This is a genomic window from Anaerolineae bacterium, assembly GCA_013178015.1.
Classification (GTDB): Bacteria; Chloroflexota; Anaerolineae; order DRVO01; family DRVO01; genus Ch71.
The window spans coordinates 1-57671 of the sequence record JABLXR010000015.1 but is presented as its reverse complement, the minus strand read 5'-3'; the positions used below and the strand labels follow the sequence as shown (position 1 = coordinate 57671).

The following is a 57671-nucleotide window of genomic DNA, read 5'->3' as shown; positions in this document are numbered from 1 at the left end:
GGCGCGGACGAAATCGGTCTTGGCGTTGGTGTAGCCCTCGCGGTCGGTGCCGTACCGCTGTGCCAGGTCGCGCTTGAGCCGGTCGTACTCCGCGGCTACCTCGGGATGGGCGCGCAGGTAGTCCCGGAAAAGCAGGTGACGCTCCCAGAAATCCCCGCCGATCTCCACCATGTGCACATGATACGAGCCGTCCTCGCCCTGCCTATCCAGATAGCGGCGATCGGGAATCTCGGCCTCGTGCTCCGGGAAGTAGGTGTAGCCCAGCGCCACCAGGCAAGGGACGCACCCATCCGCCTCCTGCAGGTTCGCGACCCCGATGAGGATGTCGATGATGGGTTTGGCTCCCAGCCCGGGCACGGCGGTGCTGCCCACGTGCTCAACCACGGCCCCTCGTCCGGCCAGGGCCTCCTGGATTCGGGCCCTCTCGCGCTCGAACATGGCGGGCCAGGAAGGGTCGTAATCGTGTATCACCACCGGTCTGGGCATGGCGGTTGGCTCCTGTCTGGCAGGCTAGATACTCTAGAGGGTTCGCATTGCGGCCACAGGCCCGGGGGCGGCACCCGGGGTCGCCCCTGGGACAAGGGTGCCTCTACGGCTGCAGGCCCAGCACCTGCTTCACATCGGGATTGACCACCGATTCCGGCCACCGGCCGGTCAGCACTCGGGCGACGTTCTCGGCCGCCTTCTTCTTCACGTTGAAAGTGCCCCGGTCGGAGATGCCAGCACAGTGAGGGGTGATGATGACGTTCTCCATTCCGAGCAGGGGGTTGTCCGGGTCCGGAGGCTCCTTCTCCAGGACGTCCAGCCCGGCCCCGGCAATGCGACCTTCCTGGAGCGCCCTGATGAGAGCAGGCTCGTTTACGATGGGCCCACGGGCGGTGTTGATCAGGTAGGCAGTGGGCTTCATAAGGCCAAACTCACGCTCTCCGATCAGGTTCTCCGTCTCGGGGGTGAGGGGGCAGTGGATGGACACGAAGTCGGACTGGCGCAGCAGCTGGTCCAGGTCCACCAACTCGGCGCCACACTCGGCGGCCTTCTCCGGAGTGGCGAAGGGGTCGTAGGCGAGGACGGTGAGGTCAAAGGCACGGGCCTTCCTGGCGGTCATGGCGCCGATGTCGCCCAGGCCGATGATGCCCAGCACCTGATCGTAGATCTGCACCATGGGGCGGGTATAGCGGGTACGCTCCCTCCAGTTGGCGGTGTGCCCGATCCGGTTGAGCGGCATGAGCTTCTTGGCACAGGCGAGCAGCAGGAGTATGGCGTGGTTGGACATTTCTTGGTTGAAGACGCCGCCAGTTCGCACGTTGGCCACGACGACCCCGTGGTCGGTGGCTGCCTGCAGATCCACCCGGTCGTAGCCTACACCGTAACGAGAGATGACCTTGAGGTCCGGAGCCAGGGCGTGGATGACGCGGCGCGTGGCCCAGCCGGAGCCGAGGATAAGGCCATGGGCGCCGCGAGCTGCCTGGATGACCGCGTCCTCGTCGTTGCCGAAGTCCCTCACCTCGAAGTCCACATCCAGGCCAGCCAGGGCTTCGTTCTCTGCCTCCGGGCCGCCCCAGTCCATGGCCTGAGCCACTACTCTGAACCGTCCAGTGCCGCCGGGCATAGTCACCCTCCCCTCGAGGTGCAATCGCTCGCGAAGGCGCGGACGGCCAGGCCGTCCGCGCTGCTATCATCCTACCCTTGCGCTCCAGCGGGGTCAAAACCGAGAGAGGCTAAGGATTGCCCAGAGTCGCGCTAGCCCGAAGCCACCCGCCATCCTTTTGCCGACCCTGTATCTGTGCAGGGGCGGGATCCGTGCGTGTCCACGCGACGGGCTCAGCCGTGTGACACCGTCTCCTCGGCCAGGACCCTCTCGTACACGGCCTCGTACTGGGGAACGATGTCTCGGTAGTCGAACCGGCGTGCCTGGGCTCGAGCCGCCTGACAGAATCTGGCCCGCCGCTCCCGGTCGGACAGGATGTCGATGGCGTACTCGGCCATCTTGTCCACGTCGCCCACCGGGGCAAGGTACCCGGAGACCCCATGCTCGACTACCTCAGGCAATCCACCCACGTCGCTGGCGACCACGGGAACGCCGCTGGCCATGGCTTCCAGGGCCACCAGCCCGAAGCTCTCCGTCTCGCTGGGCAGGAGGAACAGATCCGCCACCGAGAGGAGAGGCGCCACCTCGTCCACCACGCCCACGAACACCACCTGATCGCCCACCCCCAGGCTCCGCGCCAGCTCCAGGGCCATCCCTGCCTCGGGCCCGTCGCCGATGAGGATCAGCCTGGCATCCAGGCGAGCGGCCACCCGAGCAAAGATCTGGATCACATCGGCGACGCGCTTCACGGGGCGGAAATTGGAGATGTGCATCAGGGTCACCTGGCGGGCACGGTCGCACGTAGGGATGCAGGCGGGGGAGGGTGGCTGGTGGCGCTCCGGGTCAACGAAGTTGTAGATGACCTGGATTTCCTTCTCCACCTTGAACTGGCGGTAGGTCTCTTCGCGCAAGAAGTGGGAGACGGCGGTCACGGCGTCGGAGTTGTCTATGATGGAGGCAGTAATGGGACGGAAGGAGGGGTTGTTGCCCACCAGAGTGACGTCGGTACCGTGGAGTGTGGTCACCACTCTCAGGTTGAGATCGGGGGCAGCGCGTCGCGCCAATTGGGCCGCGGCGGCAAAGGGTATGGCGTAGTGAACGTGCAGTATCTGCAGTTTGCGGGTCCGGGCTACGTCCACCATCTTGGCCGCCAGCGCGAGGCTGTAGGGGAAGTTCTGGAGCAGAGGGTATTCCACTATCTCCACTTCGTGGAAGCTGACCCGAGGCGGAAGCGTGGTAAGGCGCAGCGGCATTGAGTAGCTGATGAACGCGACTTCGTGGCCGCGCTCTGCCAAGTACTTGCCCAGCTCAGTGGCGACGACGCCGCTGCCTCCGTGGGTGGGATAGCAGGTTATCCCGATGTGCATACTTCCTCCCTTGCTTCGGTGGGTAAGGCGGCTAGCCGGGCGCGCTACGTGGTCGGGTTGGCTCCGGCCCTCAGAACGAGGCGAAGGTGAGATCCAGGGGGCTCTCTACTGCCAAGATGCCCCGTACGAGGAAGCCCTCACCGTAGGCGGTGCCGATCAAGGAGCCATAGTAGCCCATCCAGTGCTCGAGCGAGGTCCGAAACCCGGGCGCAGTGAGACGGGTCTGGCCCCAGTCGCCGACGTCCGGGCGGAATTGGGTAGCATAGGCGTAGATGGCCTCCATCTTGCGCTCGAACTGAGCGCTGATGTCCACCACAAAAGTGGGTTCGAAACCCTGTCGGGTCATGTAGTAGAGGAGCCTGGAGGGGCGATAGGCCTCCTGCCCGGTCTCGAAGCGGGCCAGCCCGGCGAGGAACACGCCCTCGTAGGCGATATCGCTGGCGTGGTAGTGATCGGGGTGACGTCCCTGGTAGTAAGGGACGAGGACCATGCTGGGCCGGTATCGTCGGACTACCTCGGCCACGCGGCGCTTGGCCTCCTTGCTGGGCTGGAGGAACCCGTCCTCGAGGGCCAAGTTCTCTCTGGCCACCGCGCCGATGATTCGGCGGGCGGCCTCTGCCTCGGCCAGGCGCGTCTCGGCCGTTCCTCGCGTGCCCATCTCGCCGCGGACCATGTCCACCATGACCACGGAGTGGCCCGCCTGGGCCAGCTTGATGAGAGTGCCGCCGCAGCAGATCTCGATATCGTCTGGATGAGCCCCGAAGGCCATCAGGTCAACCCCGGGCATCAGCCTCCTCCAAGGTGAGAATGGAGTGATCGAACCGGCAGAGCTGGCCGGCGTCGAAGAGGAGCTGGAGGAAGGGACGGCCGTGCCGGTTCAGGAAGTGAGGCAGAGGTAGCATGCGCTCCTGGAGCCGGCCGCGGGGTAGGAGGGCGTTGCGCAGGGCGTGCAACCCCTGCCTGCTTCTACCGGACTGGCTCAACTGGGCTCGCTGGGCCCGCTCCTCCAGCTTGTCCACGGCTCGCAGCGCCTTCGCCAGGGTGCCCTCCCAGGTGCGACCCAGGCTGGGGTCAATGCGCTCCACCCGCTCCCGCAGAGGCTCCAGCGCCTTCCTCACCTCCGATCGGGCCCGATAGAACTCGGCCCTGTCGTGATCGGCTGCCGCGCGACGGAAGATCCCGGCTGGGTCTAGCTGGGCCGTAAGGATGTCTCTGGCGGTGACACCGTAGCGCTCTAGTGCCTGGCTCTCCTCGGGGCCTACCACCGTATAGTGAGGGCGGGGGAAAAGCACCGGCTGGGGGACGTCGAACAACCCGTGCAGCGGCTGGAGCATCCCTTGATAGGCGATCTCTCCTGCCCCAAGGACGTCCGCCAGCACCGGCAGGACGGCGTCGGCGAACACGGGTCGCAGGGCGGCGTCGGTGGAGTAGTGCTCGGGCTGGCGGCGAGCTCGCTCCACGTGAGTGGGCGCATCGTCCACGCGCAGGCGGCGGCCCCTTTCATCTATCAGGTAGAGCCGTCCGGCATCGGCCGAAGTGAGTTGAGGCTGGTAGCCATACTGCCGCAGCTCTCCCGCCACCTGGGCCAGCGCCGTCGCGATGGCCTCCGCCTGCTGAAGAGCCCGGCCGAAGAAGTCGCCCGCCAGCGGCCGGAGCACTTCGGGCTGCACCAACACCAGCCCTTGGGGCGAGAAGAGGTCGGCCCATACGCGGCCATGCCAGGAGGTGTAAGTCTCGCCCGGCCGGGGGGCGAAGAGCGCTCGCGTCTCATCCCGGTGTGGCCCTGGCTCAAGGGCAGCGAAGTACTGGTTGGCGGCGCGCTGCGCCTCGGGAGTCAGGGGGAGGGCGGAGATCGGTTTGCCCTGCTCGTTCCAGGTGAAGCGCACCCGGCCCACTTCCCCGTCGGGCTGGAGGTAGTAGACGTGGTTCACTTCCTGGAAGTCGTGGTCCTCGCTGGCCAGCCAGAACGCTGGCACCACGCGCACGCCCAACTTCTCCTCCAGGCGGCGCGCCAGGCGGATGATGGCCACGATCTTGTAGGTGGTGTAGACCGGCCCGCCGAGGAAGCCGACCTGAGAGCCCCCGATGACGCAGTACGTGTCGCTATCTGCCAGGTCGCGCGCCCCGGCCAGGGCCTCGGGTGCCGCACCTAGCCCGGCGTTGTAGGCCTCCAAAAGGTGGGCCAGGCGGGCGCGCGGGTAGGGGACAGCCTGGCGCTCGGCGAGGGCGGCGGTGAAGTCCAGAGGACCGTGACCATAGAACCGACGTGCCGACGGGGCGCCGGCGATGTAGTCGAGGTAGAGCTGGTTGCCCGCCGACGCTGGCAGGTCGCGCTCGGGAACGTACTCGATCGAACAGGGAAGCTCTACCTTCGTCTGGCTCCGGGCCATGCTCTCGCTCCCCTCAACTCCGAGCCTGGGCGACCAGGACCAGCCGGGGCGAATCGGGCCCATAGGGCTCGCCGGCCAGGGACCCATACGCCCTTACGGCGGCGAAGCCGGCCGAGATCAGCATCTCCCGCATCTCCCGCTGGGAGTACATGCGCACCGACTCCCGGAACTGGCGGGGCTCCCCACGCTCTGGCGTCATCGTGACCAGCTTCTCCACTCGCAGTCCGTCGTCAGTGATCCACCGGTGGTTGTGGACGCGGCAGTCGGGGAGGAGCCGCTCGTCCTCGGGCACCAGGTGGGTGATCACGTGGTCGCGGTTCAGATAATCCAGGAGGAAGGTGCCCTCGGGGCGCAGGGCCCGCTGCACCGCCACCAGGACGGCCCGGTTATCCTCGTCCGTCTCGAAGTAACCGAAGGAGGTGAAGATGGAGATGACGGTGGCGAAGATGTCGCGGTAGGGGATGCGGCGCATGTCCTCCCGCACCAGCAGCACACGCTCGGCGTCCGGAGCATCATCCCCGACAGCCTCCCCGGAGACAAGGCACACCTGAGGGACCCCCGCCCGCCGGAGCTCCTTGGCCGCCACCTGGAGCAGATCCTCGGAGAGGTCAAGGCCGACCAAGCGCCGGAAGCCGGCCCTCCAAAGCGCCACCAGGTAGCGGCCCGCACCGCAGCAGAGGTCGAGCAGGGGCTCGTCCTTGGGCGGGGAGAGAAGGGCTTCGATAGCCCGGATGTTGGCGCAGGCCTCGGCCAAGTCCCGATGGGCGTACAGTCGTAGGTATTCGCTTCCGAAGCTCTCTTCGTACCAGGCGGTCACTTGATGCCGTGCTCCGCCTTGTAGGCCGACCAGTTTGCCTTCAGCAGCACGAAAGATTCGAAGTCCGGCTGGGCCAGGAAAGGGTTGGTCTCCCGTTCGTGGGCTACGGTGGAGACGGGTGACACGCCGACGTCGTGGCCGGGGAAGATGGTGGTGCTGCCGGGGAGGGTCATGAGCTTCTGGTGCAGGGAGTGGTACTGCTGGCGGGCACCCTGGCCCAGGTCGGTCCCGCCTACCTTGCCCACGAAGAGGGTGTCGCCGGTGAAGACGGCATCGCCCACGTAGAGGCACATGGAGTCCTCGGTGTGTCCGGGGGTGTGGATGACTCGGATCTGCAGGTTGCCTAGGGGTAGCCTGGCGCCGTCGGTGAGGGTGATACCGGTGTCGGGGTCCCGGTGGCCGTAGAGGAGAACGGGTCTGCCGATGGCGGCCTCTATGACCGGGTTGCCGTTGGTATGATCGCCGTGAGCGTGGGTGCTGAAGGCGTAGGCTATCCGGTAGCCTCGGTCGTGGGCGAAGCCGAGGATGGAGTCGGGGGAGTACGACGCGTCAATGACGGCAGCTTGCTGCGTGTCCTCGTCGGCGACCAGGTAGCCGAAGTTGCGGTCGCCGCCCGTCCGGAATTGCTGCACAAACATATCTCCTCCAACGGTGACGCGAGGGGTCGCCGGGGCTTACCTTCCGGGCTCTCGCCGGGGCTTCAGTGTAGCCATGATAGTGGACAGCTCCAGTGCGGAACAAGTCGAGTGGCAGCTTCGGGCTGAGAACGAGAGGGTCTGGCCACAGGTCGGTCGGGGGCAAGTCCGCGCGCTGGAGATGCTTGGCTGGGCCTTCGGCGGGTCAGGGCTCGCGCCCGAGGCGTCGGCGTCCCGGCGTGGCAGGCAGACGGGCATGGGTGTTATTGCGGCGCTGTCGCGCGTGGGCGCGCGAACTCCTCGGGGGATGTGGGCTCGCTTGGGGCGTCGGCGTCTCGCGGTGGAAGGGGTGCCCAGACGGGGGGTGTGCTGTTGGGGTCTTGTCGCGCGTGGGCGCGCGAACTCCTCGGGGTTGTGGGCTCTCTCTTGAGGATCGGCGTATCGATGGCCGGTGTAGGTGGCCGCGCCTTCCAGGCACCGCGTGAGGATCGGTCGCCGGGGTTGACGGGTGGGTCGGCTGGGCGCCAGAATCGGCGAGGCGCCGGCCCCGCCAGTTGAGCGGCAGCGGGGCCGATCGAGGTGGTCGAATGTGTGATGGGCAGCACCGTCCGACGGTGAGTGCGACGTGGGAGAACCTGAAGCAGCCGATGCCGTTGGGGCGCAAGCTGCGGCTGGTGGCCAAGAACCTCTGGATTCGAGTCCGCACCGGCAGTGCCTGCTGCGGCAACTACGGCGAGCCCGGCTGCTGACGCAAAGCCTAACGCCCCGTGGGGGCGCCGGTTGGCAGTGCCCGTAGAGAGCGAGCGTCCCGAGACGCGAGGTGCTGCTCGCGCGTGGGCGCGGGCACTCCTCGCATCGTGAGGGGGTTGGGTTGCCAGGGTCGAGGTGCTGGGCGATTTGACGACCGGAGCCGACCCCGATTAGAATGCGGCCAGCTTGATGAGGAGGTCGGGAGACTACACATGACACGAGTCCGAAGCGCCCTGGTCAACATGCGTGTGACCGGCGGCTTGGCCCGTCATGGGAGTAGTGCGCCCATCGCCCAGTGACTTGAGCTGACTTCGGGGCCGTGGGCGCTAGCTCACGGCCCTTTTTGTTTGCCATCGCGGTGCAGCCGCGGCCGTGAGCTTCGTCAGAGTGCCGACGTAGCGACGGCCGCGCGTCGTTTTCAGTTGCGGGTTAGCAGGAGACGCGAATGTCTGAGACCGCGTTGGAGATCACCGAGGTAGCCAAGGCCTTCGGCGGCAACGGCCGTCTGGCCCTGCCGTCCTTCTTCCGTCGCTCGGGCGCCAAGAAGAAGAGGGTCATGGCGGTGGATCACGTTAGCCTCACCGTCCATAGGGGCGAAATCTTCGGCGTCCTGGGACCCAACGGGAGCGGGAAGTCCACCCTGGTGCGCCTGATGGCCACTCTACTCATTCCCGACGGAGGGACGATCCGCGTCTTCGGCCACGACGTGGTCCGGGAAAGCGAGGCGGTGAAGCGGATGATCAACCGGGTGTCGGTGGAGGCAGCCTTCTTCAAGAAGCTATCCCCCATGGAGAACCTGATGTACGCCGCCCGGTTGTACGGTCTGAGCGGCGGAGAGGCTCGGCGGAAGATCGTGGCCATCCTGGCGCGCCTGGGCATCGAGGGCCGGTCGGTCTACTCCCCGCTGGATGAGATGTCCCGGGGGATGCAGCAGAAGGTGGCCATTGCCCGGGCCTTCCTGACGTCGCCCGTCCTGCTCCTGCTGGACGAGCCCACCACCGGACTCGATCCCCGGTCCAAGCGGGACGTGCAGCAGTTCGTGCGGGAGCTGCGCGACTCCCACGATACCACGGTGGTGCTTACCACCCACGACATGAACGAGGCTGAGACCCTCTGCGACCGGGTGGCGATCATTGATGAGGGCCGCATCGTGGCTCTGGACACGCCTGCCGGGCTCAAGGCGCAGCTCCCGGTGGGCGATCGTTCGGTCACCCTGGAGGACGTGTTCATGGAGCTCACCGGCAAGCGGCTGGTGGGCGAAGAGGTGGTGATATGAGCGTGCTGGCGGGGGTGACGCGTTCGGTGGTGCGGGAGGCGTCCGCCTCCTACGCCTTCGTCGAGCGCAACTTCAACCTGGTGCGGCGTTACTGGGGCTGGGAGTTGGTGTGGCTCATCTACAGCGTGGTCAACGCCCTGGCGATCACGTACATCGGCGCCGGGATGGAGGCCATCACCGGGGTGGCGGTGGATACCAACTACCTGGTGCTCTACCTGCTGGTGGGGAGCCTGGTGTGGGGCTATCTGGACCTGGTGTTCCATTCCATCAGCGAGACCATCTCCTGGGAGAGGTGGGAGGGCACCATCGAATACACCTTCATGGCGCCGGTGTCGCGACGCACCCATCTGGTGGGGCAGACGCTCTTTTCGCTCGTGTATGGGCTCCTGTTCACCAGCGTCATCTTCGTGGTGGTGGCCCTGTTCTTCCGCCTGAGCGTGAGCGGCGCCAATTTCGCCGGAGCCCTGGCCATCGCCTTTGCCGGGAGCATCAGCTTCATCGGGTTCGGCATCGTGACTGCGGTGCTGCCCTTGCTCTTCCCAGAGAAGGGAGACCAGATGACCCACGTGGTGGAGGCGGTGCTGCTGCTGGTGAGCGGCATCTACTACCCGGTGGACGTGCTGCCGGGGTGGATGCAACGCATCGCCGCCGCGTCCCCGGCTACCTATGCTTTGCGGTCCATGCGCGCTGCCATCCTGGAAGGGGCGGACTGGGGACGGCTGCTTCCGGACCTGGGGATCCTCCTGGGCATGGGGCTGGTGGCCATCCCGCTGGGGCTGTACGTGTTCTCCAAGGCGGAGTACTATGCCAAGCGGAGTGGCAAGCTCAAGCGGAGCGGCTGAGCTTGCCGGCACAGGCCAGTCTGCCGTAGGGGCAGGACCGCTGGCCAGGGCGAAGCCGTGCCCGCCCAGGGCGAACACGAGGTTCGCCCCTACGAGGGGTGTGGTAGAAGGTGTGGCCGCGTGGCCCTTGGGCCAGGCCCCAGACACGCGTGACGCCGGCTTGGGAGCTAGTCAATGATTGTCGGTCCTGAAGAGACCCCCCGCCAGGATGATCGGGCCCGCCCGCGCTTCAGTGGGGGGCGGCTGGGCATTGTGGCGCTGGTGGTGCTGGTGATCGTCGTCGGTGGTCTGCTGATCGGCGGCGAGGCTGCTGCTTTCGTGGAGCAGGGCTACCGCGTGCTTCCCTTCGTCCCGCTGGCGGTGCTGGCGTACCTCGGGCTCTACCACACCTGGGCGCGGACCCTGGCCGTCTTGTGGCTCGCGGGGCTGGTGTTCGTCATCGCCGCTCTGGCCACTGGGTCGGCCATCGGCGCCCTCTCGGTAGGCCTGCCCCTGGGCGCCCCGGGCGGGCTCGAGCTCGATGCCGCGGACCTGAGTCGGGTGGCTCTGGTGATGGGGGGGATGCTGGCAGCGGCGGCCGTAGGAGCCCTGGGGTTCCTGCGCTCCGTCCGCCGCCTGGCTGCCCGATACCTGCCCCTGGATCCCGACTCGTTCGTGCACACCATCGCCCTGGTGACGGTGGTGACGCTGACGCTGGAGAGTTTCGTCCCCCTCATTATTCTGGGCGAGCCGCCCCTCATCACTCTGCTGTCGGGGGTGATCACCGGCGTGGGCGACGTGAACCTGGGCGACCGCGGGGGTGTGCTCCGGGGCGAGATCTACGGCCTCATCTGGCTGGTGCCTGGTGCCATCATGGCTGTGGGCTACGGCATCCGGCGCGACTTGGAGCAGGCGCTGCGACGACTAGGCCTGGTGCGAGTCACCGGGGGTCAGGCGGCAACGGGCGTGGCCCTGGGGGTGGGGCTGGTGCTGCTGGTGGCCGTCCTGGGGCTGGTGATCGAGTGGCTCTGGGAGCTGATGGGGTGGGAGACTACCGGAGGGGCCGGCTTCGACCAGGCCTTCGGCACGCTTCTGGCCCCGTTCATGACTCCCATTGGGGCAGTGGTGCTGGGCCTGTCTGCTGGCCTGGGTGAGGAGCTGGCCGTGCGCGGAGTGCTCCAGCCCCGCCTGGGCATTCTCCTCTCCAACTTGCTCTTTACCAGCCTGCATGCCTTTCAGTACAACTGGGATGCGTTGGTGGTGGTGTTCCTGCTGGGAGCAGTGCTGGGGCTGATCCGCAGGCGCACCAACACGGCCACCAGCGTCATCGTCCACGGGGTGTACGACTTCGTGCTGGTCCTGGCGATGATGGCGGAGATGCCGGTGGTGGGGGAGTAGGGACGGCTCCGGGCTGAAGCCGCGGAGCTACGACGAGGCGAAGCCGGCCCTTCGGCCGGCTCTCTCTGGAGGAGGCAGCGCCCTCCGGGCGCGGCGGTGCTTGGGCAAGGGCAGCTGGTGCCGGGGGCCTGTTCGCGCGTGGGCGCGCGAACTCCTCGGGGGTCACTGAAGCCGCGGAGCTACGACGAGGCGAAGCCGGCCCTTCGGCCGGCTCTCTCTGGAGGAGGCAGCGCCCCCAGGCGCCGGCATAGCTCCTCGGGCACGTTCCTCACGTGCAGCGTGGCCATGCCCTCACCTCCTGCTGCACAGCGTTCGCCTGCTGGTTGCATTATGCAACCGCAATGGAGGCACTGTCACCTGCGGCCCGGGCCGGATACTAGAGTCGGCCCCGGCGGTGTAGCTCCTCGAACTGCACCTGGCTGCTGCCATCGGGCCAGCGGGTGTAGCTTCGCCGCCATCCGTACATCCAGAAGGTGGGCCGCTCGGCGTCCACCGCCTGGACCTCGGCCCTCTCTTCGGCTCTCTGGCCCGGGCGCAGCAGGCGTCGGGCCTGGGTGGTGAGGGAGGAGATGGGCCGGGAAGCTAGGGCCCGGATTCCGCGGGAGAGCAGGCGCAGCCCCAGCCCGGCCACCACGGCGGCCCCGGTGAGGGCTAGGCCGGTGCTGGCCTCCCTGGCGGTGAGGGCTCGGCTGCCCTCGCGCTTGACGGGGATGCGGATGGGGGCGGGCACGGGGAGATCGGGGTTGAGGGCGGCGCCGCAGGCGCGGCAGTATCCGGCGGTGGTGGCGTTGGCAGTGCCGCAGCGTGGACAGGTAACGGTTCGCTGGTTCATGGTCTATCCCCTCGATCACAATAGAGAAAGTCAGCCGTCCGTGAAGCGGCGGCCGGGAGAGCAGGACTCATGCACGCAGGACGTCCAACTCCAATCGCACCTTCTTTGGCGGCGCGCTGTTGTGGGGCGCGTCGGGGTCGTACACAGGGCGATCCATGGGACGGACACGGAGCTGGCCCTGCTCGGCGGCGGCGATTCGCTCCCGGGCCACGCGCACGTACTCGGGCTCGATCTCAGCCCCGGCCGCCCGGCGCCCGTGCATCATGGCGGCGATGGCGGTGGTCCCCACGCCCATGAACGGATCCAGCACCCAGTCGCCCGGGTCAGTCAGAGCCAGCACCAGCCTCTCGATGAGCTCCACCGGGAACTGGCAGGGGTGAATGGTCTTCTCTACGTGGTTGGACTTGACGTTGGGTATCTCCCACACGTCGCTCGGGTTCTTGCCCAGGGGGTGGCCGGAGAGCTGTCCCCGCTTGGCCCCCTTGAAGTGGCGCTTTTGAGGGTACTTCTGGGGCACGCGAACGGCGTCCAGGTTGAAGGTGTAGTCGTCGGTCTTGGTGAACCAGAGGATGACTTCGTAGCGGCCGGAGAAGCGCTTGGAGGCGTGCAGGCCGTGGCCGAAGTGCCACACGATGCGGTTGCGGAGGTGCAGCCCCAGGTCGCTGAAGATGGGGTAGAGCAGGATGTCCAGGGGGATGATCTCCCCGTTGTCCACGTAGTTGCCCACCTGCCAGCAGATGCTACCCCGAGGGTGAAGCGCCCGGACGCACTGGGTAATGACCTGCCGCTGCTGGCTCAGGTAGTCCTCGACTGAGAGGCGGCTCTCGTACTCCTTGCCCAGGTTGTAGGGGGGCGAGGTGACGATCAGGGTGGCGAAGTGGTCCGGGAGGGTGGCGAGGAAGTCGAGGCAGTCGCCCTGGAAGAGGACGCAGTCGGCCTCGGGATCGAGGTGGTCCGCGATCCGGACGCGGCGCTGGGTGAAGAGGGTGGACTGCATGCGCTGTCTCTCCCGGATGGGTGCGGTGGAGTTCGGCTTGCGTGTGGGGGTATTGTACCACAGGGTGGGCGGGGGGCGGGAGGAGCGAGCGACGTTGGTTGGGGCGGGCGGCGCCGCGCGCATTGGCGGAGTCTGGCGTGTCCGCGGTCGCGGGGCGACCCCGCGCACGGTGCCAACCCAGGGGCGAGGACATACGAGGGCAGGCGCCCTGATGCCTTCAATGTCTACCTCAGTAGACAGGTGTCTACACATGTCCGCGTGGTGGCGGCCATGTCCATACCCCCTTATGGCGTGCGACGGCCCGGCCTACGGCCCGGTTCGCTTGCACCGGCCTGATACCCGCATGCACGATATACAGACCCGTGGGAACTGGTGCCTGCTCACTGATGAGGCACGCGACATTGTCCTTGGGCTCTATATCGGCAGCATGGCACACCCCTTGAGCCCCGTCGAGCGCTCCGGCGAGCGTGCTGGGAGGCCCGAGAGTGTGAGCCCAGGGCTGGGGCAACCGGTGTCTGGTCACCCCGCCGCTCCGGGCTGAACCCCGGAGCTAGAGTGAGCGAAGCCCGCCCAAGGGCGGGCTCAGAGCTTGCCCTGAGTGAAGCGAAGGGGACGGACTCCTCGTGGGTGGAGAATCCTTCCAGCCGACCCCCAGCCGGCCGGAGGGCCGGCTTCGCCTCGTCGTAGCTCCGGGGTTCAGCCCGGAGCGGCAGCTGGCGCCAATCCGATGGTCCGGAGGGAGGCGACCCGTCGGTGGGTGCCGCGCGGAGGAACAGTCCTCCGCGCTCTTCTTGCGCTATGTGCCTCCCGGCCCCCCTCCCCTCCGGCCGCAGGCCCCTTCGACGGGCTCAGAGCACGCCGCAGCGGGCATCCCGCTCGCTGCGCCCGGACCCCGCCCTGCGAGGCACCCACAGGCACTCCTCACCCGCAGCCACCCCTACACCACGCCGTCCCCTCTCCCCCTCTCCGCGTCCCCGCGCCTCTCCCTCCCGCCCGCTCCAGATCCAGCGCCAGCAGGCGCTCCAGGATCTCCTCGTCCGCCAGGTCGTGGGGCCAGCCGTAGGCAGCCAGCACCGCCTCGTCCAGCCGCCGGTGGGCCAGGTCGACCCAGGTGGGGCCTCGGCTATGCAGGTTGGTGAGGGTGCGGCGCTTCAGTTCCTTCTCACTGGCGCCGGCAGGGTCGAGCCAGAGGTCCCGCTTCTGGCCCAGGTCGCGGGCGGCCTCGGCGATGGTCCGCACACCTGCGGATCGTCCTGGCGCTCGTGGCCGGGCGGCCAGGGGAAGGTCCCGACGCTTGTGGTCTGTGGGTACCGGCAGCCGCTTTCCGCCTCACGCAGTCGGGTGCCTGTAGCTCGAGCCCGGAGTTCGTGCATGCTGGCGTGGAGCACGCCCATCACGCGGTCGTCTTCCCGGGCGATGGCAGCCGAATCGGGACGGGTCTGGCTGCGGACGCACACGAGGAGCCAATGCCTCGGGACACGAGAGGTCAGGATGTGCCGGCGAAGCTCTTACTGCGCAAAGCGCATCTCCGAGCGCGGCCGCTCCCGCAACCACCACTTAGGCCGAAGTGGACCGCGGGACCTCGCGCTGGGGCAGGACAGGTGGCGCTGCATGCTCGAGAGGCATCTGGCATTGGGGGGGTTAGGTTACCCCTTCACCGCCTCCTCCAGCTTGTCCAGCGACTGATTCATGCCGGCGAAGGCGTAGGCGAACATCTGGGTGAGGGGCCAATTGCGCGCGATGTAGGTCAGGACTGTCTTGCCGCCCAGGCTCTCGAATTGCACCTCGACGTCGAACTCCTCCGGCCCACCCCAATCCGAGGCCGGGATGGGGTCTCCCTGCTCATCGGAGCCCCTGAGGTCGATCTCCAGCCGCTCATTGGGAACGATCCTGCGGAAGATTCCGGCATTGCAGTACACGCCCCCGCCCTGGTCGGCAGGTGCCTGCATGCACCACAGCAGCTTGCCGCCCTCGCGGAGGTCCATCTCCACCTTGGGCGCGGTGTAGGTCGCCGGTCCCCACCACCGCCTGAACTTCTCCGGCTCGGTCCAGAACTGCCACACCTTCTCAATGGGGGCATCGAGGACGCGGGTGACGACGAGGTCGGAGTAGATGACTTCGCTCGGCTGACTCTCGGCCATGGTTGCTCTCCTTGAACTAACGTCCCGTACAGACTTACAGACCGCACCGGGCAGTATAGCACTCCGCACCTCGCCAAAGCAAAGGGGAGGAGTCAGGAGTCAGGAGACCGCATGCCCACGCGCGAGCAGTCTTGGCCTATGTCCCTGAAGCTCGGCGCCGGTGATACCGGCCTATCAGCCGCACCAGCACCCACATAGCGGCCAGCACTTCCACGAAGCCCAGGGAGGCAATCAGCGGCAACTGCAGCCGGTCGCGGAGGAGGGTAACCAACTGTCCCATGGGCTGCAACAGCGGCCACAGGATGAAGATGCTCTTGGTGAGGCGAAAGACGACGGCGAACATCAGGCCGATCACGAAGAGGAAGGTGATCTCGCTCAGGGGCATGGCGTAGCCGATGTGGTAGGCGGCATATAACAGGGAACCCACCAAGACGGCTGGGATGAGCCCGAAGGACTCCTCCAGGCGGAGCAAGACCCATCCTCGCCAGAACACGGCCTCGAAGAAGCCGATGGTCAGGGCCAGAGCTACCAGCGGCACCAGCTGCGTCGTAGGAGGAAGTTCAGTCCGAGCCAGAGTAGCCTGGTACTGCACGGCGGCGAAGATAAGCTGGAGGACCAGGCTGGGCATCAGGTAGCGACTGGTGATCCCCAGGTCAGAGAGCGGTCGGCCCCGCCTGACGACTGTCCAGTACAGGGGGATGCCGATCCCGAAAAGGCCGGCCCCGAGTACGGCGTAGAGCAGGAAGTAGCCGATGCCGTTGTCGGCCGTCACCCCCACGGTAGCGGTGTAGAGCGCCCCTACTACCAGAAGCCACGATAGGGCTACCACGGCCAGGTCGGCCCGGGGGCTCCAGCGTGCCCAGACCAGGCCTCTCAGGCCGGAAGCGCGTGATCGAACCATGCGGACTCCCTCCTCTTGAGGACGCACCCACAGCGCGGCATGTCGTCGCGCTGGAGTGCCCCGGGGCAGCGCCTCGCACTTCGGCTGCGACGCGATAGCTTTCTTACCACACTGGTGGCGTACTTGCCAAAGCATGCACCCGGGTAGAGGCTACTCCTTACGCCGGACGCGAGGGAGTCCCGGTCCTGGAGTGCTATACTCCCCCCAAAAACATCACCCAGGAGGCCCGCTATGCCCCAGACTGGCCACCGCATCGTATTCACCGGCCCCGGCGTCGCCGAGGTGGAGGAGTTCGTCCTCCCCGAGCCGGGCCCGCAGCAGGCTCTGGTCCGCACCGAGCACACCCTAATCAGCGCCGGCACTGAGATCACTCGCTACCTGGGCGAGCTGCCCACCCACCCTGGCTATCCCGTCTACCCCGGCTACTCCAACGTCGGCGTGGTGGAGGCGGTGGGGCCGGGTGTCGAGCGCCCCGCCGTGGGCGAACGCATCCTTACCCTATCCCAGCATACCTCCCACTTCCTGCTGGACCTCTCTCCGGAGCGGCTCACCTACTGGGAGACGGTGCCGGCGGCGGTGGACCCGGAGCAGGCAACGTTCGCGGTCTTGGGCAGCGTCTCCATGCACGCGGTGCGCCGGGCCAACCTGCAACTGGGGGAGGCGGTCGCCGTCTTCGGCGCAGGAGTGGTGGGGCAGCTTATCGTGCAGATGGCCCGATCATCGGGCGCCCGACCAGTGATCGCAGTGGACTTGCTGGACGATCGGCTGGAGCTGGCTCGCCGCTCGGGCGCAGACGCCACCGTCAGCCCGGGCCGGGAGGACGTGGTGGAGGCCATCGTGCGCCTCACTGGCGGCCGGGGCGCCGATGCTCTCTTCGACGCCACCCGGACCTCGGCCACCATACCCACCATGATGAAGGCCGCGGCCCAGAACGGCCGGCTCCTGATTGTGGGCAGCCTGCCCGACAAGGTGGAGATAGACCCCTTCACCGAGCTGCAGCGGCGGGAGCTGAGCATCATCGGCTGCTTCCAACCCGCGTCGCCCGTAGTTGGGCACGCCTACTTCCCCTGGACCCAGCGGCGCAACCGGGCCCTGTTCCTGGACCTGCTGCGCGACGGCTCGGTCAGGGTGGACCACCTCATCACCCACCGGCTGCCCTACGACGCTGCCCCGAAAGCCTACGCCACCCTGCGCCGCGGCCGCGCGGGGTGGTTGGGGGTGGTGCTTGAGTGGGGGTAGGGCAGCGACGACAGCGTGCACTTGGAGGCAACGGCTCTGAGGTGAGTCGCTGCCTGGCCTGGGGTGCGGTGGGAGGGTAGAATGGTCTTGGCGATGAGGCTCGCCTGTCCCGCGAGGGTGTAACCGTCGGTGCGTCCGGCTGATAGCCTCTACCACAGACCAAGCGGTCGCCGGTAGGGGTTCGGGTCCGGCCAGGACCGACGGCCGTTCAGGAGAGCCTCGACTTTGGATCAAGTCACAGCCATAAGCATCGGAGCGGTTCTGGGAGCCAACGCCCGCTACTGGCTGGGCGTCTGGGTTGACAGCCGGTTCGCCACCGGCTTCCCGCTCGGCACTCTCGTGGTGAACTGCACCGGCAGCTTGGTCCTGGGCTTCCTTCTGATCCTCACCACTCAGCGTATAGCGCTCAGCCCGCGCTGGAGGCTGCTCCTTGCCGTGGGCTTCCTGGGCTCCTATACCACCTTTTCCAGCTTTAGCGTCGAGACCCTGGCTCTGCTGGACGAAGGCAGTTGGCTTCTCGCATTGGCCAACGTTCTCCTCAGTGTGGGCTTTGGCCTTGTGGGTGCCTGGCTGGGCGCGCGCCTGGCCGCTGGCATCTAGCGCAAAGGAGGAGGTTGTGACGGAGCACCCGCAGTACCAGCGCCTCACTGTCTATCTCGGCGAGAGCGATCAGTGGCACGGGCGCCCGCTGTGGCAGGCGCTACTGGAGCGGCTGCGCCAGGAGGATCTGGCGGGCGCCACGGTCTTGCGGGGACTGGCTGGCTTCGGGGCCCACAGCCGCATCAAGATGGCGACTCTGGTGCGGCTCTCCGCCGATCTGCCTCTGATGTTGGTGGTAGTGGACCGGACGGAGAGAATTGAGGCCGTATTGCCGCTCGTCTCGGCCATGGTGGGGGAAGGCCTGATCACTCTAGAGCCCATCCACGTGGTGAAGTACGGCCATCGCTACCTGCCCCAGATCCCAAGGGGGCGCCGGGTGAGCGAGGTCATGACCACCGATCCCGTAGCAGTGCTGCCTGATACCCCTCTTGCCGAGGTGGCTCGGCTCCTGCTCTCGAGCCGATTCACTTCGGTGCCGGTGGTGGACCAGTCGGGGACTGTGGTGGGAATCGTGGCCGATGCCGACTTCCTTCGCTGGCCAGAGTTGGCCCTGTGTCTCCGGCGCCCTGAGGCCCTGACGGACGATGCCGTGGTGTGCCTCTTGGAAGAGCTGGCGGCGGTCGGCCACACGGCCAAGGAGATCATGACTGGAGAAGTGGTCACCGTGAGCCAGGGCCGGTCACTTGCCGAAGCCGCCAGCCTCATGGTGCAGCGCAATGTCAAGACGCTGCCAGTGGTGGACGACGAGGGCCGCCTGGTGGGTATGCTGAGCCGTAGTGACGTCATTCGCCAAGTTGCTCACGAACCCCAGAGGCTGCAGGCTGCGCCAGCGCCTGTCGGCGAGCTGTATGTGCTTCGTGACCTGATGCGCTCTGACGTGCCGGCCGTCGCACCTGAGGCCCCTCTCGGCGAGGTGGTTGTGGCCATGGCTCGCTCCGATCTGGGGCGGGTGGTGGTACTCGACAGCGAGCGACGGCCATTAGGGGTCATCTCCGACGGTGACCTCATGGCCCGGGTGAGCCCTGAGGCCCGTCCTGGCATCATTCGGGCGCTGATATCGCGTGTCGGTCTCGCCCCGGGGGAAGGCCGAGAGGCGCAGCAGACGGCCGCCGAGCTCATGTCGGCACCGGCGGTGACCGTTGCTGCTTCGGCCGCCATCGCCGAGGGAATCCGCTTGCTGGCGCAGGAAGGCAGGCGCAGCATCGTTCTGGTTGACGGCGAAGGCCGACTCCAGGGTATAGTCGACCGCCCCTCCCTTCTGCGGGCCTTGCTAGGGGGCGCCATCCACGGGTGAACGGATGGTCGGCCGCGGACAGCGGCACGCTTCTGAAGGGAGGCCGATCCACGCCGGTTTGCCGATCGCTGAGCCTGGGCCGCCAGCCCAGACCTACCGCCCGGTGCAGAAGCTCTCCTGCCCCGGTGGTCCGTAGGGACGCGTGGGTGCATCGATGGCTTTGCAGGCCCGGACCTGGTGTGCTATATGCGTCCTGACAGTGTCGTTGTTCGGGACGGGCGCTGAGTTGCCGATCGGTTGACTGATGCTGCTACCGCTGATCTGACGTTATCGCAGGAGGTTAGTGATGAGACGTGTGTTGGCGAATGCGCTGATGCTGGTGCTGGTGCTCTGCTTGCTCGTGGCATTGCCATCTTCTGCCCAGACCCCAACGCCTACTTTGGATGCGACCGCTACCGCCACGGCCCCCGGTGTCGGCATGGGCGTGGATCAAGGAGTGATTGCGGCCTTCGAGGGAACTGTCACCTCCGTCTACCAGCGACTCATTCCCTCGGTGGTGAACATCCAGATGGCCCGGCAGGCGCCGTCGTCCTTGCTCCCAGATGTCCCCTTCGGCCAGCCGCCCGAAGTACAGAGAGGTGTGGGGTCGGGCTTCGTCTGGGACACTGAGGGCCACGTGGTGACCAACTACCACGTGGTGGCCGGGGCTGACCTGATTCAGGTCACCTTCCAGGACGGCACCACCGTCGAGGCCGAGGTGGTGGGGACCGATCCGGACAGCGACCTGGCCGTGATCAGAGTGGATGTGCCGGCCGAGCAACTGGTGCCCGTGGAGGTGGCCGATTCTACCCAGGTGCAGGTGGGACAGCTTGCCATAGCCATCGGCAACCCGTTCGGCCTCCAGGGCTCCCTCACTCTGGGTGTGGTGAGCGCGGTGGGGCGGCTCCTTCCGGTGGGTACCTCTGTGACCGGCGGGTCTCAGTACAGCGTCCCCGACGTCATCCAGACCGACGCCCCCATCAACCCGGGCAACTCGGGTGGGGTGCTGGTGGACGCTCAGGGGCGGCTCATCGGGGTGCCGACCTCGATCATCTCGCCCGCTGGGGTCTCCGCCGGGGTGGGTTTCGCCGTGCCCTCGCGCATCGTGGCGAAGGTGGTGCCGTCCCTCATCGAGACGGGCCAGTATCAGCATCCGTACATCGGCATCACGGGGACTACGCTCAACCCGGCCCTGGCCGAGGCCATGGGGCTGCCCGAGCGACAGAGGGGCGCCTTGGTGATAGCCGTGACTCCCGGTGGGCCCGCGGACGAGGCGGGGCTCCGGGGCGGCGAGGAAGAAGTGCAAGTCATGGGCACGAATGTCCCCGTGGGCGGCGACGTCATCGTGGCGGTGGGCGGGGAGCAGATTCGGGGGGTGGACGACCTGATCACCTACCTGTCCCGTCACACCGAGGTAGGTCAGACGGTGCCGGTGACTGTGCTGCGAGAGGGCGAGCCGATGACCGTGGAGGTCACCCTACAGGCCAGGCCCAGAGAGCAGGAGGCACAGGTGAGCCCCGGGCCCACCGTCCCCGCCGGCCCGAGGCTGGGAGTGGTGGGGGTCGAGCTTACTCCCGCCATTGCGGAGGCCATGGGCCTGCCCGAGGACCAGGAGGGCGTGCTGGTGCAGTCGGTGCAGCCAGGTAGTCCCGCCGATGAGGCCGGCATCCGGGGTGGCTCTGAGCCGGCCACTGTGGATGGCCAAAGGCTGCTGCTGGGAGGGGACGTGATCGTCGCGGTGGACGGGGAGCCGGTGGCCCAGCCGGCAGACGTCCGCGCTCTCCTGGCGGAGCGCCAACCAGGGGACGAGGTCACCGTCACCTTGCTGCGCGACGGCGAGGAGATGGAAGTCCAGGTCACGTTGGCGGAGGTAGCTCGGTAGAAGGGTCGAGCCCTCACCCCCAAAGAGTTTGCGCCCACCCCCGAGGAGTTCGCGCGCCCACGCGCGCGGCGGCCCCGCCACCACAGCCCCATCCCGGTGCTGGGGTGCGTGGGGCACGCTCGCAGACTCCTCCCGCCTGATCCCGAGCCGTTGCCGCTCCTTTCCCCGGCCGGCGCCGATGCGCTATTCTGAGAGCACAGGGGACGCATTCCCTCGCGGGGCACGCGCCACCTGGCCGAGCCGACGTTACCGGGGGTTGCGCCGCCACCGAAGGCACGCTGTACGGGGATGCGATGCCCGCGGCGGTGCTGGGGGAGCATGGCGATGGGGACACTGAGCAGAGAGGAGATACGTGAGGCGCTCAGCTGCCTCAACGACAACGTCGGCCTGGCGAAGGCATCTCTGGCGCAGCACTTCTCGGACATCAACACCGCCATCAGCATAGATGAGCGGGCCAACTACATACGGGCTCGGCTGCTCGAGGCGATCGAGGTGCTCCGGCCGGCCCGACGGGCGGCCTTCGGCTCGCTCGAGTCACGGCATTACGACGTGCTGTCCCTGCGCTATGTCGAGGGGATGGCGGTGGCCGAGATGAGCCGAGAGCTCTCGCTCGGGCGGCGCCAGATACATCGGGACCTGCAGGAGGCGGAAGGGAAGCTGGCGGAGGTCCTGGCTACCCTGCCCGGAGTCGCGACCGGGTACGGCCAGGCACCAGTGGCTGAGGGGAACTCGCTCAGGGACGAGTTGGAGCTCCTTCCCTACGAGGCCGGGCCGGTCGAGCTGGGCGAGGTGCTGAGGACGGCAGCTGAACTCTTGCGCCCCCTGGCCGACCGGTACGGGACTGGCATCATCTGGGATGCGCCGGAGGGGGCCTCGGTCTGGGTCATGGCCGACCACGCCGTGCTGAAGCAGGTCCTGGTGCAGCTTCTCAGTGCCGCCGTCCAGTCCTCCACGGCGGCAGACGTCCGCATCGGCGTCGAGCAGGGCGAGGGTGCGGTCACCGCCCACGTACGCTTGTGTTCCGATCCTCGCCGGCTCCGACTGGAACAGCTGAGCGAGGTTCGGCGGATCGCCTCTTCCAAGGGAATCGGATGCCAGGTGCGTGCGGTTGCCGACGATCAGTGGGAGATCATTCTGGATCTGCCCCGGAGCAGGCCGTTCTCGGTGCTGGTGATCGAGGACAACCCCAGCGCTGTCGAGCTGTACCGTCGCTACCTGGCCCCCGGGACGTGGGAGGTGGAAGGGGTGTCGGACCCTCGCCTGGCCTATGAGGCGGCCACGAGGGTTCGCCCCGACGTGATCGTGCTGGACATCATGATGCCCAAGATGGACGGGTGGAGCGTTCTATCGCTGCTATCGAACCACCCCAACACGGCGAACATCCCGGTGGTGATCTGCTCGGTGGTGTACGATCCTGAGCTGGGGGAGGCGCTGGGAGCCCGAGCCTACCTCAAGAAGCCCCTGTCCGAACAGGAGCTACTGGCTGCCCTGCAGCGAAGTCTTGGTGGCCCTCTGGCAAGGTAGCGCCGGAGGCTACGGCCAACGAGATCAGGCTCACCAGCTCGCCCGGACGGAAGGAGCTGCGCCTGGTGAGGCGGAAGTACGCTCCTCTCTGAGCCATCTCATCCTCACCGGGAGTAGCGGCAGTCACCGCGACAACGGGGATCCCCCGCAGCGTCGGCTCTTGACGTATGGCCGCCAGGACGTCGAAGCCGTTCATGTCCGGCATGAGCAAGTCGAGCAGGATGGCGTCCGGCCGGTAGCGACGCGCCTTTCGCAGGGCCTCCGCCCCGCCGTAGGCAGTCAGCACTCCGTAGCCGTCCTCAGAGGACGACTGCAGCATGCGGCGAATGAGTTGCACGAAGCTGCGATCATCGTCGGCTATCAGCACGGTGGCGCGGGACGGTTCCGGCACTATCGCCTTCAGGGCCTCAAGCAGCTTCTCCTGGGTCACCGGCTTGGTCAGCACGGCGGAGAATTCCTTCGCCCCGGAGAGCCACTGACTGCTAGGAAGGGAGCACTCGATCACGGGCGCCGCCTCGGGCAGGAGAGCAGCCAGCGGGTGCTGCGCCGGGGCTGGGGAGCTGACCGGCGTGTTTATGACCACCGCGGCCGGGGCCTCCCCGACCAGCATCTCGTCCGGGGATCTGTCCGCGGGGACGGGGGCGAAGTCGCAGCTCTCCAAGCGTCGCCGCAGGTAGCCTGCCGCCGTGCCGTCGTCGTTGAGGACCAGCACCAGGGGCTTGCTGCGGGCCTTGGGGGTGGGCAGGGGCCTGCCCGGCCGGCTCAGGCTCACCGGCTTGTCGGCCAGGGGAAGGGAGAAGGAGAAGGTACTACCCACCCCGACGGTGCTCTCCACCCAGATGCTCCCCCCGTGAAGCTGCACGAAGCGGCGCGCTATGGCCAGGCCCAGCCCTTTGCCTGAGTCGGGCCCGTGCTTGGGCCGGCCGACCTGGTAGAACTCGTCGAATATGCTGGCCAGCTCCTCTTGGGGGATGCCGTGGCCGCTGTCGCTGACCGAAACCACCACTTCCCCTTCTCGCGTTGTGGCTTCGATATGAATCGAGCCCTTTTCGGTGTGCCGAACGGCGTTGGTGAGCAGGTTGAAGAGCACCTGGCGTATGCGCACCGGGTCTATCGCCAAGGGTGGGATATCCGCGTCGCAGGACACCCGGATGGATAGGCCCTTCTCCTGGGCCAGGGCTTCGGCGATGGCCACCGCTTCCTGGATCACGTGTGCCAGGTCGCTCGGCTCCCGTCTGATGGGCATGGCGAGAGCGTCCACGCGGGCCAGGTCAACGATGTCGTCCACGAGATCGGAGAGGTAACCGGCATTGCGCCGCAGCTCGGAGAGGTCGCGGAGGAGGGCATCTGGCCAGCGGTCCATGCCGTAGAGCTGGGGCTTGGTGTAGATGAGGTGGCTGAAGCCGAGGATGATGTTCAGGGGGGTGCGCAGCTCGTGGCTGAGGTTGGTGGCGAAACGGCTCCTGAGGTCGCGGAGGGCGTCGGCCTCTCGCCGGGCCAGGAGCAGTTCCCGGTTGGTCTTTTCCAGCAACTGGTAGGAGTCGTCCAGGGCCTTGATGGTGCGGTTGAGCTTGCCCCGCTGGTCGCGCAGTTGCTCGGCGAGGGCAGTGGCTTCCAGGCTGCGCTGCGAGTGCCAAAGGAGCAGTTGGTGCAGGGGCTGCAGGGTGAGCCACGACAAGACGCCAGTGGCGATGACGAAGAGCGAAGACAGAGCCACCGGGTCTGGCAGGCGCAGCTCGATGAGCAGGACGCTGAGCACGGCCAAGACAGCAGCTACCACCGGCCGGTACAGCGCCCCGGCGACGAGCACGGGCAGGGCAAGCAGCCAGCTTGCCTCCCAATGACTAGCCTGCACGGCGACAGCGCCTAGGAAGCAGGCACCCACCAGCCCCAGTTTCCCTGCCTGCAGGCTTCGTCGTCCGACCCGCCACAGGGCCAGGAGGACCAGGGCTGCGGCAAGGAAGAAGACGAGGAGGGAGAGGTCCTGCGAGGTCACCAGAGCCATGTGCCACAGGATGGCGTACTGGATGGCGACCAAGGCCATGAGGAGCCGGTTGAAGATCGCCCGGTCCACGTCCTGCTTGTTGAGCCGAAACGCCTGAGCCGGCTCCAGAGAAGCGCGAGCGTCCATGGCCTCACCTCCCCCTCGCAAGCACCGTTGGGTCCCGCGGCCAGCATAGCGGGCCGGGGCTGGTGCTCGCAAGAGCCACTCTCCGATCGGCGCCTGGTGTGGCCCGACGGCGTCGTACGGCAGGAAGGCGAAAGCTGGGCCTTGCCTCCAAGGTTCGGCCGATGGCAGCGCCCCTCGATCGCTCGGGGGACACACTTGCGACACACCCATGTCGCATGGAAGTCGCTCCAGAGCGCCGAATGCCGGTCGAAAGCGCAGGACGCGGGCCGGTATAATGGTAGCAGCGGTACCTCATCGGTCGGTTACTCTCGTCGTGCTGCTGTAGCGCTTTCCAGGGAGGCAGAGATGGTGACGCGTGTTCTGACCCGACGACGGTTCCTCGCATTCTCCACTTCTGGCATTGCCGCCGCACTACTCACAGCCTGTGCAGCGACCCCGGCTCCTGCGCCGGCCGAGGCCACCGGCGTCGCTGCAGGGGAGACGGTGGCACCGGCGCCCCCGGCCGGCGAAGTGGTAGAGCTTCGCTTCGAGGACGAGGCAGAGGTAGGGCCGGAGGGATTCAAGGTCTTCACCGACGTGCTCATTCCCCAGTTCGAGGAGGCGAACCCGGGCATCAAGGTGACTTTCGAGCCGGCCATCGGCGACTGGTCGCAGAAGATCACGGCGCAGATGGCGGCGGGGGACGCTCCGGACGTCATGGTGGCCTACGGCAATGCCGCCCGGGAGTGGATGGAAGCGGAGCAGTTGCTTCCGCTGGAGGAGGAGTTCACCAGCGACGAACTGAGCGACTTCTACGAGGGGCAGCTGGTAGCCTTCAACGTCAACAACCACCTCTACGAGATCCCCAAGTACGTGTCCACGGTAGCCCTCTCCTACAATAAGGACCTGATGGATGAGGCCGGCCTGGACTATCCCACGGATGACTGGACCTGGGATGACTTCCTCATGGCTGCGGACAAGCTCACGGTCCGGGACGACAGCGGCAAAGCCTCCCAGTGGGGCTACCGGGTGGCGCAGAACTATATCGCTCACTGGGTGTGGCAGAACGGCGGTGAGTGGATGGACAAGGACGCCATGGGCACTAAGATCCTCATTGACCAGCCCAAGGCGGTGGAGGCGCTCAAGTTCAACTGGGACATACTTTACACCTACAAGTACTCGCCGTCGGCCCAGGAAGCCGAAGGCGTCGGTAGCTGGGACTTCTTCCAGACTGGGAAGCTCGGTTTGCACGAGGCTCACAGCTGGCAGGTCACTGACTTCATCGCTCGCAACAACTTCGCCTACGACTACTCCCTCCTGCCCCACAAGGAGCTGAGCGTGGGCCACATCTTTGCCGACGGCTACGGCGTCTACGCGGGCACGAAGCACAAGGCGGAGTCCATCAAGCTACTGCGGTTCATGACCAGTCCCGAGGCGGAGCGGGAGATGTGTACTTCAGTGCTGGGGCTGCAGCCATCGCGCAAGAGCGTGGCCCCGGTGTGGGACACGGAGTCGCAGGGAGCGAAAGCGGGCCTGAATGTGAAAGCCTTCAGCGACATGGCCGCCATCGCCCGGCTGGATCCCTACTTCAAGAACCACGCTAAGGTAAGGGAGATCTTCGTCCCCATCTGGGACTCCATCTGGGTCACCGGTACCATGGGCCTGGAGGAAGGGCTCACGGAGCTGTGCACCAAGATCAATGAGTACCTCGCTACGGTGACCTAGACGCGGGCGAACAGGCCGTCGGTGGGCTGCGTCCCCGCAAGGCGGCGCGGCCCACCGACCCCGCCGCAGGCGGCGACGCTGCTCGGTTGGTCCGATCGAGGCTGGCCGGAGGGAGCTATATGGGTGTAACCGAGCCGGTGCGCGCGGGGATTCCCCGGCGTGCAGGGCAAGAGGCGCGGCGCGGGGGGTTCGCCGGCCGCAGGCTGACTCTGCTGCAGCAGGAGGAGCTGGTCTCCTGGCTCTTCGTCTTGCCCTGGATCTTTGGCTTCGTCGCCTTCATCGCCGGGCCGATGCTTTACTCGCTCTATCTCAGCCTCACCGAAGCTAGCATGCTGAGGCCCCCGGTCTACGTGGGGCTGCTCAACTACCGCAACCTCTTCTCCTTCGATGAGGTGACCTCTCTTTTCTGGAAGACGCTCTACAACACCTCTTATTACGTGTTCATTAGCGTCCCCCTGGGCATCGTCGTCGGCTTCGCTATCGCCCTCATGCTGAACCAGGACGTCGTCGGACGAGGCGTCTGGCGCACCATCTACTACTTGCCCTCTATCATCCCCGGCGTGGCGGTGTCGCTCTTGTGGATCCTCATCTTCAACAAGGAGTTCGGGGTCCTCAACAACGTGCTCGCCGTCGTCGGCATCGAGGGGCCCGCGTGGCTATACGAGGAGAGGTGGGCCAAGCCGGCGCTGATCATCATGAGCCTGTGGGGGGCAGGTGGGCCCATGCTGATCTTCTTGGCCGGACTCCAAGGCATCCCCACCGAGCTGTTCGACGCGGCCAAGGTAGACGGAGCCGGGCTGTGGCCCCGGTTTCGGCACATCACCATACCGATGGTGAGCCCCACCATCTTCTTTGTCCTCATCACCGGTATCATTGGGTCCTTTCAGGTCTTCACCAACACCTACGTAATGACGCAGGGCGGGCCGAACAACTCGACCATGATGTACGTGCTTTACCTGTTCAACCTGGCCTTCCAGCAGTTTCGCATGGGCTACGCCAGCGCTTTGGCCTGGATCTACTTCATCATCATCATGTTCTTCACTGTGCTGATCTTCCGATCGTCCGCAGCCTGGGTTTACTACGAAGCTGGTATTGCGGGAGGCGAGTGATGGCCTCAGTCTCGGTTGCCGCCTCCAGGCGAACGTCCTGGAAGGCGACGACGCTGGTGGGCAAGGCGGTGCTCTACCTGATCATCATCACCGGCGCCGTGGTCATCATGTTTCCCTTCTACTGGATGGTGACCACCTCGCTGAAGCCGCCCGATGAGGTGGTGACCTATCCCATCAAGTGGGCACCGAGCCGTCTGGTATGGGCCAACTATCCGAGGGCCATCACTTCCCTGCCCGTGTCGGTGCTGGTCTTCCTCAAGAACTCCATTGTGCTCAGCACCCTGGTCATGGTGGGCACAGTGATAAGCAGCGCCGTGGTGGCCTATCCCTTCGCTCGGCTGCGGTTCCGTGGCCGCCGGCCGCTGTTCTTCCTCATCCTGGCTACCATGATGATACCGGGCCAGGTGACCATGATTCCCCTGTTCATCATATTCTCCAAGCTGCGCTGGGTGAACACCTTCCTGCCCCTGATAGTGCCCGCCTACTTCGGCGAGGCCTACTACATCTTCCTGCTGCGCCAGTTCTTTGCCACCATCCCCAGGGAAATGGACGATGCGGCCAAGATAGACGGCTGTGGCCCCTTCGGGCTCTTCTTCCGTATCATCGCCCCCCTGGCCCGGCCGGCCCTGGGAGTGACGGCCATTTTCTCCTTCAGCGGCATGTGGAACGCCTTCATGGGACCTCTAATCTACCTCAACAAGATGGAGAAGTTCCCCCTGGCCCTGGGGCTGCGGGCTTTCCAGGCGGGGCCCGGCTCGCGAGCCATACGGTGGGAGTCCATGATGGCCGTGTCGGTGCTCATGACGGTACCAGTGCTCGTCCTGTTCTTCATTGCCCAACGCTCGTACATCCAGGGCATCGTGATAACGGGGGTGAAGGGATAGCTGACGCGTGACGAGTGACGCGTGACCAGAGAACATGAGTGGGGTCCGGTTCACGCATCTGGCAGCGAGCAGCCCTCGCCCATCCCTTGTCACGTGTCACTCGTCACTGGTCATCTGCGCGGAGGCAGGCATGCAAACCAAGATCGTCATCATCGGCGCCGGCAGCGCCTCCTTCGGGCCTGCCATCCTGAGCGACATACTGCAGTGCCGCTCGCTCTCGGGCAGCACCGTCGCCCTGTGCGACCTCAACGCCCAGGGGCTGGAGCTGATCGCCAAGCTGGCGGAGCGGGCCAACCGCGAATGGGACGCCGGCATGACCATCCAGGCCGCCACCGATCGCAGAGAGGTGCTCCCCGACGCCCAATTCGTGATCACCTCCATCGCGGTGAACCGGGAGAAGCTCTGGCGCCAGGACTGGGAGATCCCCGCTCGATGCGGCGTTCGCCAGCCCCTGGGGGAGAACGGCGGCCCAGGAGCCGCCTTCCACACGGCCCGCAATGCTCCCATGATCCTGGACATCTGCCGCGACATGGAGAAGCTCTGCCCCGATGCCTGGCTCCTGAACTTCACCAACCCGGTGCCCCGCATGACCCTGGTGGCTAGCCGCTACTCCAAGATCAAGGCCGCTGGCCTATGCCACCAGATCGGCATGGGCTACGCCATCGTCGCCTTCGCCTTGGCGGAGGACCTGGGCCTGGAGCGCCCGGTGGGCGGCGAATGGGGGCTGTACGGCCTAGGCCGTCAGGCACACGATCTGCTAGACATCAAGGCGGCCGGCATCAACCACTTCACCTTCATGCTCGACATCCGCGACAAGCGGACGGGCGAGGACCTCTATCCCCTGTTCGCCCGTCGCCTGGCCGAACTGCCGGCTGACTTCCAGCCCCTCACCCGCCGCATCTACGACGCTTTCGGCGTCTGTCCCGCCACTGGAGACGGGCACCTGGCCGAGTACACTCACTGGACCCACGATCCGCAGACTAAGCCCTGGGAGAAGTACGGCCTCCACCTCTATGACTGGGACAAGGCCGAGCAGGGCCGGGACCGGATGTGGCAACAGATCGAAGCCATGGCCGCGGGAGGGGAACTGTGGGGCCGCATCAGGTCCGGCTCCGGGGAGCGGGCCATCCCCATCATTGACGCCATGCTGCACAACCGCAATACCTACGAAGTGGCGGTGGACATCCCCAACGAGGGCTACATCGCCAATCTGCCCGACGGTGCCATAGTCGAAGTGCCGGCGGTGGCCAGCCGCTTCGGCATCCGGGGCGTGGGAGTGGGATCGCTGCCCGAGCCCATCGCTTCCCTGTGTCGTACCCAGTTGACCGTGGCTTCTCTGGCGGTGGACGCAGGGGTGCTGGGCAGCAGGGAGCTGCTGCTGCAGGCGCTGCTGCTGGATCCCATGGTCAACGACATGGACCAGGCCAAGGCGATGATGGAGGAGATGCTGGAGGTACAGGCGGAGTACCTGCCCCAGTTCCGGCAGTAGCCCGATTCCACGCCGGGCCTTCGCTCCGCCGTCCCTGCCGCGCTTGGCCTGCGCCGCCCGTCGGCAGGAGCCGTGAGAGCTTACGGTCGAGGGGCGCCGGCCAAGAGCCTGCTCTGAGGAGAGCGAACGGCCCGCCCTGGTCTCCCCCCCGGTCCGGGGACCAGTAACCCCCCGAGGAGTTCGTGCGCCGAGGTGCGAGAAGGCCCCAGCAGCAGACGTTCTCGGTCGGAGTGCCGCCGCGTCTGGGAGCGCGACCTCCTCGAGGCGGGGCTCAGCCTGCCAGAACGCCATCGCTTGTCTCTGTCAGCTGGCCGAAAGGCCGGCTTCGCCGCATCCAGCTCTGGGGTTCAGCCCGGAGCCATCACTCGTCTTCTCATCCTGGCCGGTTCCCCCGGTAGGGCGATTGCATCTAAGTGGTTAGTGTAGGCAAGGAACCTGCAGGAGGTGGGGAGCAGCGATGTAGGGAGAGGGGGCTGTCATGGCTGGAGCGAGTCTGGTGGAGCACTTCTCGGAGCTGACCGATCCTCGGGTGGAGCGCACCCGCTGGCACAAGCTAGTGGATATCGTGGCCATCACCCTTTGTGCCACCATCTGCGGGGCCGACAACTGGGTGGATATCGCCCTTTTTGGGGAGTGCAAGAAGGAATGGTTTGCCACCTGGCTGGAGCTACCCAACGGCATCCCCTCCCACGACACCTTTGGGCGAGTGTTTGCTGCTTTGGACCCAGTGGAGTTTGGCCGCTGCTTCATGAGTTGGGTACAGGCGGTACAGGAGGCTACAGAGGGTCAGGTGGTGGCCATTGATGGCAAGAGCCTGCGAGGCTCAAGGGACGGTGTGCTGGGCAAGAGCGCCATTTGTATGGTCAGTGCCTGGGCGGCAGGAAACCGCCTGGTGTTGGGGCAGGTGAAGGTAGAGGACAAGTGCAATGAGATAGCAGCCATCCCTGAGCTGCTGCGGGTGCTGGACCTGTCGGGCTGCATCATTACTATAGATGCCATAGGGACCCAAAGGGCCATAGTGGACCAGATCGTGGAGGGCGGGGCTCACTACCTCCTGCCCGTCAAGGACAACCAGCCGGGGCTGCGAGAAGAGATCGAGGATGTGTTCCAGACAGCGATGGAGTTTGACTTCAAGGACGTGCCCCATAGCCATGCCAGGAGCGTGGATAAGGGCCATGGCCGCCTGGAGACACGGGAGTGCTGGGCCATCCAGGACAAAGAGTGCCTGGCCTGCCTGGGCCAACACGCAGGGTGGGCGGGGCTAAAGAGCCTGGCCATGGTGAGGCGGCAAAGGCGTACCTGGGGCCAAGAGGGTAAGGTGCAGGAGGAGACCCTCTACTACATCACCAGCCTGGAGGCCGATGCCGAAAAGATCCTCAAGGTCAGCCGCACCCACTGGAGCATCGAGAACGGCCTGCACTGGGTGCTGGATGTGGCCTTCGACGAGGACCGCTGCCGAGCCCGAGCCGGGAACGGGGCCCAGAACCTGGCCCTTATGCGCCACCTGGCCCTGAGCCTGCTCAAGCAAGACACCACCATCAAGGCCGGTATCAAGGCCAAGCGCAAGGCCGCTGGCTGGAATGAGGACTACTTACTTAGCCTCATAAACCAATAAGATGCAATCGCCCTCGCGGGACAGCCGTCATCAATCCCAGTGGCTCTGGCATGTGCGACGACATCGCCAGCAACATCCCGCCCTATCTCTGGCGCGACCTGGTGCTGCCCGCCTGGGACCGCTTCTACCGGGGGATGACCACCGGCAGGCGCAGCGCACATGTGGAGGACCTGCGACCCGCTCAGCTGCCTTACCTGGAGGCCATCGGCCTGAGCTACTACGATCCCTCCATCTCGCACCGACTGAACCCTCGCATCATCCGAGATTCGTGCCGGGTGCCGTTCGGTTGGCGGCTGGGAAGCTTCCACTACTTGAACCTCACCGCCGACGACGTGCGCGACTTCGTCTTCCAGGCGGTGGCGGATGGGGCGTGTGCTGTGTTCACCTACGTCGAGAGCCTGCTGGTGCACGAGCCGCAGCGGAGCAAGGTGTTCGCCTTCATCGAGGCCGCTCAGGAAGTGGAGCGGGCTCTGGCCCAGGGAGCAACCCAAGCCGACCTGGCGGGGCATGTGAGCGAGGCGGGCAGGACCAAGTTCTGGGACCACTGGCTCGAGTAGGGGCTGTGACCAAGCAGTTCCGGTTGTGGGCCAGCGGGTGCGCCCACGTGGGCACCGACTTGCGGCACGGAAGGGAAAGCCTGGCGGAGGCGATCCGGCAGTCTGAGTTCGGCGGCTCCGAGGGCAGTCCTCCCTTCGAGTGGGACATCGCTCTTCACCTGGGGGATCTCTCCGGCAGCCAGACGCCGCCGCAGGATGACGAAGGCCGGGAGGTGGTGCGGCAGTTCGCCGCCGCTCGCAAGCACCGCCGGGAGCACTTCTATAACCTGCTGGGCAACCATGACGCCAGCGGGCCGGGGGAGCCCTGCCAGTGGTGGTTCCGCAAGTGGGTGGATCCGATCGGTGAGAGCACCAGGTTCTCCGGAGTGGATCCCTCGCGCCGGCCGTACCCGGTTCAGGGCACCTGGGAGCGGTATTCGTTTCGGGTGGGGAACTTGCTCTTCCTTATGATGGGGGATCGCAACGACGGCGGGCCTCCCGTGGGCCGGGGGGAGAAGGGGGGCTACCCGGCCGGGGCTGTCACGGGAGAGACGTTCCGGTGGTGGTGCGAAGCGGTGGAGGCCAACCGCGACTGCGTCATCATCTCGGCTCATCACCACATGCTGAAAGAGACTACGGTGGCGTCAGGGCCCTGGGAGGGCTTCGAGCGGGACGAGAATGGCCGGTGGCGTTCGCACTACCACGGGTACTTCGCCGACGGCGGTCCTGAAGGAGCCTCATATCTGTACTTCGTGGATGGGAGACCCGATGCCCAGGCTTTCGAGGGCTACCTGGCCCGGCATCCAGGCGCCATAGACATGTGGCTGGGCGGGCATACCCACACCCATCCAGACGACCGCAAGGGTGGGCGCTCGCACGCGGAGCGCAAGTGGGACGTGACCTTCATTAACGTGGCTTCGCTCTCCCGGCACCACGCCTGGAAGACGACAGTGCCCATGAGCAGGCTGCTGACCTTCACCGAAGGGAGCGATGAGGTTCGGGTGCAGTGCTATCTGCATACATCGGACTACGCGCCCCAGGGATGGTACGCACCAGCCGAGCGCGTAGTGCGGCTGGGCAAGCCGTTCCGCTGGAGGTAGGCAGGTGCGGGACCCGGGCTAAGGCCCTGTGTCAAGCCGGGCGCAGGAGGCGCAGCGCATTCAGGCCGGTGATCTTGTCGGGGGCCGTCTGGCTAATCTGACCCTCGGCCAGGAGCTGCTTCAGGTAGGCCAGATGGGGCATGTGCAGGTCTCGCCGGCCAAAAGTGTGGTCGGTGCCGAAGAGGAGCTTGTCCTGGACAAGTTCAGGAAGCGCGGGCTGGGGGCGGCACAACCGGCTGGTGCCCGCTGCTTTCGGAGCGTGCTGGCCCCTGCTATCATTGTGATAGCAGCCCGCTGGTGCGGCGGGCGCTCAAGAAGAGGGACAAGCATGACCGACTTGCTGGTAAGGGGCCTGGACAGCGACATTGTTGAGCGTCTCAAGGAGCGCGCCCGGCGCCACGGGCGCTCTCTCCAGAGCGAGGTCAAGGCAATCCTTGAGGCGGCCGCCAGCTACACCATGAGCGAGGCGCGTGCGGTATCCGACGAATGGCAGCGTCGGCTGGCGGGCGCCACGTACAGCGACAGCGCCGAGGCCATACGCGCCGATCGGGAGCGATGAGCGACATCGTCGTTGACGCCAGCGTGGCCGTGAAGTGGTTCGTGCCGGAGGTGCACTCCGACGCAGCGCGCCGCCTGCTCCAGGATGGTACTGATTTGCTTGCCCCTGACTTGATCTGGGCAGAGGTGGGCAACGTTCTGTGGCGCAAGTGGCGGTCAGGTGAACTGGCGGCAGAAGATGCCTGTGGCATTCTGGTCAGCTTCCGCCGCATGCCGCTACGGATGCACGCTGGCGAGTCGCTGTACGATGTAGCATGGCCGGTGGCCTACGCTCTGGGGATGACATTCTACGACAGCCTGTACCTGGCGCTGGCGCTGAAAGCTGGCTGCACTCTCGTGACTGCTGACCTGCGGCTGTGCAGCGCCGTGCGCGGCAGCCAGTGGAGCAATCACTGTCTGTGGGTGGAGGACGTATGCCAGATGGGCGACTTGTGATGGCGTCTCCTCTGGAGGAAGGCAGGCTGGCCCATCGCGCCCATGGCCCGCGTCAGGACTTAGCCTCGCGGTGGCGCCAGTCGTGGGCCCACGATCCACCTGATCGCCAACGGGCGCTCCCCGGACATGGCGGGCGGAGGCACACTCGCCGGGCCGCTAGGGGCGCCGAGGTCATGGTCTCCTCTATCCAGGATCAAGCTGGCAGTGAGCCCTGTCAGGGAGCTTTCCTCAGGCCGGTCGCAGGATGCGTAGCGCATTCAGGCCGGTGATCTTGTCGTAGGCCGTCTGGCTGAGCTGGCCCTCGGCCAGGAGCCGTTTCAGGTAGGCCAGATGGGGCATATGCAGGTCCCGCCGGCCGAAGGTGTGGTCAGTGCCGAAGAGGAGCTTGTTTTGGAAATGGTTCAGGAAGCGGACGCCGAACTCGGGAGTCCGGGTCAGGGCGTTGTAGCCGCTGTTGGCCGAGATGTCCGCATAGAGGTTAGGGTAGGCGCGCAGTAGGCGGCAGAGCGCCCCCTCGGCCTCGATGGGCTCCTTGGGGTATCCCATCTTGCTCTCTGGTGTAACCCCAGCGGCTATCTCGGCCCAGAAGCCCTGGCCGTGGCCGACGACGATGGTGTCCGGCGCCGATTGGAGCAGGCTCTCCAGCCGGGGCATGCCCGGGTCGTCCTGCAGGCCATAGGTGCCGGGCTGGAAACCCACGTTGTGGATGAGGACCGGCAGCTGCAGTTCGCCGATTTGGCGGAAGAGGTTCACGGTGCGCGGGTCGTCGGCCGGAATGTTGGCGGTGATCTCGCCTATCCCGCGAGCGCCGTGCTCGAGGAACCATTCCAGCAGCGGACGGAAGTCGGCGGTGGGCTTGTTGCCCAACCAGCGCGGGTCGAGGTTGCCGAAAGGGATTAGGCGGTCCCGGTGCCGGGCGGCGCCCAGGAACTGGTCCCGGATGGACATGTTCTCGCAGTAGACCAGGGAAGGGAACGTGACCGCCTCGGGCGACACCCCGCTGGGCAGCATGACCGCCTGGTCTATCCCCTCAGCGTCGAGCCGGGCCAGTATCTCATCCCAGGTGATGGGCTGGCCCTGGCCTATAGTGTACACCCCGTAGAGCTGGCCAATGTGAGTGTGGAAGTCTATCGTCATGGGATCCTCCCGCTGGCCGCCTGCCATGCCCTTCTAACGCAGCCGGTGACGCCGGTCAAGCATCTTCCTGTCTGCGACAGGAACCAGCCCCGCTGAGTGATCTATCCCCTATGCCCACGTCTGGCTCCCTGTCACCGCCGGCGGGCCCGATCGGTCGGTTCTGCCCACAGGCGAGCGCCGCTTGACGTTGCTCGGGGATCGGTGTTCTACTGGGCGCGATCGTAGCGACTGCAGAGGGTCTGGTGAGCCGGAGTGGCCCTCAGCCCTCGTTTCCATCGCAGAGCAGCACCAATGATCTGGGAGGAGCGGGCCATGGTGATCGACTTCCACCTGCATGTAGGTGACTTCCGTATGACCGGGCGCGAGGACCGGGTGCCCATGACTTGGGAGAACCAGTTGGCTCGGCTGGATGAGGAGGGCATAGATAAAGCAGTATTCCTGCCCGTGTACAACGCCTCCCCGGAGGGCTGCCCCTTCCCCATGATCTACCAGGAGCGCTGTTCGGTGCGGGATCAGGTGGTGGACGCCGGTCGGTACCCCGATCGGATCATCCCCTTCGGCAACATGGACCCTCGCTGGGGGCCCAACCGTCCCGACACCGACTTCGGGCCCATTCTGGACTGGTTCCAGGAGCATGGGTGTAGGGGAGTGGGGGAGATCACGGCCAACGTTCCCTTTGACGATCCCCGCAACGTCAACATGTTTCGGCAGCTAGGGGAGCGGGGGATGCTGGTGACCATTGAGAGCGCCGTGTTTGGGCCGGGTCACTATGGCTATCAAGACGATCCGGGGCTGCCGCGGTTGGAGCGGTTGCTGCAGCAGGCTCCGGACACCGTGGTCATTGGGCATGGGCCGGGGTTTTGGGCCAACATCGCGGTGGTGAGCACGGTAGAGGAGATGAGCGGGTATCCTCAGGGGCCGGTGGCGCGGGAAGGGGCGGTGGCGCGGTTGTTGCGGGAGTACCCGAACCTGTACGCCGACACTTCGGCACAGAGTGGTTGGAACGCTCTGACGCGGGACCCTGAGCATGGGATTCGGTTCCTGGAGGAGTTCCAGGACAAGATCCTGTTCGGCACCGACGTATGCTTTGCCGATGAGCAGGGGAGGATGCCGCAGCTGGGCTGGCTCAAGGAGCTGAGGGGCGAGGGTCGTCTTAGCGAGACGGCTTTCGAGAAGATCGTCTCAGGTAACGGGCTGAGGCTTCTGGGCATGGGCTGAGAGGGGAACCGCACCGACCCCTCCAGTTCTCACTTGACGGTAGCCTTGTTCTCTGCTACACGAGGCACAACGATGGTGTTCTTTCGTGCTCGTGTGACTTCCAAGGAGGGCAGTGTCATGACCCCGAACCGACTGGACCGAAGGCAGTTCCTGCAGGTGGCCGGCATAGCCGCCGGGGCGGCGACGCTCGCCGCTTGCGGCACCAGCCCTGCGCCGACGGAGGCCCCCGAACCCACCGCGGTTCCTCCTGAGGCAACTCAGGCGCCAGAGCCTACGGCAGCCCCCGAGGCGACGGCAACTCCTGCGGCCACCGAAGCGCCCGTCTCTCGCTACCAGGAAGCTCCCAGCCTCGCGGCGAAGGTGGCCGCGGGCGAGCTACCCCCGGTGGAGGAGCGGCTGCCGGCGGAGCCCGATGTAGTGGTGCCCTTCCAAGAGGTGGGCCAGTATTGCGATGACTTCCATCGAACCTTCACTGGCCCGACGGACGCTTACGCCTACACCATGATGCTGCTGGAGAGCTTGACCCGTTGGGACAACCGCACCGGGGCCATCGAGATCGTGCCCAACCTGGCGACTAGCTGGGACGTCAGCCCTGATGGGAGGGAGTACACTTTCCACCTCCGCCGGGGCGTGCGCTGGTCCGACGGCGAGCCCTTCACCGCCGATGACATCGTCTTCTGGTATCAGGACATCATGCTCAACGAGGAGCTCACCCCGGCAGTTCCATCCTGGATGATGGTGGGCGGGGAGCCGGGCGTAATCGAAAAGGTGGACGACTACACCGTGACCTTCAGGTTCAGCCAGCCTTACGGGATTCTACTCGAGTTTCTCTGTTTCGTGGGTGACGGCATCATCACCCCTAAGCACTACCTGCAGCAGTTCCATCCCACCTACGCCGACGCCGACGAGCTGGCCGCCAAGGTCAAAGAGGCCAACTTCGAGCAGTGGTATGAGCTGTTCGCCAACCGCAACAACCTGGGCCTGAATCCGGACCGACCGGTAGTCTCACCGTGGAAGGTCACGGTGGCCCCGCCGGCCGACCGCGTCATCTGCGAGCGGAACCCTTACTACTGGCGAGTGGATACCGAGGGCAAGCAGCTGCCCTACTTCGAGCGCATGGTGGTGGACCTTTCCCAGGATGGGCAGGTGGCGCTGATGAAGGCCATCGCCGGAGAGGTGGACCTGCAGTACCGACACATGGGGTTCGCCAACTACAGCCTGCTCCGGGAGAACGAAGAGCGGGGCAACTACACGGTGAAGGAGTGGATCGGCGGTCCTTTCCCCTGCGTGTACATCAACCAGAGCGTCAACGACGAAGCCCAGAGGCAGATCTACCAGACCACGGAGTTCAGGCATGCCCTCTCCTATGCCTTGAACCGGGAGGAGATGAACGATCTCTTCTGGTTCAGCTTGGCGACGCCAGGGAACCCCGTGGCCAGCCCCAGGGATCCCTACTGGGCCGAGGGCTTCGGCACCACTGCCATCGAATACGACCCGGACCGGGCCAACCAGTTGCTGGACGAGATGGGATTGGATCAGAGGGACGGTGACGGGTTCCGGCTGCGGCCAGACGGTCAGCGGCTCACCATGATCCTGGAGTCGTACCCCAGCGAGATGGGCGTGCCGGCCATAGACATCTTCACTCAAGTGGCCATGTACTGGCAGCAAGTGGGGCTGGATGCCCAGGCCAGGGAGGTGGAGCGGTCACTGTGGTCGCAGAGGGCGCTGGGCAATGAGATGGATCTGCCCTCGTACGATATAGCGAAGATCCTGTGGGTCATTGACCCAGGGTGGTTCGTTCCCTACGGCAGCTACTGCTACTGGGCGCCGAACTACGCCCTCTGGCAGCGCTCCGGTGGGACGGCAGGGCTGGAGCCGACGGACGAGGTCAAGGAGATCATCGAGTGGTACGATGCTCTCAAGACCGAGCCCGATCCCGATCGCAGGATCGAGCTGGGGCGTCAGATCCTGCAGCGGCACAATGAGCAGATCTACATCGTGGGCACTTGCTCCATTGACATCCTGCCCACGGTGGTGAAGAACGACCTCGTGAACGTCCTGGACCAGGCGGTGGGCGAGAACCGCCTGCGGCACGAGGCCATCACCTGGCCCTTCCAAGTGTGGCGGCGCCAGTCGTAGTTCCAGCGGCGATTTCACGTTCGAAAGGCGGGGGCCCATCGGGGCCCCCGCCTCTTTCGTGCCACCCGCTCGACTTGGCTCCCGACCCCGGGGGGAGTCAGCTCGGCCAGGACGACCAGGGCCTCGCCAAGACGGTTCTTCAGAGGCGGCGGCAGCGGTCAGGCAGCCAACTCAGTGCCGGCCTTTGACGCGTTGTGCTTGCCGCGTCGGGTGGCGCCCGGTACCCCTACGCGACTTGGTCCAGGCAGCGGCACACGACCCAAGAAAGGAGAGAAGCGATCGCGAGAGCGGAGGCGGCGGCAGCCAAGCTGGCGCCCGGGAGATCCGTGGGGGAGCGCCAGAGGTAGAGCAGGGCCGGTGCCGCTGCGCCCGCAAGGCCCAGCAGGACAGCGAGGCTGGTGGTCCCCGGCACGATGCCCGCCTGCAACCTGAGTGTAGCCCAGAACGACGGCAACAGCCCAGACGGGGAGGCCCGCACCGGGCCAGTGGGTCAACAGCCATATCAGCGCCACCTGCCGCCGACTCACGGGAGTCTGACACAGCAGCTGAGCATCGGCGTCCGAGAGGACGATGGTGCTGCGGCGGGAGGCCCGCCACGCGGCTGAGAGGGCCCAGACGAGGAGCCCGATGAGAGCGAGAGCGGCGGCAGACTCGGCAGGCCCTGCCGGCAGAGGGAGGATGAGAGCGGTGGCGAAGCTGGCCAACAAGGTGAGCAGGGCGAAGGCCCACAAGGAGAAGAATGCCAGCACGTAGATCAGGTACAGGCGGTCGTTGAGGGTGCGCGGGCGCGCCTCCAGGCCGGCCAGCAGCATCCAAAACCGCAGCCTAGCTGCCACCGCGCGGGAGCGGACGAGCCACACTGCCTGCAGATCACTGGGTGACAAGTGACCCCTCCCGCATGGTCCAGGTGGCAGCGGGCAACCGTTGGGGCAGGCCCGGGTCGTGGCTGCTAAGCAGGACGGCTCCGCCGTCGTGGGCGAAGTCATGGAGAATGTGGCACAGGAGCTCCGTGCTCTCTGGATCCAGCCCGGAGGTGGGTTCGTCCATGAGCAGCACCTGCGAGGGGCGGATGAGGGCCAGCGCTAGGGCCAGCTTCTGGCGCATGCCGCGGGAGTAGGCCCGCGGAAAGAGGTCCCTCGCTTCCCACAGGCCAAGCTGCCACAGCAGATCGCGAGCCCGCTCCTCGAAGCCCTGCTCCACCCCGTGGGCCAAACACACAAAGCGGAGGTGCTCCCAGGCGGTCAGTTCATCATAGAAGACAGGCACGTCGGGCACGAAGGCCAGGGCTCGACGGGCCTCCGGCTCGTCCCGATACAGATCATGCCCCTGGACCGAGACGCTGCCAGTGCCGGGGCGCAGCAGACCCGCCAGGCAGAGCAGCAGAGTGGTCTTGCCGGACCCGTTGGGGCCGCGCACCGCGACCATCTGCCCGGGACGAAGCTCCAGATCGGTTGGCTTCAGGGCCAGGTGAGGCCCGTAGGCTCGGCTGATGTTGGTGGCCCGCAGGAGGGCATCGTCGTTGATCGGGGGCACATGCGCCTCGAAGACTCAGGAGGCGAGTATACGTTGGCGGCCGCTTCCCGCAACCACGCACCGAGAAGGCGCACGTGCGGGCCGCCAGGCGTACAAGCCGTGCCGCCATCGTCAGCATTCCGCTATCCAGCCCCTCCCGGGCGTGGTATCATCCAGCGAGATGGCCGTTTCCGTCGATCGCTTGTGGCCTGCTGCCGGCGCGCGAAGGTCCTGCGGTTCACACCATGGTCAGCTGTGCCCAGTTGGCAATTGAAGTGCTGTGCCGGGTTCCGATGATGGTTCCAGCAGCCGTTGGGCAGCCAGCGGGTATGGATATCGGGGAGGCAAGTGCAGCCGTCGCTGGTTCGGTGGTGAGTTGGCTGGAGCGGCGGCGAGCTCACTGCGCCGTGCGGCCACGGTGACCGGTGTACTAGGGCGATGGCCGGGCCTTACGTTATCGGCGTAGACGGCGGGGGGACCAAGACCCGGGCGGTACTGGCCGACGCTCATGGGCGCGCCATCACCTGGGGAGACGGTGGGCCCTCCAACCCCACGCGCGTTCCAGCGGAACAGATGCGGGCCTCGCTCCACCAGGCGATCGCCGGGGCCCTGGGCTCGGCGGGTGTGCCCCTATCGTCGGTTGCCGCCATATGCCTGGGCATGGCCGGCAGCATGGGGAGCGAAGAGGTCATCCGGGCTGCCGTGGCGGACCTGGTGCAGGGGCGGCCGGTGTCGGTTGTCAGCGACGTGGTCGTTGCCTTCTGGGCGGCGATTCGGGGGGATTTCGGCGTGGTGATCATCTCCGGTACGGGCTCCTGCGCCTACGGCGTGGGGCCTGACGGTCGAACGGCGTACAGCGGGGGCTGGGGCTATCTGCTGGGTGACGAGGGCAGCGGCTTCGACATCGGGCGTCGTGGGATCGCGGCCGCGCTGAGAGCCTCTGACGGCCGCGGTCGGCCTACGGTCCTGCTGGAGCGGCTGTTGGAGTACTTCGAGGTCGACACGGCGCGGGAAGTGGTAGCCCCCATCTACCGGCCCGCCAGCGGGACACCTCAGAGCCAGATCGCCGGGTTCGCCCCTGTCGTTGTAGCCGCCGCCGAGGCCGGCGACGAAGTGGCGAGGCGCATCCTCCACAGGGCAGGGCGGGAGCTGGCGCTGATGGGGACGGCTGTGGCCAGCTCCCTTGGCTTGGGCGAGCGCGAGTTCGACCTGGCTCTGAGCGGTAGCGTATTCACGGCAGGTGCGCTTATCACGGAGCCGCTAGCCGGCGTGGTCAGGGCAGGGATGCCCGGCGCGCAAGTCTACGTCTCGGAGAAGCCGCCGGCGCTCGGTGCCGCCCGGCTGGCCTTGCGGGCCCTGGACAAAGGGAGCGACAGTGTCGGCTAAGCGAGACCAGTGGAGGTACGGACCGGTCCCGACCTACTAGCAGTTGCAGGAGATCGTTCCGAACCAGACTCAGGCGGGTCGGTGGCGCACTGTCGGCGCTATGCCAACTGTATGACCCGGCGATGGTGATTACCAAGGACGATATGCACGAAGTGAGGCCGGGACTGAGTTCCCGGCCTCGTGTTGGTGAGCCGCACAGGAGTCGAACCTGTAACCCACTGATTAAGAGTCAGTTGCTCTGCCTGTTGAGCTAGCGGCCCCGGATGGTCGTGGCTGTCTATGTCGTCACGATGATCACTTGAGCGCGTTCCCATTCTACGGCAGCAGTGTGGCACGGTCAAATGGGGAGAACTCAGGATCGGAGGGAAGAGCGCATTGAGACGGCAGTGGCACCGGGTCGACCCGCGCAGGCGGCTTCTACGCAGGCTCTCAGGGCCTGCTCCTCGGCCGGCCACGAGGGCAGGGCGATGTCGTTCACGTCCCCTTTGAGGAGCGAGAGCCGCAGGCGCGGTGGGCAGGTCTAGACACGGCGCGCCCGGGCACGCGCACTCCTCCAAGGCGGGCGTAGCGGCAATGCATTCGGGGCAGGCTCTGCTGCCCGATGGGTGGGCAAGACCATGGCATCCTGGTGAGCCGGGGTCTCGCATTGGCGGTCAGCGTTAGTGGTACCGGCCAGGGACGCCCGGTGGCGGGCCCACCTCTCCCGTGGGCCCGCGAACTCCTCGGGAGTTGCCGCGCTCCGCAGCTGCCTATCGCCCGCCGATGGTGAACAGATGCGTAAGGTAGGTGGCCACGCTGCAAGGCTGCGGTCCGGGCTTTGAGGCCCTTGGCCAAGACGTTGGCTCCACGGAGATACTGGCAGCCCAGTCGAGGGTGGACGGCAGAAGGCGGCGGGCTCTGGACTCTCGGCCTTCGTGATTGGACCCCGGCGCAGCGCCGTCTCTAGGACTCGCGCCGCCACACCTGGAATGGCCAGGCTAGCCCTTCATGGTAGGTTCGATACTCGGCCGGCGCCGACATCGGCACGTTGACGATGTCGTTCTTGACGATCATCGGTTGGACGTCGATGGCGCAAGTCCCGATGATATAGATGTTCTCGTGGTGCCGAGCCAGGATGTTGCGCCCCAGCTCCAGACGCTTCTGCTCGTCCGGTTCCGCCTTTAGCTGGTTGTACCAGTCAATGATCTGCTTGATCTCCTCGGGTGGCTCCATCCCCGTCTCGGGATTCAGGGCCCACTGGGCGTAGGCCGGGGCCCAGTAGCACCAGCCGTACGGGACGAACCAGCCGGGATCCAGGATCCAGAGGATCTTGGCGATGCTGTAAGAAGGCATCATGCTCTCGTTGGCATTGGCCCGCTGGCTCCACAGAGAGCGCTCGATCTCGCGGGCCTGAGCGTCTATGCCCAGTTGCTGCCAATACATCGCGACCTGGTTGAAGATGTCTATGGCCGGCACGCCCATCTCGCTGGGATAGCACTCCAGCAGGAGCTGCAAGCGTTCACCATCTGGCCGCAGCCGGAAGCCGTCATCGTCGCGCTGGTCCAGTCCGATGCTGTCCAGGAGCTCGTTGGCCCGATCTGGGTCATGCTCAATGGCGTTGGTGCCGAAACCCTCCATCCAGAAGGGATCGCGAGGCGTGGCGCACGGGTTGTACGGGTAGCCCATGCCATACCAGAACAGGTCGTTCATTTCTTCCCGGTTCAGCCCGTAAGACAGGGCGTGACGGAATTCCTTGGTCTGGAAGATCTCACGCAACGGATCATCGGGCCAGCTCTGGTTGACGTAGACGCAGGGGTTCGGCCCGCCGATCCACGAGCGGACCGTATAGTTGCCGTTCTCCTCGTTCTGGGTGAGGAGCGGGTAGTTGGCGAAGCCCATGTGCCGGTACTGCATGTCCACTTCCCCGGCGATGGTCTTCATCATGATCACTTCGTTGTTCTCGGCCAGATCAATCACGACCCTCTCGAAGTACGGCAGCTGCTGTCCGGCAGTGTCTACCTTGTAGTAGTAAGGGTTGCGCACATTGGTCATGCGCTGACCGGGGAACGGCTGCTCGACCTTCCAGGCCCACAAGACCGGGCAATCGGGGTTGTTCATGGTATCGTTGCGGTTGGCGAACAGCTCGTACCACTGCTCGAAGCCAGCATCCTTGATCTTGGTGGCCAGCTCGTCCGGGTCGGCATAGGTCGGGTGGAACTGGGACAGGTAGTGCTTGGGAGCGATGATGCCCGAGCCCATGAAGCACATGAACTCGATGAGGATGCCGTAGGGAACGCCGAAGGTGAAGGTCACGGTGTAGTCGTCCACCTTCTCGATTACCACCGGCTCGCCACCCACTACCAGCCAGGCGGGGAAGCTGGGCGAGAGCTCCTTGTTGAGAGCAATGTCCTCGTACCAGAAGAGGATATCGTCGGCGGTGAATGGCTCGCCGTCCGACCACTTCATCCCTTCCCGCATGTAGAAGGTGTAGGTGCGACCATCGCTGCTAACGTCCCAGCCCTTGACGATGTCGGGGATGGGCTTGAGCTCCTCTCCGTGGTAGTCCCACCGAGCGAAGGACTCGTAGACCAGAACACGATGCCCGGTGAGGTCGGCGGGACCGGTGAGCACGCGGTGCAGGTCGCCGCAATACTGCCCGATCTCCTCGTAGGGCTCGACTATCATTGGCTCCTTGGGCAGGCGCTCCTCCACCGGGGGCAGCTCGCCAGCCGCCACTTTGGCTGCCAGGCTGGGGGCCTCGGCGTACTTGGAGGCCGGAGCTGGGGTGGGCGTTGGGGCGGTGGTGGCTGCCGGCTCCGGGGTCGCCGCTGGGGCGGTGGCGGACGGTGCCTCCGTAGGAGCGGGGCTCGTCCCACAGGCGGCGATCGCGGCAGATGCGGTGGCCACTCCCGCTGTCCGAAGGAAGCTCCGACGCTTGAGGCGGCTGGTAGTCATCTCGCGTGCCTCCCAAAGGATGCTATGCGCTTGTGCTTATCCGACTGCAGCAGTACACCATAGGTAGAGGGTCCCTGTCAAGCTGGCCGCAGCTAGAGCCAGGCGCGGCGGCTCTGGCGCTCAAGGCCGCGGTAGCTGCTGGCGCAGATGGCGGGCTTCAGCCTCTTCTTGCTGGTGCTTTGCTCGGAGCCTTGAGCGCGTGCTATAGTCCGGCTTTGGCAGAGCACCAAGTGAGGAGGGCCAGCGCCATGACCGACTTCCTGTCGGTGGTATCGCCCGAAGTGGCGAATAAGGAGATTCCCGACATCCGCAGCGGCGACACGGTTCGTCTGCAGGTCAGGATAGTCGAAGGTCAGAGGGAAAGGTTACAGCCGTTCCAGGGAACTGTGATCCGCATGCGGAACACGGGAGCCGGCCCGGTGGCCACGGTGAGGCGTATCGCCAGCCATGGCATCGGCGTGGAGAGAACGTTCCCTCTGCTCTCGCCTCGGCTGGCGAGCATTGAGGTACTACGCCCGGCTAAGGTCCGCCGCAAGCAGCTCTACTTCCTGCGAGAGCGTGTTGGCAAGAAGGCCCGGCTTCGCTGAGGCCGGTGAAGGGAACAGCCCCGAGCAACCTGGGTCGAGTGGCGGGGTGCGCCCGGACCTGGTCTGTGAGTGTACCTGGTGGCGAGAGGGATACCGCAGGGTGGCCGGGGTGGATGAGGCCGGGCGCGGAGCTCTCTTCGGGCCCCTCGTAGCGGCCGCGGTCATCCTCCCGCCGGACCTGGACCTGAGCCGACTCCCCGGCCTGGCGGACTCCAAGCTATTGTCGCCCCACGCCCGCGAGGCCCTGTACGACCGCATCCTGGCCGAGGCCGAGGCTGTTGGGGTGGGTGCAGTGAGCGCGGCCACGGTGGACCGGGCCGGCCTCCAGAAGGCCAACGTAGAGGCCATGACGAGAGCGCTGGAAGCGTTGCCCGTGAGGCCGGACCTGGTGCTGGTAGATGGGTTGGGTCCTTGCCCCCAGGGCTACAGGACGAGCGCTCTCATTGATGGCGACGCCCTGTGTGCCAGCATCAGTGCGGCCTCCATCGTGGCCAAGGTGGCGCGCGACCGCCTGGTGTGCGAGCTGGCGACGATCTTCCCCGGCTACTCTCTGGAGTGTAACAAGGGCTACTCGACGGCCGAACACCTAGCGTCGTTGCAGCGCCTAGGCCCCACTCGGCTGCATCGCCGCAGCTTCGCGCCAGTGGCCGCCCTCTTGGCTTCAGGACACGACTAGAACCCCCTTCGCAGGCGGTTCAGGCGGTCTTGCCCCAGCTGTTCCCTACTGAGAGGGCTTGCTGTTGGCGCGAGTACAGCAAGGTGTAGAGCTCGTAGTATCGGCCCCGCCTGGCCAGCAGTTCCTCGTGCGTGCCCATCTCTTGCACCCGCCCCCGCTCGATCACCACGATCATATCCGACTGGACTATGGTGGACAGGCGGTGGGCGATTACGAACGAAGTGCGTCCCTGAAGCAGTCGCCTGAGGGCCTGCTGGATTAGCCTCTCCGTCTCGGTATCTATGTTGGCGGTGGCTTCATCCAGAACCAGTATCCTGGGGTCGGCCAACAGGGCGCGGGCGAAGGCGATGAGCTGGCGCTGCCCAGTAGAGAGGATGGCGCCTCCCTCCTGTACTTCGGTGTGGTAGCCATAAGGTAGCTGGCTGATGAACTCGTGTGCCCCCACCGCCCGAGCCGCTTCCACCACCTCTTCCTCAGTGGCCTCGAGCCTGCCGTAGCGGATGTTGTCGAGGACGCTCCCAGAGAAGAGGTAGTTCTCCTGGAGGACGATGGCGATCTGGCGGTGCAGCGACTCCTGAGTCACATCGCGGATGTCGTGCCCATCGATCCTGATCGCGCCTCCAGTCACGTCGTAGAAGCGGGCCAGTAGCTTGATGAGGGAGGTTTTGCCGGCGCCGGTGGAGCCGACGAAGGCGACAGTCTGGCCTGGCTCCACCTCGAAGGAAACGTGCTCGATGACAGGCTTGTCCGGAGAGTAGCTGAAGCTAACGTCATCGAAGGTCACCCGTCCCTGGATGGGAGGAAGGGGCTGGGCGTCAGGTTTGTCTTCGATGTCCGGCGGTGTGTCCAGCAACTGAAAGATGCGCTCGCCGGAAGCCATGGTGGCGAGGAGGGAGTTGTAGCGCATGGCCAGGTCGCGAACAGGCATGAAGAAACGACCTACGTAGAGAAGGAAGGCCACCAGGGCTCCCTCGGTGATGTGGCCGGCGAGGACCTGGCGGCCGCCGAACCACACCACCATAGCAGTAGCGACTGCGTTGGCGAACTCGACTGAAGGGAAGTAGATGGCGGAGAGCCTAGCGGCGTACAGGTTGATGTCCAGGTTGTGGCGATTGATGCCCTTGAAGATGTCGAAGTTGAGCCGCTCCCGCACCAGCGCCTGCACTACCCGTACCCCGCTGATGTTCTCGGCCAGGCTCCCGTTGATGCGGGAGATGGCCCGGCGCACCTCGCGGTAGCTGTCGCGGGCCTTGGCTCGCCATATGAAGGTGCCCACGGCCATGAACGGCAGTACCGTGAAGGTCAGAAGGGAGAGACGCACATCCATCGCCAACATCACGGCCACGATGCCCGCCAGCACGAAGGTGTCGTTGACCACCTGAACGATGGCCCAGGTGGCGAAGTCCTCCAGCACGTGAACGTCTGAGATCATGCGAGAGATGATGCGCCCGACTTCGTGGGTATCGAAGAACCGCATGGACAGGCGTTGAAGGTGGGCGAACAGCTGAGTGCGGATGTCGTACATGATACCCTGGCCGGTGCGCGACAGGATGTCGGCCTGCTTCACCCGGATGCGCCACGCGATCAGGTTGAGGCCGGTGAAACCCAAGGCCGACACGACGAGGGCGGTGAGGTTCCGGGCAACGATGCCCTCGTCTATGGCTAGTCTCACCACATAGGGGCCGGCGAGGCTTAGGGCGGAGGCGGTGAGGACCAGCACCAAGGCTGTCCCCAGCATGCGGGAGTAGGGACGGATGTAGCCCGCCAGCCGACGAGCGATGTCGGGGTCGTATTCGGCATACCGGTCCTCCACCTCGTCCGGGCGGGGCGCCGGCGGCGCTACGGACCGACGTTCCCGCTCCATCCGGGCGGTTGCGGGCGAGCTGGCCACACCACCTCGGGCGCTGTTCACGAGTTCACCCTCCGGTGCGACAAGGCACTGAGAGGCCTTCCGGCCAGCCCGTCTCTCGCTAGTTGCTCTTCCTGATCACGCAGCTGCAGGTCGTAGATGCGCCGGTAGAGGCCGGAGTGCTGCAGAAGCTCCTCGTGAGTGCCTCGTTCCACCACCCTCCCGTGGTCCATCACCAGAATCATGTCGGCCGCTTTCGCCGTAGTGAGACGCTGGGCGATGACGAAGGTGGTGCGTCCACGCATGACTTCGGCCAGGGCCAGCTGTATCAGGTGCTCGGTCTCGGTGTCCACCGCCGCGGTGGCGTCGTCTAGGATAAGGATGCGAGGATCCAGCAGGATGGCCCTGGCGATAGACACACGCTGGCGCTGTCCCCCGGAGAGGGTGTACCCACGCTCGCCCACGAAGGTATCGTAGCCCTCGGGGAAGGCGGTGATGAAGTCGTGGGCCTGGGCGATCCTGGCGGCGCGCTCGATCTCATCCATGGTCGCCTCGGGACGGCCGTAGGCGATGTTCTCTCGGATGGTGCCGGTGAAGAGTAGAGGCTCCTGGAACACGATGCCTACCTGCCGGCGCAGGGACTCGAGGGTCAGGTCGCGCACGTCCATCCCGTCAATCCGCACCGCACCCTCGGTGACGTCGTAGAAGCGGGGGATCAGGCTGACGAGGGTGCTCTTGCCGCAGCCGGTAGGGCCCACGATCGCTACTACCTGGTTGGGCTCAGCGGTGAAGGACACGTCATGCACCGAGTACGGTCCCTCGTGCGTCAGGTCGCGACTGGTGTAGCGGAAACTCACATGATCGAACGTCACGTTGCCCCGGAAGGTGGGGGCTTCGATGGCGCCGGGCCGGTCGGCCACCTCGGGCCGGGTATCCAGGATCTCGAAGATGCGTTCTCCGGCCGCGGTGGCCTCGGTGGCCGAGTTGACGATCTCGCCAATGCTCTGGATGGGACCGGAGAGGAGGGCCAGGTAGCCGCTGAAGGCGACCAGGATGCCCACGGTCAGCTCGCCGGCCATGACGCGGGGGCCGCCGTAGAGCAGGAGCAAGGTAGTGCAAAGCCCGAACAGGAAGATATTGAGCTGGTTGTTCGTGACCCAGTAGCGTATGGCCTGGAGCCGGTGACGGCGAACTCGGTCCACCTCGGTGTTGAACTTGGAGATCTCATAGTCCTGTCGAGCGAAGGCCCGCACCACCTGGGCTCCCAGCAGATTCTCCTGCAGGACGGTGGTCATGACGGCAAACTGCTGCTGTATGGCGCGGAAGACAGGGCGAATCCGCTGACGGAACACCACCGCCATCACGGCCACCACAGGGAGCGGGAGGAGCGACACAGCTGCCAGACGCCAGTCGGTGGTGAAGAGGATGGTGAGGGCGATGGCGGAGAGCAGGACGATGTTGACGGCCTGCATGATGGCCCAGCCGGAGAAGCGCAGCACCGCGTTGACGTCGGAGGTGCAGCGGGAGATGAGCTGGCCGGTGTCGGTGCGGTCGTGGTAAGAGAAGGAGAGCCGCTGCAGGTGATCGTACAGGTCGTTGCGCATGTCGTAGGCCATATGCTCGGCCAGCCAGGCATGCAGATAGCGGTGCCCGAAGGAGAAGAGGGCGGAAGCAGCACTGATGCCCACAATGATCAGGCCAGCCCGGTCTATGAGGGCGGGATCGCGCCCGGTCAGGCCAAGGTCTATTACACTGCGGATCACCAGAGGCACCACCAGCCCAGTCACGGTGGTCACGGTCATACAGAAGTAGGTGAGAACAGCGTGCCTCCAATAGCGGAGCAGGTACTGAGCTACGAGGCGCTTCAGCGTGTCCACGGGCTACCTAAGTCCAGAAGGCACCGGCGGAAGAACGAGTGCCGACGGCCTGGGGGGAGATGAGGGTCTTCGCTATCCATGGGCTCCTACGACGTCCGGCTGGGCAGCCTACCCCAGGGAGCCTCCTAATCGACTCGATGCTGACGCCCGGCCACCGTCGGGCAAGGCGTACCCCGAGGTTGCGAGCGCCTTTCGGCATGCTAGCACAGGCATGGGTGGCAGGCAAAGGCCGCGAGGAGGGCGGGGGCGTGGGGCAGAGAAACCTATGCCTGAGCAGGTGCCTTGACCGGCTCCCGCACGCTGGCTAGACTCCTCAACCACGAGGCATGGTTGTGGCAGAGGGCATCTGCCACAGCCGTGGTGGCGGAGGTGAGCAAGTGATACGTCTGGCCGGTATGACGAGCATCTTTCCTGACATGACTCTGGATGAGGGTCTGGCAGCGCTAAAACGGTACGGCTATGAGGGATTGGAGGCCCGGGTGGAGTGGGGCCACCGGTCCGGCATCGAGGCTTCTCTCTCTCCGACAGAGCGGGCCGATGTTCGCAAGAAGGTGGAGGACGCAGGCCTAACCGTCTGCGCCATCGCCACTGGCGTGCGAGCGGCGGAAGCGGACGAGGAGGCTCGGGCCAAGCACATGCGCGACCTGGTCACCTACGTGGACCTGGCAGCCGACCTGGGGGCGCCTTACGTGCGCACCTTCGGGGGACAGCGTCCGAGGGATCGTGAGCTCAAGTATGTGATTGACTATGTGGTGGAGGCCTACCGGTCGGTGCTCAGCCGAGCGGCCGACCGGGGTGTAGTGGTGCTGATGGAGACCCACGACGACTGGTCCCACTCCAGCGAAGTGGCGGCGGTGGTGGAGAGGGTAGATCACCCCAACCTGAAAGTCCTGTGGGACATCATGCATCCGCAGCGGATGATGGAGAAACCTGAGGAGACGTTCTCGGTGATAGGGGCGCTGACCCGGCACCTGCATGCTCACGACGGGATCTATCCCGCGGGCGGGAGCCGGGTGCAGATGGTCCCGCTGGGGGAGGGCGTGTTCGATCACGCTACTCCCCTGAGACTGCTGCAGGAAGCGGGATTCGACGGCTACTTCTCGGTCGAGGTTATCCACGCCCCGGGCAGCCAGCACGATGCCGAGGGGGTTCTGAGGCAGTACGCCGAGGCGTTCCGCAGAATGGTAGGTCGGTAGGGACTGCCGAGCGACCGGTCGCGGCAGGACGCCAATGGTTCAGCGTCCTGCCTTCGCCTTCTTGAGCAAGGCCCGTGCGGCATCGGGAGTGTTGGTGCACACTCCCCAGACGGGCAGCGAAAGCATGGCCTCGAGCACCTCTGGCCTCTCTTCGTGCCATAGCACTACCTCCAGGCCGTGACGAGCGAAGCGGCTGAGGAGATCGGGCGTAACCAAGGTGTCAGGCCGGGACGAGGCATCCTCCCAGCACAGATGCACCATCCTGGCGCCGATGCGCTTGGCCAGCACCGTTAGGTCGACGGCAGGGTCACTGCTGAGTATGGATGCGGGGATGCTAGGCAGGAGTGTTGCTGCCTGACGCACCAGTGTTGCCTGAAAGGAAGCAGCTACGAGGCCGACCGGTGGTCGTACTCGTGCCAGGGCTTCGGCCAGGGCTCGCGGGGTGCCGGGCGCCTTCAATTCCACGTAGAGCCCGCACCTGGCTCCGAATGAGTCCAGGACCTCGATGAGAGTGGGCACGCGCTCGCCCAGGCCAGCGTGGAAGCGGCGCACCTCCGCCAGGGTCTTCTCAGAGACGGGGCCTCTCCCGTCGGTAGTCTCACCCAGGTCCTCCGGGTGCAGCACCACGGCCTGTCCGTCGGCCGTGAGACGCAGATCCAGTTCTACCCAGTCGGCCCCCAGCTCCAGGGCGCGTTCGAAGGCGCGCAGAGTGTTCTCGGGCTCGTAGGCTGAGGCACCTCGGTGTGCTATGATGTGCATAGGCTCCCTCCCGCGGGCGACGTACAGGCATGGTAGGGAGGGCTTGAGGTCTGGTCAATGGAGGGTGCTGTGGGTCCCGAAGGCGAGCGGCCGTTCCGGATGTTGGTGCTGTGTACGGGCAACTCGGCCCGGAGCCAGATGGCTGAGGCGATCGTGCGCAAGCTGGCCGGGGACGCGGTCGAGGTGCACAGCGCTGGCATCGCACCGGCGGGGCTCAACCCGCTGGCGGTGCAGGCCATGGCCGAGATCGGAGTGGACATAAGCGGCCAGAGGTCCAAAAGCGTCACCGAGTTCCTGGGGCAGCGCTTCGACCTGGTGCTGACTGTGTGCGACAGCGCCCGCGAGTCATGCCCCGTGTTTCCCGGGGCCCCTGAGTACGTGCACTGGAGTTTGCCCGATCCGGCAGCGGCCACGGGCAGTCACGAGGCTCGCATGCAGGTGTTCCGGGAGGTGAGGGACAGGCTGCAAGGGCTTCTGGGCGATCTGCTGCGCTCCCGCGGGCTAGTCGCCTGAGGCAGTGCTGAAGGGTGCCCGCTCCCTCGGGGCAGGGAGGCCTTCCCAGATTCTGGGGCGAGGATTGGTGACGAGCTCAGGGGACCTCGGTGTGAGGGGGCTTGCGCTCCTGAAAGCCTCTCCATCTAGCTGCCCCTGAAGGGGCGCCGGGCCAGTTCGAACTGGCGAGGGCAGCCGGGCTTGCGTTGCTGGGGGCGGGGTGCCGGCGTAGAATGGTACAGTTACATGATAAGGAGAATTGCCAGGTGTCCTCGCGTCCTTTGCTCATGATCGTGGATGGTCACTCCCTATTGTACCGGGCCTTCCACGGCGTGCCCGATGCGCTGGCCAGCCGTCAGGGGGAGCCCACCAACGCCATCTACGGCTTCACCGCTATGCTGCTGAACGTCCTTCGAGACTGGCATCCGACTTACGCCCTGGTGGCGATGGACGTCGGGCGTTCGTTCCGGCATGAGAAGGCCAAGGAGTACAAGGCCAACCGGGAGCAGATGCCGGACAGCCTCCGGTCGCAGCTGGAGCGGGCCCGAGAGCTGTTACAGGCCCTTCACATCCCCGCCGTAGGGTTGGAGGGTTGGGAGGCGGACGACATCATCGGCACGGTGTCGGAGAAAGCCAACGAGAGGGGCATAGAGGTCCTCATCGTTACGGGCGATACGGACGCCCTCCAGCTCGTGGACGGCGGCGTCAGAGTGCTAACCCCCGGGCGTCGCTTCTCGGATCCGGTGGTATACGACCGGAGGCGCGTGGTGGAGCGCTATGGCCTTGAGCCGGAGCAACTAGCGGATTTCAAAGCCCTGGTGGGGGACAAGTCGGACAACGTGGCTGGGGTCAAGGGTATCGGCGAGAAGACGGCGGCCGAGCTCTTGAGGCAGTACAAGACGCTGGAGGGGATCTACGAGCACCTGGATGAGATTCAGAATGCCCGGGCTCGCCGGGCTCTAGAGGGCAGAGAGGCGGAGGCTCTCCGCAATCGCGAGTTGGTCACCATTTGGCGCGATGTGCCTCTGGAGCTGGATCTAGACCAGTGCCGGGTTGGGCAGGGCGACATGGCGGCACTAGAGCAGCTCTTTCGGGAGCTGGACTTCCGCAGCCTGATGGGTCGGCTGACGGAGCAGCAGGAGGGGCAGCTGAGCCTGTTCACGGCTCCCGCTCCGGCCGAGGGTCCCAGGGAGACGTCGGCTTCGGAAGCCACCACCGAGTACGAGATCGTAGACTCGGTGGTGGCCCTGGAGAAGCTGGCCGCCGCGGCGGCCGACGCCGAGATGATAGCTCTGGACGTGGAGAGCGACGCTCTTGATGCCGTGTCGTCGGCGCTGGTGGGCATATCGCTAGCTCTGGAAGAGGGCCGAGGGTACTACATCCCGGTGGGCCACCGAAGCGAAGGTAACGGCAACCTGGACCTCGATGAGGTGCGGAGGGTACTGGGCCCCGTGCTCATGGACCCCGCGGTGGAGAAGGTGGCCCACAATAGCAAGTATGACTGGGAGATGCTGCAGCGGCACGGTCTGCATGCCTCAGGGCCGGATTTCGACACCATGGTGGCGGAGTGGATCCTCAATCCCGACCAGCGCAGCTTCGGGCTGAAAGCAGTGGCTTGGGGCCGCCTGGGGGTAGAGATGACTCCCATCACCGACATCATCGGCAAGGGCAGGAGGCAACGGTCCATGGCGGACTGCGAGGTGCGCGAGGTGGCGCCCTACGCGGCGGCCGACGCCGATGCCACCTTGCGACTGCGTCCGCTCCTGGAACGGGAACTACGGGAGCGAGAGCAGTGGCGTCTCTTCCGCGAAGTGGAGATGCCCCTCGTGCCGGTATTGGCGGAGATGGAGCTTAAGGGCGTCCGCATTGACGTGGACTACCTGAGAGAGTTCTCTGCCGAGCTGGAGCGACGGCTGGAGGAGATCACTACGCAGATCAGGCTGCTGGCCGGGTATCCACTGAACGTGAACAGCACGCAGCAGCTGAGCGATCTTCTGTTCAACCAGCTGAGGCTTCCGTGCGGGGGGTTGCGACGGACCGCCAGCGGCCACTACAGCACGGCGGCGGAGGTGCTCGAAGAGCTTCGGGGGGAGCACGAGGTGGTGGACCTCATTCTGGAGCACCGCCAACTCTCCAAGCTCAAATCTACCTATGCCGAGGCACTCCCGGGATTGGTCAATCCCCATACGGGTAGGGTGCACACTTCGTACAACCAGACGGCAACGGTGACTGGCCGTCTCTCCTCTAGCGATCCTAACCTGCAGAACATCCCCATCCGCACCGAGTTAGGCCGCCGGATAAGGCGGGCTTTCACGGCGGAGCCGGGCAGTCTCCTCATCGGGGCCGACTACTCGCAGGTGGAGCTGCGCATACTGGCTCATGTGTCCCAGGACCCGAGGCTGCTGCGCGCCTTTGCTGAGGGACTGGACATTCACGCCAGCACGGCCGCCCTCACGTACGGGGTCCCCATCGAGCAGGTAACGCCGGAGATGAGGCGCATCTCCAAGACGGTGAACTTCGCCGTCATCTACGGAGTGAGTGCCTTCGGCCTGGCGCGTCAGTCCGACCTGAGCGAGGCCGAGTCCCGCGCCTTCATCGAGGCCTACTTCCGCAACTACCCCAAAGTGCGCGAGTATATCGAGGGGGTGCGGGCCTCGGTGGCCGAGAAGGGCTATGTGGAGACCCTGCTGGGGCGGCGGCGGTACTTCCCGCAGTTGTCAGGTAGGGAGAGGCTGTCGCGGGTACAGAGGGCGGAAGCGGAGAGGGCAGCCATCAACATGCCCATCCAGGGAACGGCCGCCGACATCATCAAGATCGCTATGATCCGTCTCAGCCAGGAGTTGAAGGCCAGGGACCTGCTGACGCGGATGATCCTCCAGGTCCACGACGAGCTGGTTCTGGAGGGGCCTGAGGACGAGGTCGAGGTGGTGGTGCCGTTGGTACGCGAAGTGATGGAGAACGCCTTCCCCCTGGACGCGCCCCTGAAGGTTGACGTGGCGGTGGGCCCGAACTGGCTGGAGGCCAAGTAGTAGCGGGTAGAGGAAGCGCTCGCTAGGTGGCGGCGTCAGGGAGCGCGGTCGAAGCCGCGCTTCCTCGCTTCCCGGTGTAGAATGGAACGCCGGCCAGGGCAGGGTCCCTGGCGGGTGGGCGTGGGGCACGAGTGTGTCGTGTCTGCCCATGATACCTTCTTGCCTTCGGAGGAGCGGTGCAGCCCGTACGAGAGAGAGTGGCGGATGCAGTGAGGAGGGGATTTGAGCAGGCGCAGGCAGCCGGGGCGCTGCCCGCCTTCGAAATCCCGGAGATCCCGGTGGAGCGGCCGCGCCAGGGGGGTCACGGCGACTACGCCTCGCCGGCTGCCATGCAGGCGGCCCGGCTGGCCCGTATGGCGCCGGTGCGGATCGCCGAAGCGGTGCGGGCTCACCTTCCCCGGGAGCCATTCATTGGCGCGGTTGAGGTAGCGCCGCCGGGCTTCCTGAACTTTACCCTGAGCGACGCCTGGCTTGCATCTCAGGTAGAAACCGTGCTTGCCGAGGGGGAGCGCTTCGGCCGGACGAACATGGGGCAGGGCGTGAGGGTACAGGTGGAGTACGGCAGCGCCAACCCCACTGGCCCTCTCCACGTAGGGTTTGCCCGGAACGTGGTGCTGGGCGACGCCTTGGCGAACCTCCTGGCCGAGGTGGGGTACGACGTCCAGAGAGAGTACTACGTCAATGACGCCGGCACGCAGATGCGTCAGTTCCAGGAGAGCCTGTACGCCCGTTACGCCCAGGCTCTGGGACTGGATGTCCCGGTGCCAGAGACGGGATACCAGGGCTGGTACCTGGCGCAGTGGGGCCGGGAGATCGCAGAGGCAGAGGGCAGACGCTTCTTGGACCTTCCATACGAGGAGGCGCTAGCGGAGATCGGCGAGTACGGCCTGCAGAACAAGGTGCTGCCCAGTGTGCGGGCCGATGTCGAGGCTATGGGCATCCGCTACGACCGCTGGTTCTCGGAGCGCGACCTCTACCGCGACGGGACTTTCGACAGGGCCATGGAGGTACTGCGCCAGGGAGGGTACCTAGTGGAACGCGAGGGGGCCGTCTGGTTCGAGGCCACTAAGCTGGGGGCCGACAAGGACGAGGTGGTGATCCGCTCGTCCGGCCTGCCGGGCTACTTCGCTTCCGATATCGCATATCACTACGACAAGTTCGTCAACCGCGGCTTTGACCTCGTCGTTGACGTGTGGGGTGCCGATCATCAGGGGCATTTGCCTCGGATGAAGGCCATGATGGAGGGTCTGGGTCTGGACCCGGATCGGCTGCGCATCGTCATCTACCAGCTGGTGACGCTGAAGCGGGGCGGGGAGGTGGTGCGCCTATCGAAGCGGACGGGCGATATGATTACCCTGCGGGAGCTGATTGACGAGGTCAGCCCGGACGCGATTCGCTACTTCCTGGTCTCGCGCTCGCCCGACAGCCAGATGGATTTTGACCTGGAGTTGGCGGTCAAGCGAAGCGAGGAGAACCCGGTATTCTACGTGCAGTACGCGCACGCTCGCATCGCCAGTGTGCTGCGGCTGGCCCAGGCGTCTTCTCTCGACTATGACCAGGCGGACCTAAGCCTGTTGGGACACCCAAGCGAGATGGCGCTCATCCGGCAGATGCTCCAGTTCCCCGAGGTGTTGGTGGACGCGGCGGCGGACTTCTCGCCCCATCGGTTGGCGTACTACGCCTATGACCTGGCGCGGGCGTTCCACGCCTTCTACCGTGACTGTCGCATCGTGAGCAGTTTGGCTGAGGATGCGGAGGTGACCAAGGCCAGGCTGCGGCTGTCGCTGGCGGCCAAGGTGGCTCTGGCGCGGGCTCTGGAGGTAATGGGGATGAGCGCCCCGGAGCGGATGTAGGGGGAGATGTCGCGACCGAGATCGCCGAGACGGGCCTATCAGGGAGAGGAGGGCGTTTTGGGGCGCCGGAGTCGAGCTACGAACCATGGAGTTGTTGCTGGGCGGGCCACGGCGGCTGTATGATGGAAGGGTAGGTAGGGGCGAGTAGCTCAGTTGGTCAGAGCGCTTCCCTTACAAGGAAGAGGCCACAGGTTCGAGTCCTGTCTCGCCCACTGTTGGCAGTAGGTGCGGCCTGGCCTGGCTACTACCGGTAGTGGTAGAGGGTCGGGCCGGGTGCCCTTTCCCCCGCCATCACGTTGCTGTCAGATTGCTGTCAACCCAGAAGCACGAAGCCCGCCAGGTGCGCTTGCTCTGGCGGGCTTTTGCTGTTAGGCTTCTCCCGTCAGTCAGTGCACTCTGACTGGCCGTGCCCTGGGCTGCTAACACCAGCGCCGGGGCTTTTCGTTTGGTAAGGTGGCCCCATTCTACTACCACTCCAGAGAGCCGTCAACTGCGGCAGCACCGGTTCTGGCCCTGCACCAGGCCGGGGCGTCATCAATGACCGTGGCCACAGACCTGGCAGAGCTGCTGAGCGAACGGGCGAAACGGGATAGAGCAAAGAGGGCAGCGGAAACACGGTGGGATGACAGCACTCTTGACAATGACAGCACCGGATGCTTGGAGGACGCATCGTCCTCCAAGCAATCCGAACCCCAAGAGCGTTCCCGCACCCAAGCGGCCAAGGCTGCCAGTGTATCCGAGCGGAAGGTGCGGCAGGCCCAGACGGTGAAGCGGGCGGCACCTTCGCCAGCGCCGTAGAGGGACTAGCGCCTTACCTTACGTGCCCGTCACCAGGGCTGAGAGCGTACTGTCCCGCTATGTCCCGTTTCCGCTCGCCAAACCTATCCTAGCCCTATCCTGCTAGCTCCGAGTGCGGCTCCCAGAGTCCATCAGAACCCATCCCCCTGGCTGTGTGTTCCTGGGAGTCCCCGTCAAACCGCCTGCACCAGGTCCATCAACACCATCCCAGCTGGCGCCCTTACCGCTTTTGCCCGT

At 65.8% G+C, this 57671-nt stretch carries 46 protein-coding genes and 2 tRNA genes (1 of these 48 running past the window's edge); 27 read left to right on the top strand and 21 right to left on the bottom strand.

Features of this window, described 5'->3' with window-relative positions; genetic code table 11:
- The 7 genes from HPY83_07305 to HPY83_07275 form a co-directional block, all read right to left on the bottom strand.
- On the bottom strand, nt 1-486 hold the 5' portion of the coding sequence (locus HPY83_07305; GenBank protein NPV07756.1) for a GrpB family protein. It extends 54 nt beyond the left edge of the window; the window shows 486 of its 540 coding nt (coding positions 1-486); its start codon is at nt 484-486; its stop codon lies off the left edge, out of view.
- A gap of 103 nt (nt 487-589) precedes the next feature.
- Nucleotides 590-1609, bottom strand: a complete 1020-nt coding sequence (locus tag HPY83_07300) for a C-terminal binding protein (protein NPV07755.1) — start codon at nt 1607-1609, stop codon at nt 590-592.
- Between the two features lie 212 nt (nt 1610-1821).
- Complete coding sequence (gene bshA / locus HPY83_07295) at nt 1822-2955, bottom strand: N-acetyl-alpha-D-glucosaminyl L-malate synthase BshA (GenBank protein ID NPV07754.1); 1134 nt, start codon at nt 2953-2955, stop codon at nt 1822-1824.
- Between the two features lie 70 nt (nt 2956-3025).
- Complete coding sequence (bshB1, locus tag HPY83_07290; protein NPV07753.1) at nt 3026-3742, bottom strand: bacillithiol biosynthesis deacetylase BshB1; 717 nt, start codon at nt 3740-3742, stop codon at nt 3026-3028.
- Nucleotides 3729-5345, bottom strand: coding sequence for a bacillithiol biosynthesis cysteine-adding enzyme BshC (gene bshC, locus HPY83_07285; GenBank protein NPV07752.1), 1617 nt, complete (start codon nt 5343-5345; stop codon nt 3729-3731). Before bshC ends, bshB1 begins: the two co-directional genes overlap by 14 nt.
- 13 nt (nt 5346-5358) lie before the next feature.
- Nucleotides 5359-6162 (bottom strand): class I SAM-dependent methyltransferase, encoded by an 804-nt coding sequence (locus HPY83_07280; protein ID NPV07751.1) that lies wholly within the window; start codon nt 6160-6162, stop codon nt 5359-5361.
- Nucleotides 6159-6800 (bottom strand): MBL fold metallo-hydrolase, encoded by a 642-nt coding sequence (locus tag HPY83_07275; GenBank protein ID NPV07750.1) that lies wholly within the window; start codon nt 6798-6800, stop codon nt 6159-6161. The genes HPY83_07280 and HPY83_07275 overlap by 4 nt, the downstream gene beginning before the upstream one ends.
- Before the next feature lie 584 nt (nt 6801-7384).
- Here HPY83_07275 and HPY83_07270 point away from each other — a divergent pair.
- The 4 genes from HPY83_07270 (at nt 7385) to HPY83_07255 (ending at nt 11042) form a co-directional block, all read left to right on the top strand.
- Nucleotides 7385-7546 carry a hypothetical protein gene (locus HPY83_07270; protein NPV07749.1) on the top strand — a complete coding sequence of 54 codons (162 nt, stop codon included), beginning with the start codon at nt 7385-7387 and terminating at the stop codon, nt 7544-7546.
- A 446-nt stretch (nt 7547-7992) separates the two neighbouring features.
- Complete coding sequence (locus tag HPY83_07265; GenBank protein ID NPV07748.1) at nt 7993-8823, top strand: ABC transporter ATP-binding protein; 831 nt, start codon at nt 7993-7995, stop codon at nt 8821-8823.
- Nucleotides 8820-9665, top strand: a complete 846-nt coding sequence (locus HPY83_07260) for an ABC transporter permease (GenBank protein NPV07747.1) — start codon at nt 8820-8822, stop codon at nt 9663-9665. The genes HPY83_07265 and HPY83_07260 overlap by 4 nt, the downstream gene beginning before the upstream one ends.
- A gap of 174 nt (nt 9666-9839) precedes the next feature.
- Nucleotides 9840-11042, top strand: a complete 1203-nt coding sequence (locus HPY83_07255) for a CPBP family intramembrane metalloprotease (protein NPV07746.1) — start codon at nt 9840-9842, stop codon at nt 11040-11042.
- Between the two features lie 376 nt (nt 11043-11418).
- On the opposite strand, the gene HPY83_07250 is transcribed toward HPY83_07255, so the two are convergent.
- The 5 genes from HPY83_07250 to HPY83_07230 all read right to left on the bottom strand — a co-directional run bounded on the left by HPY83_07250 (nt 11419) and on the right by HPY83_07230 (nt 15913).
- On the bottom strand, nt 11419-11874 hold the full coding sequence (locus HPY83_07250; protein NPV07745.1) for a zinc ribbon domain-containing protein: 456 nt from the start codon (nt 11872-11874) through the stop codon (nt 11419-11421).
- A gap of 67 nt (nt 11875-11941) precedes the next feature.
- Nucleotides 11942-12871, bottom strand: a complete 930-nt coding sequence (locus tag HPY83_07245; protein ID NPV07744.1) for a site-specific DNA-methyltransferase — start codon at nt 12869-12871, stop codon at nt 11942-11944.
- 921 nt (nt 12872-13792) lie between these two features.
- Complete coding sequence (locus HPY83_07240) at nt 13793-14110, bottom strand: hypothetical protein (protein ID NPV07743.1); 318 nt, start codon at nt 14108-14110, stop codon at nt 13793-13795.
- A gap of 407 nt (nt 14111-14517) precedes the next feature.
- Nucleotides 14518-15012: an SRPBCC domain-containing protein gene (locus HPY83_07235; protein ID NPV07742.1), complete on the bottom strand. Its 495-nt coding sequence runs from the start codon at nt 15010-15012 to the stop codon at nt 14518-14520.
- 136 nt (nt 15013-15148) lie between these two features.
- Complete coding sequence (locus HPY83_07230; protein ID NPV07741.1) at nt 15149-15913, bottom strand: CPBP family intramembrane metalloprotease; 765 nt, start codon at nt 15911-15913, stop codon at nt 15149-15151.
- Between the two features lie 231 nt (nt 15914-16144).
- Here HPY83_07230 and HPY83_07225 point away from each other — a divergent pair, with 231 nt between their 5' ends.
- The 5 genes from HPY83_07225 to HPY83_07205 all read left to right on the top strand — a co-directional run bounded on the left by HPY83_07225 (nt 16145) and on the right by HPY83_07205 (nt 22431).
- Complete coding sequence (locus tag HPY83_07225) at nt 16145-17152, top strand: zinc-binding dehydrogenase (protein ID NPV07740.1); 1008 nt, start codon at nt 16145-16147, stop codon at nt 17150-17152.
- A 225-nt stretch (nt 17153-17377) separates the two neighbouring features.
- Entirely contained in the window at nt 17378-17752 is a 375-nt protein-coding gene (gene crcB, locus HPY83_07220; GenBank protein NPV07739.1) for a fluoride efflux transporter CrcB, read from the top strand.
- Nucleotides 17753-17768: 16 nt separating this feature from the next.
- Entirely contained in the window at nt 17769-19046 is a 1278-nt protein-coding gene (locus HPY83_07215) for a CBS domain-containing protein (GenBank protein ID NPV07738.1), read from the top strand.
- Between the two features lie 286 nt (nt 19047-19332).
- Nucleotides 19333-20907 (top strand): PDZ domain-containing protein, encoded by a 1575-nt coding sequence (locus HPY83_07210; GenBank protein NPV07737.1) that lies wholly within the window; start codon nt 19333-19335, stop codon nt 20905-20907.
- Nucleotides 20908-21231: 324 nt separating this feature from the next.
- A complete protein-coding gene (locus HPY83_07205) occupies nt 21232-22431 on the top strand; it encodes a response regulator (GenBank protein ID NPV07736.1) in 1200 nt (399 codons plus the stop codon).
- Here HPY83_07205 and HPY83_07200 read toward each other — a convergent pair.
- Complete coding sequence (locus HPY83_07200; protein ID NPV07735.1) at nt 22358-24562, bottom strand: hybrid sensor histidine kinase/response regulator; 2205 nt, start codon at nt 24560-24562, stop codon at nt 22358-22360. The genes HPY83_07205 and HPY83_07200 overlap by 74 nt on opposite strands.
- A gap of 345 nt (nt 24563-24907) precedes the next feature.
- Here HPY83_07200 and HPY83_07195 point away from each other — a divergent pair, with 345 nt between their 5' ends.
- From HPY83_07195 to HPY83_07160, 8 genes are all read left to right on the top strand, one after another.
- Complete coding sequence (locus HPY83_07195) at nt 24908-26266, top strand: sugar ABC transporter substrate-binding protein (GenBank protein NPV07734.1); 1359 nt, start codon at nt 24908-24910, stop codon at nt 26264-26266.
- A 119-nt stretch (nt 26267-26385) separates the two neighbouring features.
- On the top strand, nt 26386-27375 hold the full coding sequence (locus HPY83_07190) for a sugar ABC transporter permease (protein ID NPV07733.1): 990 nt from the start codon (nt 26386-26388) through the stop codon (nt 27373-27375).
- On the top strand, nt 27375-28259 hold the full coding sequence (locus HPY83_07185) for a carbohydrate ABC transporter permease (GenBank protein NPV07732.1): 885 nt from the start codon (nt 27375-27377) through the stop codon (nt 28257-28259). The genes HPY83_07190 and HPY83_07185 overlap by 1 nt, the downstream gene beginning before the upstream one ends.
- 130 nt (nt 28260-28389) lie before the next feature.
- Nucleotides 28390-29748 carry a hypothetical protein gene (locus HPY83_07180; protein ID NPV07731.1) on the top strand — a complete coding sequence of 453 codons (1359 nt, stop codon included), beginning with the start codon at nt 28390-28392 and terminating at the stop codon, nt 29746-29748.
- Between the two features lie 478 nt (nt 29749-30226).
- On the top strand, nt 30227-31363 hold the full coding sequence (locus HPY83_07175) for an ISAs1 family transposase (GenBank protein NPV07730.1): 1137 nt from the start codon (nt 30227-30229) through the stop codon (nt 31361-31363).
- 1 nt (nt 31364) lies between these two features.
- On the top strand, nt 31365-32999 hold the full coding sequence (locus HPY83_07170) for a hypothetical protein (GenBank protein NPV07729.1): 1635 nt from the start codon (nt 31365-31367) through the stop codon (nt 32997-32999).
- A gap of 328 nt (nt 33000-33327) precedes the next feature.
- Nucleotides 33328-33558, top strand: a complete 231-nt coding sequence (locus HPY83_07165) for an Arc family DNA-binding protein (protein NPV07728.1) — start codon at nt 33328-33330, stop codon at nt 33556-33558.
- Complete coding sequence (locus HPY83_07160) at nt 33555-33992, top strand: type II toxin-antitoxin system VapC family toxin (GenBank protein NPV07727.1); 438 nt, start codon at nt 33555-33557, stop codon at nt 33990-33992. The genes HPY83_07165 and HPY83_07160 overlap by 4 nt, the downstream gene beginning before the upstream one ends.
- A gap of 228 nt (nt 33993-34220) precedes the next feature.
- On the opposite strand, the gene HPY83_07155 is transcribed toward HPY83_07160, so the two are convergent.
- A complete protein-coding gene (locus HPY83_07155) occupies nt 34221-35129 on the bottom strand; it encodes an amidohydrolase family protein (GenBank protein ID NPV07726.1) in 909 nt (302 codons plus the stop codon).
- Nucleotides 35130-35441: 312 nt separating this feature from the next.
- On the opposite strand from HPY83_07155, the gene HPY83_07150 reads away from it, so the two are divergent.
- The gene (locus HPY83_07150) at nt 35442-36347 is read left to right on the top strand and encodes an amidohydrolase family protein (GenBank protein NPV07725.1); all 906 of its coding nucleotides are present in this window, start codon (nt 35442-35444) and stop codon (nt 36345-36347) included.
- A 117-nt stretch (nt 36348-36464) separates the two neighbouring features.
- Nucleotides 36465-38486, top strand: coding sequence for an ABC transporter substrate-binding protein (locus HPY83_07145; GenBank protein NPV07724.1), 2022 nt, complete (start codon nt 36465-36467; stop codon nt 38484-38486).
- Nucleotides 38487-38644: 158 nt separating this feature from the next.
- Here HPY83_07145 and HPY83_07140 read toward each other — a convergent pair whose 3' ends face one another.
- Nucleotides 38645-39370, bottom strand: a complete 726-nt coding sequence (locus HPY83_07140) for a hypothetical protein (protein NPV07723.1) — start codon at nt 39368-39370, stop codon at nt 38645-38647.
- Nucleotides 39357-40019, bottom strand: a complete 663-nt coding sequence (locus HPY83_07135) for an ABC transporter ATP-binding protein (GenBank protein NPV07722.1) — start codon at nt 40017-40019, stop codon at nt 39357-39359. The genes HPY83_07140 and HPY83_07135 overlap by 14 nt, the downstream gene beginning before the upstream one ends.
- 417 nt (nt 40020-40436) lie before the next feature.
- On the opposite strand from HPY83_07135, the gene HPY83_07130 reads away from it, so the two are divergent.
- A complete protein-coding gene (locus HPY83_07130; protein ID NPV07721.1) occupies nt 40437-41384 on the top strand; it encodes an ATPase in 948 nt (315 codons plus the stop codon).
- A gap of 184 nt (nt 41385-41568) precedes the next feature.
- Here the strand turns inward: HPY83_07130 and HPY83_07125 are convergent.
- Nucleotides 41569-41644, bottom strand: a tRNA-Lys gene (locus HPY83_07125).
- A gap of 682 nt (nt 41645-42326) precedes the next feature.
- Nucleotides 42327-44318 (bottom strand): ABC transporter substrate-binding protein, encoded by a 1992-nt coding sequence (locus HPY83_07120; protein ID NPV07720.1) that lies wholly within the window; start codon nt 44316-44318, stop codon nt 42327-42329.
- A 248-nt stretch (nt 44319-44566) separates the two neighbouring features.
- Here HPY83_07120 and rplS point away from each other — a divergent pair, with 248 nt between their 5' ends.
- Both rplS and HPY83_07110 read left to right on the top strand, forming a co-directional pair.
- Nucleotides 44567-44905 (top strand): 50S ribosomal protein L19, encoded by a 339-nt coding sequence (gene rplS / locus HPY83_07115; protein ID NPV07719.1) that lies wholly within the window; start codon nt 44567-44569, stop codon nt 44903-44905.
- Nucleotides 44906-44951: 46 nt separating this feature from the next.
- Complete coding sequence (locus HPY83_07110; GenBank protein NPV07718.1) at nt 44952-45581, top strand: ribonuclease HII; 630 nt, start codon at nt 44952-44954, stop codon at nt 45579-45581.
- A gap of 19 nt (nt 45582-45600) precedes the next feature.
- Here HPY83_07110 and HPY83_07105 read toward each other — a convergent pair whose 3' ends face one another.
- Nucleotides 45601-47445, bottom strand: a complete 1845-nt coding sequence (locus HPY83_07105; protein ID NPV07717.1) for an ABC transporter ATP-binding protein — start codon at nt 47443-47445, stop codon at nt 45601-45603.
- Between the two features lie 44 nt (nt 47446-47489).
- Complete coding sequence (locus HPY83_07100; protein ID NPV07716.1) at nt 47490-49307, bottom strand: ABC transporter ATP-binding protein; 1818 nt, start codon at nt 49305-49307, stop codon at nt 47490-47492.
- A 377-nt stretch (nt 49308-49684) separates the two neighbouring features.
- Between HPY83_07100 and HPY83_07095 the strand changes: the two genes are divergently transcribed.
- Entirely contained in the window at nt 49685-50503 is an 819-nt protein-coding gene (locus HPY83_07095) for a sugar phosphate isomerase/epimerase (protein ID NPV07715.1), read from the top strand.
- A 39-nt stretch (nt 50504-50542) separates the two neighbouring features.
- Here the strand turns inward: HPY83_07095 and HPY83_07090 are convergent, their stop codons facing one another.
- Nucleotides 50543-51262, bottom strand: a complete 720-nt coding sequence (locus HPY83_07090) for a glycerophosphodiester phosphodiesterase (GenBank protein NPV07714.1) — start codon at nt 51260-51262, stop codon at nt 50543-50545.
- 57 nt (nt 51263-51319) lie between these two features.
- Between HPY83_07090 and HPY83_07085 the strand changes: the two genes are divergently transcribed.
- The 4 genes from HPY83_07085 to HPY83_07070 all read left to right on the top strand — a co-directional run bounded on the left by HPY83_07085 (nt 51320) and on the right by HPY83_07070 (nt 56848).
- Nucleotides 51320-51775, top strand: coding sequence for an arsenate reductase ArsC (locus tag HPY83_07085; GenBank protein ID NPV07713.1), 456 nt, complete (start codon nt 51320-51322; stop codon nt 51773-51775).
- Between the two features lie 212 nt (nt 51776-51987).
- Nucleotides 51988-54783: a DNA polymerase I gene (gene polA / locus HPY83_07080; GenBank protein NPV07712.1), complete on the top strand. Its 2796-nt coding sequence runs from the start codon at nt 51988-51990 to the stop codon at nt 54781-54783.
- A 176-nt stretch (nt 54784-54959) separates the two neighbouring features.
- Nucleotides 54960-56636, top strand: coding sequence for an arginine--tRNA ligase (locus HPY83_07075; GenBank protein ID NPV07711.1), 1677 nt, complete (start codon nt 54960-54962; stop codon nt 56634-56636).
- Between the two features lie 138 nt (nt 56637-56774).
- Nucleotides 56775-56848: transfer RNA gene (locus HPY83_07070), tRNA-Val, on the top strand.
- Nucleotides 56849-57671 lie beyond the last annotated feature (823 nt).

Coding starts and splice junctions, on each gene's coding strand:
- HPY83_07250 (NPV07745.1), bottom strand. CDS start 11,874: ATGAACCAGCGAACCGTTACCTGTCCACGCTGCGGCACTGCCAACGCC.
- HPY83_07155 (NPV07726.1), bottom strand. CDS start 35,129: ATGACGATAGACTTCCACACTCACATTGGCCAGCTCTACGGGGTGTAC.
- HPY83_07185 (NPV07732.1), top strand. CDS start 27,375: ATGGCCTCAGTCTCGGTTGCCGCCTCCAGGCGAACGTCCTGGAAGGCG.
- HPY83_07120 (NPV07720.1), bottom strand. CDS start 44,318: ATGACTACCAGCCGCCTCAAGCGTCGGAGCTTCCTTCGGACAGCGGGA.
- rplS (NPV07719.1), top strand. CDS start 44,567: ATGACCGACTTCCTGTCGGTGGTATCGCCCGAAGTGGCGAATAAGGAG.
- HPY83_07210 (NPV07737.1), top strand. CDS start 19,333: ATGAGACGTGTGTTGGCGAATGCGCTGATGCTGGTGCTGGTGCTCTGC.
- HPY83_07160 (NPV07727.1), top strand. CDS start 33,555: ATGAGCGACATCGTCGTTGACGCCAGCGTGGCCGTGAAGTGGTTCGTG.
- HPY83_07270 (NPV07749.1), top strand. CDS start 7,385: ATGTGTGATGGGCAGCACCGTCCGACGGTGAGTGCGACGTGGGAGAAC.
- HPY83_07245 (NPV07744.1), bottom strand. CDS start 12,871: ATGCAGTCCACCCTCTTCACCCAGCGCCGCGTCCGGATCGCGGACCAC.
- HPY83_07180 (NPV07731.1), top strand. CDS start 28,390: ATGCAAACCAAGATCGTCATCATCGGCGCCGGCAGCGCCTCCTTCGGG.
- HPY83_07235 (NPV07742.1), bottom strand. CDS start 15,012: ATGGCCGAGAGTCAGCCGAGCGAAGTCATCTACTCCGACCTCGTCGTC.
- bshC (NPV07752.1), bottom strand. CDS start 5,345: ATGGCCCGGAGCCAGACGAAGGTAGAGCTTCCCTGTTCGATCGAGTAC.
- HPY83_07150 (NPV07725.1), top strand. CDS start 35,442: ATGGTGATCGACTTCCACCTGCATGTAGGTGACTTCCGTATGACCGGG.
- HPY83_07085 (NPV07713.1), top strand. CDS start 51,320: ATGGAGGGTGCTGTGGGTCCCGAAGGCGAGCGGCCGTTCCGGATGTTG.
- HPY83_07130 (NPV07721.1), top strand. CDS start 40,437: ATGGCCGGGCCTTACGTTATCGGCGTAGACGGCGGGGGGACCAAGACC.
- HPY83_07170 (NPV07729.1), top strand. CDS start 31,365: ATGCAATCGCCCTCGCGGGACAGCCGTCATCAATCCCAGTGGCTCTGG.
- HPY83_07175 (NPV07730.1), top strand. CDS start 30,227: ATGGCTGGAGCGAGTCTGGTGGAGCACTTCTCGGAGCTGACCGATCCT.
- HPY83_07145 (NPV07724.1), top strand. CDS start 36,465: ATGACCCCGAACCGACTGGACCGAAGGCAGTTCCTGCAGGTGGCCGGC.
- HPY83_07165 (NPV07728.1), top strand. CDS start 33,328: ATGACCGACTTGCTGGTAAGGGGCCTGGACAGCGACATTGTTGAGCGT.
- bshB1 (NPV07753.1), bottom strand. CDS start 3,742: ATGCCCGGGGTTGACCTGATGGCCTTCGGGGCTCATCCAGACGATATC.
- HPY83_07225 (NPV07740.1), top strand. CDS start 16,145: ATGCCCCAGACTGGCCACCGCATCGTATTCACCGGCCCCGGCGTCGCC.
- bshA (NPV07754.1), bottom strand. CDS start 2,955: ATGCACATCGGGATAACCTGCTATCCCACCCACGGAGGCAGCGGCGTC.
- HPY83_07200 (NPV07735.1), bottom strand. CDS start 24,562: ATGGACGCTCGCGCTTCTCTGGAGCCGGCTCAGGCGTTTCGGCTCAAC.
- HPY83_07195 (NPV07734.1), top strand. CDS start 24,908: ATGGTGACGCGTGTTCTGACCCGACGACGGTTCCTCGCATTCTCCACT.
- HPY83_07090 (NPV07714.1), bottom strand. CDS start 51,262: ATGCACATCATAGCACACCGAGGTGCCTCAGCCTACGAGCCCGAGAAC.
- polA (NPV07712.1), top strand. CDS start 51,988: ATGGTACAGTTACATGATAAGGAGAATTGCCAGGTGTCCTCGCGTCCT.
- HPY83_07255 (NPV07746.1), top strand. CDS start 9,840: ATGATTGTCGGTCCTGAAGAGACCCCCCGCCAGGATGATCGGGCCCGC.
- HPY83_07105 (NPV07717.1), bottom strand. CDS start 47,445: ATGGAGCGGGAACGTCGGTCCGTAGCGCCGCCGGCGCCCCGCCCGGAC.
- HPY83_07275 (NPV07750.1), bottom strand. CDS start 6,800: ATGTTTGTGCAGCAATTCCGGACGGGCGGCGACCGCAACTTCGGCTAC.
- HPY83_07190 (NPV07733.1), top strand. CDS start 26,386: ATGGGTGTAACCGAGCCGGTGCGCGCGGGGATTCCCCGGCGTGCAGGG.
- HPY83_07260 (NPV07747.1), top strand. CDS start 8,820: ATGAGCGTGCTGGCGGGGGTGACGCGTTCGGTGGTGCGGGAGGCGTCC.
- HPY83_07205 (NPV07736.1), top strand. CDS start 21,232: ATGGGGACACTGAGCAGAGAGGAGATACGTGAGGCGCTCAGCTGCCTC.
- HPY83_07300 (NPV07755.1), bottom strand. CDS start 1,609: ATGCCCGGCGGCACTGGACGGTTCAGAGTAGTGGCTCAGGCCATGGAC.
- HPY83_07265 (NPV07748.1), top strand. CDS start 7,993: ATGTCTGAGACCGCGTTGGAGATCACCGAGGTAGCCAAGGCCTTCGGC.
- HPY83_07230 (NPV07741.1), bottom strand. CDS start 15,913: ATGGTTCGATCACGCGCTTCCGGCCTGAGAGGCCTGGTCTGGGCACGC.